The sequence below is a fragment of the Mucilaginibacter sp. OK283 genome (genome assembly GCF_900110415.1).
In the GTDB taxonomy this organism is placed as follows: domain Bacteria; phylum Bacteroidota; class Bacteroidia; order Sphingobacteriales; family Sphingobacteriaceae; genus Mucilaginibacter.
Genome location: NZ_FODR01000015.1, coordinates 115344 through 173014, shown reverse-complemented (window position 1 = coordinate 173014; position 57671 = coordinate 115344). Strand labels below are relative to the sequence as shown.

The following is a 57671-nucleotide window of genomic DNA, read 5'->3' as shown; positions in this document are numbered from 1 at the left end:
GAATCTGAATTAACAAAAACGATAGTATTGGCAGTGCTGGTAACGGCGGCAGGACCAGTTTGCGCAATTGCTGCAAGCGAGCTCAATATAACAGAGGCGGTGATGATAAGAGACTTCATAATTTATCAATTTAAAAGCTGCGAAGTTACGGCTTAAAAATAAAAGGGCCTGCCCGTATCGTAAAAAATAAATATATCTTTCATCATTTGTTGTTTTTACGTTTTAAGGGTCGGTCATAATTCCATTACATTTCTATAAAAAAGCATATAATATCTCTGAAATTTTTATCTTGACGCGATGAAAAAACTGCTGTTGCCTTTACTTTTCTTTTCTTTAAAGCTTTGCGCGCAGGATGCCGCTAAAATTCACCAAAAAGCAATTTTAATAGATACCCATAACGATGTATTATCTAACGAACTGATTACGAAGTTTGATTTGGGTAAACGGCAAGCCGAGGGCGATTTTGATTTGGTACGCGCCAAAGAGGGAGGGCTGGATGCGCAGATTTTCTCTATCTGGTGTGGCGAAAATTATGGTAAAGGTACCGCCTTTGCTTTTGCCAATCGCGAAATTGATTCTTTGTACGCACTTATTAAACGCTATCCGGATAAAATTACGCTGGTACACAACAGCGCCGAACTTAAAAAAGCAGTAGGCCAAAAAAAGCTGGCCGCGTTGATCGGGGTTGAAGGCGGCCACATGATTGAAGACCGCATGGACTACATTGACAGCCTGGCCAAACGGGGCATGAATTATTTAACCCTCACCTGGAACAACAGCACCTCGTGGGCAACTTCGGCCCGCGATGAGGTGACTAAAAAAGACAGCCTGAAGTTTTTAGGCCTCACCGACTATGGTAAGCAGATTGTTAAACACCTGAATCAATTGGGGGTTATGGTTGATGTATCGCACGTGGGCGAACGTACCTTTTACGATGTGCTGGCTACCACCACCAAGCCCGTTATTGCATCGCATAGCTGCGCCTGGAGTATCGACCCCAGCAGGCGCAATATGAAAGACGATCAGCTGAAAGCCCTGGCCAAAAACGGGGGAGTGATCTGCCTTAATTTTTACAGCGGCTTTGTAGATAGTACCTATTCATCAAAGGTGGCAATGTTTTTACATCAGCATAAAGCCGAGCTGGACTCCCTCGTCAAAATTTACCACGATGGCGACCTGGCCAACATCCGGCTGAACTCGATGTATAAAGCCGAATCGGACAAAATTCGCCCGCCGCTGAGTTTACTCATCCATCATATTGATTTCATAGTAAAACTAATAGGGGTTGATCATGTAGGCATCGGCTCGGATTTTGACGGCGCCGAATCCTATCCGCTGGGACTTGATAGCGTGAGCGATTATCCAAAAATCACCGAAGAACTGCTGAAACTAAACTACACTGAAAAAGATATCGATAAAATTTTAGGCGGCAATGTGATGCGGGTTTTAAAGGCAAATACAGGGAAATAATTATATTTGCGGTAACCTTAAGTTATCACTATATGATTATTAAAAAATTACTCTTCGTTGCATTATTAATAATTTCTATCGGTCATAAGCTTTACGCCCAGTCGCCTTTCATGTTTTACATAACAGAGTCGGGCGATCACACCGACAACAAAGCATTGGCTGCGTCTTATGCCGTTGTTGAAAAACTTCCCGGCGATTCTGTGTGGTCGGTAAAGCAGTTTAACATGAGGGATATCATCCTTACATCCGGATTCTTTAAAGACGAAACACTGTCTGTACCTACCGGTAAGTTTATTTATTACCATAAAGTCGATTTTAGCCCGGATATTAATTACCGTGCAAATGGGATAGCAGATACATTAAACCACATTCAAACTACCGGCTATTTTGTTGACGGCGAGAAAAGCGGCGTTTGGACGGATTATAGTTTTGGCCGCAAAACAGAATTGCACACGTATAACAAAGGCAGGTTAAATGGTTTGTGCCAACTTTATGGCAATGATGGCAACGTATCTTTAGAAGGATATTATGTAAACGATCATAAAGAAGGTGAATGGTGCGGATTGGATGCCGAAGGCTTTGTGAATTTTACTGATGCTTACAATAAAAAAGGCATTAACATAAAGCATACCAATTATCTTGAAAATAACTACAGGCCGCCGGTAATGCCATTTGACTTGCATACCTATTTAAGGAAGCGTACCGCAGGTTTTAAAACCCCCGATCACACAGGCACCCTGGTACTGGATTTGAAAATTAGCAAAGATGGCGTAGTGACAGATGTTAAGGTGGCACAAATTGTCGACACAAACTTTGATGAATTAATGGTTAATGCTTTCATGAATTCGCCAAAATGGAAACCCGCAACTTATAAAGGACAAAAGGTTGATTCGAAGTTTAGGCTTACATTCAATATTATTGATGTGATCCGTCCCGAGACAATTTATTAAATGGCAGATTAGCTGAAATTAGCGATTGATAATAGTTTACCTGTTACTGACCCAATGGATTGACTTTTTTTATAAATTTGTGCCTCATTTATAACAAATGTCTGAAGAATTAGAACACGTAAAATGCCTGATCATAGGATCGGGTCCGGCAGGATATACTGCTGCCATATATGCCTCAAGGGCCGATCTTAAACCGGTAATGTATACTGGTTTACTGGCCGGCGGGCAACTAACACAAACAACCGACGTAGAAAACTTCCCTGGTTATCCGGAAGGCATTATGGGCCCCGAAATGATGGAAGATTTCAGGAAACAGGCCGAACGCCTGGGTACCGACATCCGTTTTGGCTACGTAAGCTCGGTTGACTTTACCAGCCTGCCGCATAAAGTGGTGGTTGATGGGGTGAAAACCATTCTTGCCGATACTGTTATCGTTTCAACAGGTGCATCAGCCAAATGGCTTGGCTTGCCTTCGGAGCAAAAATACAGTGGCTTTGGTGTTTCGGCCTGTGCTGTATGCGATGGCTTCTTTTTTAAAGGCCAGGATGTAGCCATTGTAGGCGCCGGCGATACCGCCGCCGAAGAAGCTACTTATCTTGCCAAATTATGCCGCAAGGTTTACATGATTGTTCGCCGCGATGAATTCCGTGCTTCAAAAGCAATGGTGCACCGCGTGAAAAATACACCCAATATCGAAATCCTTTACAATACCGAAACCAAAGAAATTCTTGGCGATGGCCAAAGCGTAACGGCGGTTAAGGTAATTAACAACATTACCAATATTGAAACCGACCTTGACGTTACCGGTTTTTTTGTGGCGATAGGCCATCATCCCAATACCGACATTTTTAAAGGCTGGTTACATATGGACGAGACTGGTTATATTATTACCCGCCCCGGATCAACAGAAACCAACGTAGAGGGCGTATTTTGCTGCGGCGATGCCCAGGATCATATTTACCGCCAGGCTGTAACAGCCGCAGGTACAGGCTGTATGGCCGCTATTGATGCCGAGCGTTACCTTGCCGGTAAAGAGCATGTGGTAACGGCGTAGGCCCCACCCAATCCTCCCCTGAAGGGAGAGGATTTCTAAAAATAGAAAAGGTCATTTGGTAAACAGATGGCCTTTTCTATTTTTAGAAATCCTTTTGTTAAAAGAAGAACGAGGGTTCGAAGGGCACGGGTATCGGGAAAAGGCAACATTCATGCTTTTGTTACAAAGGAAAACTTCTTATAATTTTTTAAAAAGTTATATATTCACGGCTCAGTACCAATCTCATACTACTATGCTCAAAAAAACTGTCGTGATGCTAAGCGCATTGTTAACCGTGTTTACTATTGTTAAAGCTCAGGATACCGATCCGTATGCGGGGATTATCCCGGCGCCGGTGTCGCTCACAAAAGCCCCCGGAACTTTCCTGTTCAGCCAGGAAACAAAGGTGCAGGCCGATTCGCCCTCAAACAAAGCCGTGCTGTTTTTTAAGGATTACCTGGCTGACAGCCAGGCGTACAACGCGGCCATTGTCGCAAAAAACGCCGGGGTAGCTTCTAATATTATCACATTAACATCAGCCGGTACCGATAACCTGCCAGCCGAAGGTTACCGCCTAATCATTACACCGCAGCAAATTACTGTTGCCGGTAAAGGAGCCGGTTTGTTTTACGGCATTCAAACGCTTATCCAGCTATTCCCTGCCGTTAGGGCTGCCACGGCCAAATTGCCTTGTGTGCAGATTGAGGATTATCCCCGTTTTGGCTACCGTGGCGCTATGCTTGATGTAGGCAGGCATTTTTTTGGCGTAGAGATGGTTAAAAAATATATCGACCTGCTGGCAGCCTACAAGCTAAACAACTTTCACTGGCACCTTACTGAAGACCAGGGCTGGCGTATCGAGATAAAAAAATATCCAAAGCTTACGCAAATCAGCAGTATGCGTGCGCAGACGCTCATTGGCGGCTACCGCGATAAAACACCGCAGCAATTTGACGGCACCCCTTACGGAGGATTTTACACCCAGGATCAAATCCGCGATGTAATAAAATATGCTGCCGCCAGGTACATCAACATCGTACCCGAAATTGAAATGCCCGGCCACTCGCAGGCCGCATTGGCCGCTTATCCTGAACTAAGCTGCGATCCAACAAAAACTTACAAGCCTGCCGAAACCTGGGGGGTATTCAATGATATCTACTGCCCATCCGATAAAACATTTGCCTTTATCCAGGATGTTTTAACCGAGGTGATGGCGCTGTTCCCCAGCAAATACATCCACATTGGTGGCGACGAAGCCCCGAAGGATGCCTGGAAACAATCGGCATTTTGCCAGCAGCTGATTAAGAAATTAAAACTGAAGGATGAAAATGAGCTGCAAAGCTATTTTATACAACGGGTTGAAAAATTTGTAAATTCCAAAGGCCGCAACATCATTGGCTGGGACGAGATTTTAGAAGGCGGACTTGCACCTAACGCTGCTGTAATGAGCTGGCGTGGCGAAGAAGGCGGTATTGCAGCCGCCCAGCAAAAACATAACGTGATTATGACACCTGGCAGCCACGGCCTTTATATAGACCATGGGCAGGGCAAACCAAGCCAGGAGCCGCTAAGCATTGGGGGTAACGAGCCATTATCAAAAATTTACAGCTACGATCCAACTCCCGAAGCTTTAACCCCCGAACAAAAAACTTACATTATGGGGGTACAGGCCAACCTTTGGACCGAATATGTAGCAACCGAAGCTAAGGTAGAATTTATGCTGCTGCCGCGCTTAATGGCCTTATCTGAGATAGCATGGAGCCCGTTGGCTAACAAAAACTTTAAAGATTTTAGCGAAACCCGCTTGCCATCGCACTTGGCCTGGCTGGATAAAAACAACCTGGATTACCATGTGCCGGTTGCTATTGGGGCAAAAGATACTGTAATGATTGGTTCGCAGGTAAGCGTGAACCTGAAATCGCCGGTTGATGGCGCAAAAATTTACTATACTATTGACGGCTACACACCGCGCGAAACCGATTTGGAGTATCATATCCCCATGAACTACGATGTACCAGCCGACCAGTACCGCGAGTTACAAACCATTGTAATTACCCCATCGGGCAAGCGTAGCAACATTACCCGCACATTGATTTACAATAAAGCACCTTTTGCAGCCGTTAACTATACAGGCAACGCAAGTGGCCTTAAATACCAATTATTTACCGGCACTTTTGGCAGCACCAGCCAATTAATAGGCTTGCCAACTGATAGCGGAGCAGTAAAAAACTTTAGTACAACAGATTTCAGGAAAAGTAAGGGTAAGTTTGGTGTAATTTACAACGGATTTATTAATATTGAGGCTGATGGCAACTATGGCTTCTCAACATTATCGGCCAATGGTTCGGTTTTGTTGATAGATGACCAGGTTGTGGTTGATAATGATGGCAAGCATTTGGCCAACGAGCAATTTGGCGCTGCCCCTTTATTAAAAGGTTACCACAAGTTTACACTTAAATATGTAGACGCCGGTGGCAACAATACGTTGAAGGTTTTTATATCGGCACCAGGCAAAACCAAGGCCGAGTTGACAGCCGATGTGCTGAAAAATTAACAGAAGGATAAAACTTATAATGGTCAGAAGATTTTATTATATAGCTTTTTTAATGGCCGCGGTAACTATAGCCGGCTGTGGGGGGAATCAATCTAAAACAGCCGGCCCTCCAGCAACGCCTAAAGCGCCAGAACTGATGAAGCCATTCAGGTACCATAAAATGATTGAGGTTTCGCCGGGGCAAACTTATGACGTGTTTAGCTGGGGCAGGGGATCGCAGGAGGCAGGTGCGTTTATGATCTTGCATTCAGATTCGTCGGCCATTAAATATACCACCACAACCGGCGACCTTGATGGCCAGATCACCGACGTTTATAACTCGGATATGGACGTTGATGGCAACCCTGAAATATTGATAGCTGTTAAATCAAAAGATACCATTAACCGTACGGGTATTTACGCCTATGAGTTTAATAACGAAAGTAAAGCCAATAAACTCGATTTCCCTAAACTAAACAGCTCACAGCGCAAAGGGTACCGGGGCGATGATAATTTTTACATTCGCGATGGCAAACTCATTCGTGAATTTCTGATTTATAAAGGCAGTGGTAAAGATGCAACTTCAACCGGAGCGAAGCGGCAGCTTGAATATGGATTAAGCCGCAACGAATTTACCGTAAAGCAACTAAGCAAAGATTCTGTTGATGTGGCTCCAAAAGGGACTACGGCGAATGCCGCGCCAAAGAAGCAGGATGATAAGCCAGCAACCAAGAAATCTGAGAAGAAAAGTTCTTCTAAATCAAGCAAAAAGAAGAAGCACAAAAGACATCATAGCGATTAAGCTATTGTCTAATTCTTATAGTTTTAACAAAGGCGCATTAATGCGCCTTTGTTGTTAAAAATGAGTTAACTGAAGAAGGTTGCGCTTATAACTAAGCTATGAAGCTCATTATTGCAGGATCATAACACAAATGGGGTGTCTGTATCATCCCGTATTCTTCGCTGTAACGCGGTATTGCTCGGGCGATGAGCCAATATATTTTTTAAAAATGCGCGAAAAGTAATAAGGGTCTTCATAGCCAAGCCCGGCTGCTACAGCCTTTATTTTATCGCTATTGGCATATAATAGCTGACAGGCCTTTTGCATTTTTAAGTGAATAAAATAATCAATAGGGGGCATACCGGTGGCTTTACGAAACAGGTTAGAAAAATGTGATACCGATAAACTATGCTTGCCGGATATGTCTTCCACGCTTAGTTTTTTGTTTAGGTTACTGCGCATGAAGTGGACAGTTTTGGTGATGATATCACCTTCATCATCGGTATTATGGCGGATGTGCCGCTCCGGCATCAAAAAAGTAGCTATAATATGGTACAGGCAAAAGCACGCGCTGTTAATGTTTTCAAGGCTGTAGCCCATCTCCAGGGTTTGGTAAATGTTTTGCCATATAGTAATCGCATTTTCGTTAAAAGGGATGTTTACCGGGCCGCGGCCGATACTTAAGTTGAGCGATTTGTTGAAGCTTTCTATATTATCGCCCGTGAAATGTACCCAGTAAATGGTCCACGGGTCGGCATTATCGGCCCAATACCTCATATATTTATCAGTAGCCGGTATCAGTATAAACTGGTTGCTGCGTACTTCAAAGCGCTTGTTATCTACAATATAATGACCTTTTCCCTGTAAGCAGTAAATGAGTATGTTGTCTTCGCAGCCTTTGCGGCGTTCGCGATAATGAAATGCCGCCTTCGGGAAATAGCCTATATGTGTAATATAGATATGGAAAAGTTCGGGATGTCGCTGTTTGGCATCGCGCAGTACTTTTTGAGGAATGCTGATGAATTTTTCACCCTCAAAACCTTGCCGCCTTTTAAAGCTGTTATTCATCAAATATAGTATTAAGGAATAATTGGTGTTACAGTGGGATATTACATCAGCAGAAACATAGCATCCGGCATTTGAGTGCTATTATAGATAAAACATTCTATAAATTACAAACATTTACCCCGTATTGTAAACCTGCCACAACATTATGCCAATAAGCCACAATTTTGCTGATGGTTTAATGGAATAATCCATTAAAAAAAATGTTTTGGCTATTATAAACTCACAAACATCGGTTTACTTTTGGTTTGTTCATAACAACCAATATAACCAGCTCTGTTGATCTTGCTTTTAAAGTTTTGCCCCATTGGCGGTTGACGGCGGTAAACTATAAGTGGCCTGCTTCAAGCCTTTTATATGGTAAAAACATTACAGTTTAATTTTAAACCTGTGTACGCCGGGTTTGCTCCGGCTTCACTACAACATTTATATGCTATTAAAAAATAAAGTAATTTTTTTAACTGGCGGTACCGAAGGCATAGGCTTTGAGTGCGCTAAAATATACCATGCAGCCGGCGCCAAGCTGGCCATTATTTCCAATTCGGAGCGGAGCATTGATGAGGCCCGGTCAAAGCTGCAGTCACTTGATATCCTGTATCTTAAGGCCGATGTTTCAATAGCCGCTGCTATAAGGCAGGCTATTGCCAAAGCTGTAGATTATTTTGGTAAAATAGATGTGATTCATAATAACGCGGGCATCAGTAACCCTTCAAAAGCTGTTCATGAAACCACTGATGATGAGTGGGATGCTCTTTTTGATGTAAATGTGAAGGGTATATTTAACACCACCCGGTATGGAATTGATGAACTTAAAAAAACGCGTGGCAATATTCTAAACACCAGTAGTTTGGTTGGCGATATGGGGCAGGAGATTCATGCCGCATACAGCGCAACAAAAGGCGCTGTAAACGCTTTAAGCAAATCGATGGCGCTTGACTATGCCCCTTACGGTATCCGCGTAAATGCAGTAGCCCCGGCGGGTGTTTGGACACCCATGCTGCGGGCCTGGAGCCAGCAACAGCCCGACACCAATTCGATTGAAAATTACCTGGATAACATTCACGCCCTGGGCTATTGCCCCGAAGGCGATGTGGTGGCCGATGCCTGTTTGTTCCTTGTATCCGACCATGCCCGGTTTGTAACCGGCTGTATTTTACCCGTTACTGGCGGTGCCGAGTTAGGTTATCGCCGCGTGTTAAACCAAACCATTTAATCAATCTCCCAAAAACTTTATATAATATGATTAAAAATATACAGGTTGATGATATCCGTTATAAGCTTGATGGTGCGGCAGGTAGCGATGCCATTCATACCGATCCTGTTTACTCATACGCGGTAACCCGTTTATTTGACGATAGCGGCCATACAGGAGTCGGCTTTGCCTTTACATTGGGCGAGGGTAATGATTTGGTTTGCAAAGCTGCGCAATATTATGCCGATAAAATTAAAGGCAGGGATATTGAAGATACCATGGCCAATTTTGGCAATTTGTTCAAAAGCCTGTCTAACGATCAGCAGTTTCGTTGGTTGGGGCCGCATAAGGGAGTGGTGCATTTGGCGCTTGCTTCCGTAACCAATGCCTGTTACGACCTGTGGGCCAAAAAGAGGGGCCTGCCACTTTGGAAACTGTTAACTGACTTAAGCCCCGAACAAATTGTAGCTACTTTAGATATGTCGTACCTTGAAGATGAGTTGACTCATGAACAGGCTATCAACATGCTCAAAGAGCAACAACCCACCAAAACAATTCGTGAAAGCATTTTGCAAAAAGGTTATCCGGGGTATGATACATCCATAGGCTGGTTCAATTATTCGGATGAAAAAGTACGCGAAAACTGTAAAATTGCACTGGCCGAAGGTTTTACCGCAATGAAACTTAAAGTTGGCTCGGCCGACCCTGAAAGGGATATCCGCCGTGCGCATATTGTGAGGGAAGTTGCCGGCGATAATGTAAAAGTAATGCTGGATGCCAACCAGCAATGGAACCTGCCGCAGGCGGTATCGATATGCCATAAACTTAAAAGCATGAACCCGTACTGGATAGAGGAGCCAACTCACCCGGATGATGTTTTAGCCCATAAAACTCTGGCAGATACTATTTCGCCGTTAAAACTGGCTTTAGGCGAGCATGTGCCCAATAAAATCATTTTTAAAAATTATCTGCAAACCCGCTCGGCTTCATTTATCCAGGTAGATGCTGTAAGGGTAGGAGGTGTAAGCGAATTTATAACTGTAAGCCTGCTATGCAAAAAATACGGGGTACCTGTAGTGCCACATGTGGGCGATATGGGCCAACTGCATCAGCACCTGGTTTTGTTTAATCATATAGCAATTGGTCACGAGGCTTTATTTTTAGAGCATATTCCACACCTGCAAAAGCATTTTGTAAACCCTGTGAACATAACAGGTGGCGTGTACCAAACGCCACAGGAACCTGGGAGCAGTTGCGATTTGAAAATATTGGGTTAGTGAGTAATGAGTAGTGAGTAGTGAGTAGTGAGTAGTGAGTAGTGAGTAGTGAGTAGTGAGTGAAAATGGGCTTGTCAAATTAACGATTTAGCATTTACCAATTAGAGTTTAGAGTTTTAAAATTAGGATTTTTCCAGATGATACACACACCAGATTTGATCATTAGTGGCTTGTACATAGCGGCGATATTTATTATCGGCCTGTGGTCGGGTATTCGTCATCAGCAAAAAACAAAAAATAACAATAACGAGGCCGGCGAATATTTTTTGGCAGGTAAAAAGCTGCGCTGGCCAGTGATTGGCCTGGCCCTATTTGCTACAAATATTTCATGTGTGCACCTGGTGAGCCTTGCTCAAAGCGGGTTTGATACAGGCTTGCTTAACGGCGATTTTGAATGGATGGCGGCATTTACGCTAATCCTATTGGCTTTGTTTTTTGCACCTTTTTATATCAGATCAGGCGTATCAACACTGCCCGATTTTTTAGAAAAACGTTATGACAGGGCCAGCCGCGATTGGCTGGCTATTATATCGGTAGTATCGGCGGTACTAATTCATATTGCTTTTTCGTTGTTGGCGGGTGGCATAGTATTGCATACGCTGTTTGGGGTTGATATGTATACCAGTGTCATCATCATCTCTATTATTACTACTATATATACTGTAGTTGGCGGTTTAACGGCCGTGGTAGTTACCGAATCTATCCAAACCGTGGTGCTTTTAGGTGGCGCTATTATCATGAGCATTGCGGCTTATACCAAAATGGGTGGTTGGGAGCCAATGGTTGAGGTATTAAAACATACAGGGCAGCTTAATAAACTATCCATGCTTCGCCCTCATGGCGATGCCAGCGGTATGCCGTGGTATGCTGTGTTTTTAGGTTACCCCGTATTGGGCATCTGGTACTGGTGTGCCGACCAAACCATTGTGCAGCGCGTTTTAGGCGCCAAAGATGAAAACCATGCCAGGGTTGGTCCGTTGTTTTGCGGCTTTATCAAAATATTACCGGTTTTTATTTTTGTAATGCCGGGGCTGTTTGCCTATACACTGGCGCAAAGCGGACACCTGGATATTTCGGCTTTAAAAAGTGTGATTGATGGGAAAGAAGTGGTAAACAGCAAAGGAATTTATACGTTGATGATTACCCAGCTAATTCCTCCGGGGCTGATAGGCGTGCTTGTTGCCGCGTTATTATCCGGTTTAATGAGCCAGATATCGGGGGCGTTAAATTCAATATCAACCATTGTAAGCTACGATATTTATAAAAGATATAAACCCGAAGCAACAGACAAAAAACTGGTGAGCATTGGTAAAATAGCAGCCGCTGTGGCACTCGTTTTATCATTAATGCTGTTGCCGCTACTCAATAATTACGAAAGCATATTTAATGGTTTAAATGACATTATTGCCCACATAGCGCCGCCAATAACCTGTGTGTTTTTGTTAGGTGTTTTCTGGGAAAAGGCATCGGCCGTTTCGGCCAAATATACTTTATGGATAGGCTCGGCAATAGGGGTAGTGGTGTTCGTCATTGGCAAAGTTTACCCTGCAAGCGCAATTGGCTCAATTCCTTTTATGATGATGGCTTTTTATCTTTTTGTAGTGTGCCTGTGTTTACAGGTTGTATTATCATATATGTACCCCGTTCAGCATACCAAAGAAAGCGCTACCCTGTATTGGAAATCGCCCTGGGAACCTCTGCGCGGTGTAGCCTGGAGTGGGTTAGGTAGTTATAAAGTACTTTCGGTTTTGTTAATTGGCATAATGGCCGTATTGTTTTACATTTTTAGGTAATGGCATCATGAACAAAGTTCTCCTTCAAATCCAACGGTTTGCAATTATACTCATCAGTTGCATCATCGGCTTTTCTGCCTGTAAAAGTGGCAATAAGAAGGCCACCCTACAGCAGGATACTGCATCAGCAAAAGCAGTGCAGCACAAAAGTGTGCAGCGTTTTGGTATGGTAACCGGCTTAAAACCCGAAAAGATGGCCTATTATAAACAATTGCATTCGCATGCCTGGCCAGGAGTTTTGAAAAAGATAACTGAGTGCAATATTCGCAATTACTCCATCTATATTCAAAAAATAGATGGTAAGTATTTTTTGTTTAGTTACTTTGAATATGTGGGTGTTGATTTTAAGGGCGATATGGCCAAAATGGCCGCCGATACCACCACCCGACGCTGGTGGAAAGAAACCGATCCAACGCAAATACCTCTACCTGAAGCTGCTGCGCACAAACAGCAATGGCAAGCCATGGATGAGGTGTTTCATATGAATTAAAACCTTTGCACAAGCCAAATTGCAAAAAAACTTACCTGTTTTATAAACTGATTAAAATTTTAGAAGTGTATTGAAAATAAAGAGTTGTTTTAACAGCGAATATTCCATTGTTAGTGAAAAACGTAATGTTTAACTTTAAGGGATTTTATTTAGTTTTGATTTTAAACTGTCGGCGCTATGAGCCGCTTTTTCGTTATAAACCTAACGTTGTTTTTTAAGCTTTAATTGCACCTTACTTATAGATATTTTAGCCTTTGGGAAAGATCCTGATAGGATCTATAAATAGATTATGAGCCCGAATAGTATAGGATATAAAACTGAATGAATTGATATTTAACCTGCTAACTTAAAATATGAGGAAAACTTTACTTTTTAACAAAAACATCATTCTTTTTGAACTGTGTCCGTTTAACCCGTTGGTGAAAAACGCGATATGCCCTGTTAATCACGTAAACCACACCCGCTAAATGAAAAAGGTGGGCGGTTATGTTTAACTACGGCGTATACACAGATGAGCAGCTTACCGCCCTTTTAAAAGAGGGGGACCACGCTGCCTATACCGAAATTTACAGGCGGTACTGGAAAAAATTGCTGTTAATAGCCTGGAACCACAGTAAAGATCAACTTGCTGCAAAGGATATTGTACATGATGTATTTATATCGTTGTGGGAAAGGTATACCGATGTCGAGATCAATAACCTATCCGCCTTCCTGGCAACCTCAGTGAAATTTACCGTTTACAAGTATTACCAAAAAGAGCAACGCAGGAACGACCTCGCTTTACAAAATTACGAATATGAAGCTACCGTAAACGATGAAGATAAGCTCGACGCGATTTTTTTGCAGGAATACGTAAACGGAATTGTTGAAAAAATGCCCGAGAAATGCCGCCTGGTGTTTGGCTACAGCCGCAATTTGGGAATGAAAAATTCGGAGATAGCAACCAAAATACAAATTACCGAGAAGGGGGTAGAGGCAAACCTTACCCGTGCACTCCGTATTATCAGGGGTGAACTTAAAAATCACGGCTGGATACTCATCATAGCCATTCATATCCATCGGCTTTTCAAATAAAAGAGAAGAGCACTTCTGCCTTTTTTTAATTAAATAAACTTTTTTTTTAAACCATGTAGGGTATCGTTCTTTTCGCGGTACATCTATATACTAAAGCGCAATACCAATTGAACCGCCAAACCATTTACAAGTTAATACGTAAGTATAAAGATAATACTGCGACCGAATCGGAAAAGGAAACTTTAACCGAATGGTACCGTCGTGTAGCCAACCAGGATGCCGAATTTCCCGACGACGAAGAAAGTGTTGAGGAAGAAATGCTCTTGCGCCTGAATCAGCAAACTAAACCTCAAAAACCGCATCGCTTTTTTTTGAAGCGCTGGTCAGTTGCAGCATCTATACTTTTTTTGCTTTCTGCAGGAGCCATTTTTTTTATAAAAAAAAATGGGAGTATGCAGAAGCCGGAATTAGCTCATAATACGATAATTGCACCAGGCGGAAACAAAGCTATCCTAACGTTGGCCAATGGTCAAAAAATATCGCTTACAGACGCACAAAAAGGACAAATAATTCAGCAAAAAGGTGTTCAGATATCGAAAACTGCCGATGGTCAGGTGGTTTACACCGCAGCAACCGACAGTAAAGAAAGTTCGGGCGCGATTGCTGTAGCACAATATAACACGATGGAAACACCCAGGGGTGGCCAATTTCAATTGTTTTTGCCCGATGGCACCAGGGTATGGCTTAACGCGGCTTCTTCGTTAAAATACCCGATAGATCTTGGGTCGGCCGGCGAGCGCAGAGTAGAATTGAGTGGTGAGGCCTATTTTGAGGTAGCCCATAATAAAGACAGGCCGTTCCGGGTAATTACCAATAGGCAGGTAGTTGAAGTTTTGGGCACCCACTTCAATGTTAGCGCTTATAATGATGAACCGAATACAAAAACCACATTGCTTGAAGGATCGGTGAAAGTTACCGGCGGCGATAAAAGCGCCATGTTAAAGCCAGGTCAGGAAGCAAGCCTTACAGACCATTTTAAAGTATCTGATGTGGATACTGAAGAAGCCGTAGCCTGGAAGAATGGCTATTTCAGGTTTGACGATGAGCGCTTAGAAACAGTTATGCGCAAAGTGTCCCGCTGGTACAATGTAGATGTTGTTTACCGGGATAACGATGTTAAGGACGATCTGTTTGCCGCGGTAACTACCCGCTTTGCTAATATATCAACTTTGCTTAAAATAATGGAACAAACCGGCGACGCGAGTTTCAGTATTGAAGGATCAAAGATTATTATAAGCAAAAAAGTAACAAAGTAAACTGTCAAAACCAATAATAACCAATTATCAACCCTAAATTAAAACCAGCATTATGAAGAAAAACACTACCTGAAGAGTAAAAGATAGCTTATGATATAAGTAAGATCAGGAACACTCGCGATGTTCCCGATCTAATAGCTTATAAGCTAAAATGCTAATGTGACTCCACCTTTTAACTTTAACAGCCTTAACAAATGTATAAAAATTTTACTACAAACATTTGTATGCCTTCGGGCTACATCAAGAAATTTCTGCTCATAATGAAGATGACAAGCTTTATGCTCATGCTTGCTTTTATGCAGGTGAGCGCAGCGGTTTTTTCACAAAAAATCACTTATGTAAATAAGGATGCTACGCTAAAGCAAGTATTTAAACAAATTAATAAACAAACCGGGTACAATATTTTCTGGTCGCCTAAAACCATTAACAGCAATCATAAAATAGATGCTGCTTTTAAAGATGCGTCTATTGACCAGGTGCTTGCTTCTTGTTTAAAAGACTTTAGGCTAACTTATTTAATTGAAGGTAAATCGGTAATCATTAAAGATGCGCCGAGTGTGAATACCTCTGCCATCCCGGTTGAAGTTATAGTTGATATAACGATAACGGGTACAGTGAAAAATGAAAAGGGCGAGGCCCTGGCCGGGGTTACCATCGCAGCTACCGGCGACAAAAAATCTGGTACGCTAACTGATAACAACGGAAAGTTTGTTTTGGATGTAAAAGATGGTACAGAAGTTAAAATTTCTTATATCGGTTACAAAACCCAAACAATTACAGTTGCGGCTGGCAAAAAAGTTTACAATGTGATCATGGTTGAAGACGTTACGGCAGCCGAAACGGTAGTTGTAACGGCTTACGGCCGGAAACAGCTAAAGGAAGCCATTGTAGGTTCGGTTACAACGGTAAAGCCCGGCAATTTAAAAATACCTGCAAGTAACTTAACCAACGCGTTGGCAGGGCAGGTTGCTGGTGTAATTGCATTTACCCCAAGCGGCCAACCCGGTCAGGATAATGCCAAATTCTTTATCAGGGGAGTAACTACTTTTGGTTATAAGCAGGATCCGCTGATTTTGATAGATAACGTTGAGTTAACTACTAATGACCTTGCACGTTTAAACGTGGATGATATCGAAAGTTTTTCGGTACTGAAGGATGCAAGCGCCACCGCCCTTTACGGCGCCAGGGGGGGGAATGGCGTAATTTTGGTGAAAACCAAAGAAGGTAAAGCAGGTAAAGCCCAAATTAATGTGCGGGTTGAGAACTCACAATCGCAATCGGTAAAAACCATTGCACTTGCAGACCCCATTACCTATATGCGGCTTTTTAACGAAGCTACGCGCACTCGTTACCCCTTAGACCCGCTCCCGTATGATGAAAACAAAATCATTAACACACAGGCAACTATTAACCATGTTCCCGGCAGTAACCAGTACGTTTACCCCGCTACCGATTGGTTGGGCATGTTGTTTAAAAAACGCGCCAATACGCAGCGCGCCAATTTAAGCTTACAAGGGGGAGGTGGCGTTGCCCGCTACTATGTTGCTGGTGCATTCACAAATGATAACGGCATTTTACGCACCGATATCAGGAACAATAACAACAACAACGTTAATTATAAAACATACCAGTTACGATCGAACGTAAATATTAACGTAACCAGTAAAACGGAGTTGATCATTCGATTATCAGGTACTTTTGGCGAATATAATGGCCCGCTTACTTATGATGGTACCCAGCAAACCCAGCTTTATAACCTGGCCTCACATACCAGCCCGGTTGATTTTCCGGCTTATTACCCGGCCGATTCTGCCAACCTGCGTACACAGCACATCTTATTTGGTAATTCGCCGGCAACATCCAATACCGATGGCGGCAGCCGGTACATAAATCCATATGCCGAGTTATTAAAAGGGCACCAGAATTCGTCGGAATCGAGAATGCTTGCGCAGCTGGAGTTAAACCAGAACCTGGATTTTTTGACATCAGGTTTAAATTTTCATGCAATTATGAGCACCAACAGGCACTCATTTTTCCAATCGTATTTAAGTTACAGCCCTTTCTATTACAATGCCATCAACTACGATAAAACTACCAATACCTACCAGCTAAACTGGATAAATAACCTGCCTACGGGCAATAACGTAGCAAGGGAATATTTACAATATAACTCATTCGGTAACAATGCAAGCTCGTTCCTGTATTTGCAAGGCGTACTGGATTACGCCCATGCTTTTGCGGTAGACCATAATGTGAGCGCCGCTTTGATTGGAACCGAACAACAAACACTTAACGGACCTGCAAGTTCACTATTTAATTCATTGCCTTTCCGTAATCAAACACTGGCAGGTAGGGCAACCTACTCATATAAAGGGAGATATTATCTTGAATTTAACTTTGGTTTAAACGGATCAGAGCGTTTCTCGGCTGCTCATCGTTATGGATTTTTCCCAACAATCGGCGCATCCTGGATTATATCAGACGAAAAATTCTGGGGCGATTTGTATAATGTGTTTGACAGGTTTAAACTGCGCGGCAGTTATGGCCTGGTTGGTAACGATGCCATTAGCGACAGGAGGTTTTTCTATTTATCGGATGTAAACCTTAATGGCGGCAACTATGCCAGCTTTGGTCAAAATAATGGTTACTACCGCAATGGTGTAAGCATCAATAACTACGAAAACGACGATGTAACCTGGGAAACATCAAAGCAAACCAATTTAGGGATTGAATTTACCTTGCTTAAAAAGATTAACGTAATTGCTGAGGTTTATAAGAACAACAAATACAATATCCTTCAGGACCGTTCTTCTATCCCATCAACTATGGGTCTTGAATCGGGCATCTCTGCCAACATTGGCAAAGCCGAATCAAAGGGTATCGATATATCGGTAGATGGTAAAGAAAACATTGGCAGGGATTTTTCTTTACAGATGAGAGGAAATTTTACTTATTCAACCAATAAATATACCCAGTTTGAAGCTCCCGATTATGCCGAGTCTTACAGGCACCAGGTGGGCCAGCCAATTAACCGCCAATTTGGTTACGTTGCCGAAAGGTTGTTTGTTGACGATAACGAAGCGGCCAACTCACCTTCGCAGATATTTAGTACAGGCGGCTTTCCTCCAAAGGGCGGCGATATTAAATACCGCGATTTAAATGGCGACGGTAAAATTGACGGCGCCGATCAAACCTTTATCGGCAATCCAACTATACCACAAATAGTTTATGGTTTTGGTTTATCTGCCAGTTATAAAAACTTTGATCTTTCCGGGTTTTTCCAGGGGCAGGCAAAGGTGTCGTTTTTTATTAACCCGGCTACAACAGCGCCGTTCATAAAAAGCCCCGAGTCATACTACACTGGTAATACGCAAGTGTTGCAGGCATACGCCAACGATCATTGGAGCGAAGATAACCAAAACTTGTACGCGTTATACCCAAGGCTTGGCCCGGATGGTGCGTCTATCGAAAACAACAGGCAAAACAGTACCTGGTGGTTGCGCGATGGCAGTTTCCTGAGGCTTAAATCTATTGAGGTTGGCTATACTTTGCCGCAAAGGATATCAAAAGCCTTACTGGTGAAAAATGCACGAATCTATTTTAACGGCTTAAACATGTTTACCTGGAGCCCATTCAGATTATGGGATCCGGAATTGGGGGGTAACGGATTTGCATACCCTATTCAAAAGGTGTTTAACATAGGTTTAAATGTCAATTTATAACATTAAATAAATATGAAATCATATTATAAATATTTGTTCATGACAATCTTCGCAATCTCTTGCGTGTCATGTAAAAAGTACCTGGATGTTACACCTGATAATGTTGGTACCATAGACTATGCCTTCAGGAACCGGAATGAAGCAGAAAATTACCTGTTTACCTGTTACGCTACCATACAGCAGTTAACGTACGTGCAAAATAACCCTGGTTTTACCACTTCGGGCGAGATCATATTCCCAAACAACCTAACAGATTTCCAGGGGATTGATCCAACCGGATTTAACCTGATAAGGGGTACGCAAAACGCGGGCAATCCCGGTCTTAACTATTGGGATGGTTACAATGGAGGGCAGGCAACCTGGAAAGCTATCAGGCGGTGCAATACCATGCTGGAGAATATAAACAAACCTATTGACCTGGGTGCAGATGAAAAGAAAAGATGGATAGCCGAGGTGAAGTTTTTGAAAGCCTATTATCATTTTGTACTCTTCAGGTTATATGGCCCCATTCCGATTGTTGATGTAAACCTGCCAATTAATAGTTCGACCGACGAAGTGAGGGTAAAAAGAGCGCCGGTTGATTCGGTTGTAAATTATATGGTAAGGCTGCTTGATCAGGCTGCTGTAGATTTGCCCCCTGTTATACTTAACCCTACGAAAGAGCTTGGTCGTATTACCCAGCCTATTGCGCTGGCGGTTAAAGCTCAAATATTGGCCACAGCCGCAAGTCCGCTTTTTAACGGAAATCCTGATTATATCAGTGTGAAAAATAAAGATGGTAAAGCGCTTTTTCCTGCAGCTTATGACGCTACCAAGTGGGACAAGGCAGCCGCCGCTTGTTTGGCTGCAATTACCAATGCCGAAGCAAATGGCGCTGCATTGCACAAGTTTATTGCCACAGCCAGTGTTAATGGCCTTAACGATTCATTAAAAACAGTATTAGACCTGCAAACAACAATTACCGAAAAATGGGAACTTAATACCGAGACAATATGGGCATTAAACCCTGTATTCCCGGATCAGAGTTATTGTATGCCAAGGCTTACGTCAAAAGCTGCTGCCAACCCCTCGTTCCAGGGAACTTTTGCAGTACCGATACAGGAACAGGAGTTGTTTTACACTCACAATGGCGTGCCTATAAATGAGGATAAAACCTGGGATTACCTGAACCGTTATGACACCCGCACAGGCGATGATGCCAACAGGTTTTATATAGGGAACGGCTACACAACGGTTAAAGCACACTTTGACCGCGAACCGAGGTTTTATGCCGACATAGCTTTTGATGGCGGTACATGGTTTGGTAACGGAAAACTGGATCAAAATTCGCAATACTACGTTCAGGCACGGGGAAGTGGCGCACTGGCCGGACCAACAGATAGGGTAAGGTTAAACATTACCGGTTACTGGCCCAAGAAACTGGTAAACTATTTAACTGTATATGACGATGGTTATACCATTGCCGATTATCGTCTTCCTTTAATAAGGTTAGCAGGAATGTATCTGCTTTATGCCGAGGCATTGAACGAGCAAGGAAAAGCTACCGCAGAAGTGCTGCCATGGATTGATAAAGTTAGGGCAAGGGCCGGATTAAAAGGGGTTGCCGAATCATGGACCACCTACTCAAAAGAACCTTCAAAGTACACCACCCAGGCTGGTCTTCGCCAGATCATTCACCAGGAATCACGTATCGAACTTGCGTTTGAATGCACGCCAGGTTGGGATCTTCGCCGCTGGAAAGAATTGCCGTTGGCCCTAAGCAAGCCACTGCAAGGCTGGAATATTTACGAATCATCGGCAACAAATTATTACCGCCCCGCCACCATGGTTATTCCAATATTTAATGTCAGGAATTATTTGTGGCCTATACTAAGTGACGACCTGGTTGTTAATAATAACCTGGTTCAGAATTTAAACTGGTAAGTTAAGTGTTTAATAATCATATCATTAAATATGAAAAAAATGAAGAATTTTAAAAATTATTTAGTCCTGCTTTTTGTAGGCCTAATGGTTGCCGGCATAACATCGTGTAAAAGGAACGACGGGGATAGGGAACCAATATCAACAGATAAAACAAAGCCCGGCATAATTACAAATGTGAAGGTTGATAATTACCCGGGCGGAGCCTATATTACCTATACACTGCCAAACTCAGATAATATACTCTATGTACAGGCCAAATACCAAATAAGGGATGGCGTATCAAGAGAAACAAAATCAAGCTACTACACCGATACTGTAAATGTTGAGGGTTTTGCAAAGGAAGCTGATTACGATGTTACATTATATACCGTAAGCAGGGCCAATGTACAATCAGATCCGGTTAAGGTTACTGTACACCCGCAAACGCCGCCCTACATCTCCATTAAAGCAACTACAAGTATTGGCGCCGATTTTGGCGGTGTTAACGTTAAGGCGCTAAATCCCTTGAAAAAAGAAATTGGAGTTATTGTAACTGCCTTTGATAAGTCAACCAATGCTATGGAAATCCAGGATCAGCATTACACAAAATCAGATACCATCGATTACTCCGTACGTGGTTTTAATACTGATAACCGGAACTTTGGGGTTTACATAACCGATAAATTCGGCAATATATCAGATACCATTAAACAAGCCATTTCTCCGTTGTTTGAGCAATTGCTGGATAAAAGCAAATTCAGCCCTTATAATTTAGCTTCAGATACCGAAATAGGGTATGGCTGGGTGCTGCCCAACTTATGGGACGGTAAAACGGACGGAAACAGTGCTGGATGGCATACCAATCCCGGACATACCCCACCGTTTGTTTGTACATTTAATGTTGGTTTGAGTTATAAATTAAGTCGCTTTATTTTATGGGAGCGGCCAGATCAATATGCTTATGGCCACGGGAACCCAAGAATTTTCTCTTTATGGGGCTCCAATGTTTCTTCGCCTAAAGATTCGCAGTTGCCGGTATCAGCCGCTGTGGGCACTGTTATAGGCGATTGGACAAATATTGGCAACTATCATTATCCCGATCCACCATCGGGCTTGCCGCCAACAGCAGTTAACTCGGCCGATAATGCTTTTGTAATGGCTGGTGTAAACTTTAATATATCGTTAGCGGCGCCGCCGGTTCACTTTATCAGGCTTGCTGTGGCCCAAACATGGTCGGGCGGTAACTTTGCACACGCAATGGAAATATCACTATACGGTAAACCTGAGTAGTTAATTTTAAAAAAAAAATAAACATGAAAAAACTGATATATATACTGCTTGCCTGTTTTGTAGCAGCAGCGTGGTATGGTTGTAAGAAAGATGGTCTTGCAACAGACTATAAAAAATTCTACGATGGTCACGAATTAACTTACACAGGCGCGGTAGCACAGGCTATTATACAACCTGGTAATTTAGAAATAGGCCTGAAGTGGAAGGCAAGTTCCGATCCGAGTATCGTAAAATATGTTGTATACTATAACAATGGTGCCGATTCGCAAGTTGTTAATGTTACAGCTAAAGTGGATACAATAAGAACCGTAATTAAAAATTTGCAGGAGTATACTTACTCATTTACCATCTATTCCTATGATGCAAAAGGGAATAAATCTATTCCTTATGAATTAAATAACGCTAAGGCTTACGGACCGGTTTATGCATCCAACTTATTAAACCGGGCCTATAACGCAACTACGCCTTACGTTGTTAATGGCGATGGCTCAGTACAGTTGAATTTTATTACACCAGATACTATCAACATTAAAACTGTTATCAATTATACCAACGCGGCCGGCGCAGCATCGCAGCTTACGCTTGCCCCAAATGTAAATTCAATAACACTGCCCACGTATAAAACAGGTACTCCTATTACGTATAAATCGTACTACATACCCGAACGCACTTCAATCGATACTTTTGCCGTAGCACAATTTGATACATTTCCTACAATCTATATTTACGTAAAATGCGATAAATCTAAATTTTCGGAAGTGCATTTGCCACAGGATGTGCAAACATATTCCGGCGAGACCACTATCAGTAAACTATGGGATAACAGCGATGGTCCGCAGGGATATCCCAATATTTTCCACAGCGATGGCTCATATATTCCACACGTGCTTACGTTTGATATGGGGCAATCATATAGTAATTTGGGGCAGATGGAAGAAGTTGGAAGAAACTGTTGCAACAATCCCGATCAGTTTGAAGTTTGGGGTATCAATAGTTTAACTGGCGCTACTACCACCTTAAGAGCAGATAACAGTGGCTGGAAAGCAGAAGCCATTGCCAAAGGATGGATATTGCTTAAATCGGTTACCAGGACAGATGACGGACAAGCCGCTCTGAAGGTTGATTTATTAAGTAATCCTCCACCCGTTAGGTATATACGTATAAGAGTATTACATACCGTAACAGGATCGGGCTATAGCAACATGAGCGAAATAACCTTCTGGAATAAGGAATAATATTCCTCTTGATAAAAATAAAGAACCTCCCGGCCACATGTGTCAGGGAGGTTTCTTTTTGTAGATTTTTGTAGCCGGGAACAATACAGTTAATGTTCTGAAAACGCAATCATTTGCTAATATTGCTGTTTATAAACGATTATTTTATGTAGATATTTAGCTCATCCTACTTTAAACCAAACATGACCAAAAAGATAATTTGTATTGCTGTAATAACCATTGGCAGTGTATTCTTAAAAGCTGCAAACGCACAAAATAAAATTAACCATGGTATAAGCCCGCTGGTGATATGGGATGATAAACCCGCTAAAACCTGGATGACAGAAGCCTATCCTATGGGCAATGGCCGCTTCGGCGGGATGGTTTTTGGAGGTCTGGCGCAAGAGCATATCCAGTTTAATGAGATAAGCCTCTGGACAGGTGATGAAAACGAAACCGGTGCCTACCAGGCCTTTGGCGATTTGTTTATCGGTTTCAAAAATAAGGACACTACACAGGCTATACCTGCTGATTATCGCAGGCAATTGGATATCAGTAAAGCGGTTCAGCAGGTAACTTATACTGATAATGGTATAGCTTTTAAACGGGAATACTTTTGTGGTTTTCCGGATAAGGCGATGGTTTTGCACTTCACTGCAAACAAAAAGGGCGCTTATTCGGCGGTCATCAGTCTAAAAGACGCGCATGGCTCAAAAGTTACCGGCATTGGAAAATCATTGGAGTTTGAGGGCAAACTGGATAACGGTTTGGCCTACAAAGCAGGTATCGTCATAAAAACAACAGGCGGTTCTGCAGCTATTGAAAGTGATGGCAAGGGCGGTTCGCAGCTTAAGATCAGTAATGCAGATGGTTTTATCATACTACTTTCGGCCGCTACAGATTACAGCAACAAGCGCGAACAACATTGGCGTGGCGAAGCACCCGGTGTAAAGGTGAAACAAAGCCTGGATGCGGCATCTGCCAAAACCTACCAGCAACTATTGGGTGATCATATAGCTGATTATTCGGCGCTTTTCGGCCGGGTTGCCATAAACCTGGGCACAACACCGCCACCGGCCGCTGCCGAACCAACATATAAGCGGTTGATTGCTTATAAAAAACAGGCTGATCCTCAATTGGAGGCTTTGCTTTATCAATACGGGCGATATTTATTAATCAATTCATCGCGCAAGGGTGGTTTGCCTGCAAATTTGCAGGGGCTTTGGAACGAAAGTAATAATCCGCCGTGGCGAAGTGATTACCATTCCAACATCAACATCCAGATGAATTACTGGCTGGCCGAACCAACTAATCTTTCGGAATGCCACATACCTTACCTTGATTATATCAACAGTATGCGCGAGGTAAAAAAGGTAAGTACACAAAAGGAGTACCCCGGCGTACGCGGGTGGACAGTGAAAACCGAAAATGGTGTGTACGGCGGTGGAAGCTTTTTGTGGAACACGCCCGGCAGCGCATGGTACGCCCAGGGTATTTGGGAGCATTATGCGTTCACCAAAGACAAAAATTATTTGCAAACTTTTGCCTACCCCATACTGAAAGAGATTGTAGAGTTTTGGGACGACCATTTAAAACGCCGCCCGGATGGCACCCTGGTGTCTCCGCTGGGCTGGTCGCCTGAGCATGGGCCAACCGAAGATGGGGTAAGTTATGACCAGGAGATAGTTTATGATCTGTTTACCAATTATATATCGGCGGCAGATGTTTTAGGTGCCGATAAAAGCTATCGCGATCACGTTGCCGATATGCGGGAGCATTTGCTAAAACCTAAAATTGGCAAATGGGGCCAGTTACAGGAGTGGGAAACTGATCGTGATGATCCGAAAGATACACACCGTCACTCATCAAATTTGTTTGGCCTGCACCCAGGTAAACGCATAAGCACCATAAAAACGCCCGAATTGGCGCAGGCGGCCAAAGTAAGCCTATTGGCGCGTGGCGATGTTTCAACAGGATGGTCAATGGCCTGGAAAATGAATTTTTGGGCACGCCTGCAGGATGGCGATCATGCTTACAAAATCCTTAGCAACTTCATAACCCTTGCAGGTGGTTCGGGTGTTGACTATAACAACGGTGGTGGTGTATACGCCAACCTGCTATGTGCGCATCCGCCATTCCAGATAGATGGTAATTTTGGTTATACAGCAGGTGTTACAGAAATGTTGCTGCAGAGCCAGACCGACGAAATTCAACTATTGCCCGCTTTGCCAAAAGCCTGGTTAAGCGGAAGTGTTCAAGGGCTTAAAGCCCGTGGCGATTTTGAGATTAAGGATATGGAGTGGAAAGATGGTAAAGTAATCAGTATTGCAATTAAGTCATTGGCAGGCGGAGTATGTAATTTAAGATCGCCAAATAAATTGACGGTTGAAGGGGTGAAAATTCCGGGAACGGTGGTTGATAACGAATTTAAATACCAGTTTGAATCCGTTGCGGGTAAAACGTATGTTTTTAAGGCAAATAATTAATAGCACATAGTTCGGGTTTCAGTATTTAATTTTTCTGTTAGCATTTGCAACTAACTTATATTGGGTTTAACCTTATAATGCTGTATAAATTGTGTGCACAATAGTTTGTAGTTGCTAAAGCTGAAACCTGAATTTGTTTTTTTTGCTTGAAGCCAATAAAGGCTGTAACATGAAGTATATTATAGAATCGGCTCGGTTAAAAGCAATCCGGGTTTCGATTTTTGAGCGAAATCGGAAAATATGATAGATTAGTATGATGAAATATTTGTCACTTTTGGTGAGGAATCGGCCGCAATTTGCTAATTTATTATCCTCCTTAATAACTATTTACGGCGTATGGTTATAAGCCGTGTTTGCTGATTTCACTTGATGGGAAATATGACCCGCAGGTATCAGGTTTTGTTCCTAACGAGGGATTATGCGAAAATTATAGCATGCCAAGTCATTGTATCTTTTAGTAAATAAGGCGTTAAATCTTAAAAATTGACCAAATCAATTTGCTTTTTGTAATGCCCTGGTGACATCCCTGTAATCTTTTTAAATATCTTAGAAAAGTAGAATATATTCTCAAAGCCGGTTTGCGTCGCAATTTCTGCGTAGGTCATCCCGGTTGTTACCATTAGGTATTGGGCCCGTTCAATCCTTTTCTCGTGGATGTATCTTAGAGGCCTTTCGCCAGTGTATTGTTGAAACAAACGCGAAAAGTAATCTGTATGCTGATTGGCTTTTTCTGCCAGGTAGGTTACCGATAGATCCTGGTGTAAATTTAGTTGGATATAGCTGATTGCGTTCAATATTTTAACTGGTATATGACTAATTTCCTTGTGTTTAAATATCTCCGGTGTCAAAAATCGTGACACCAATTGCAACAAAATACCATGTGTTTCAATAAATGTCGCCATGCTTTGGCGGTTATTAAGCTCCTGGTACTCTTTATAAAAAATGTTTTTTTCATATACCCTCGGATTATCGGAGCGGTTGATGCCCCTGCCCGGATTTATCTCCAGTAAACGGGTAAAATTCATAATATCAATTGCTGTTGCCTGTACTTTAAAGATCGACCGGTTATTTGCGAACAGGGAGATACCATCAGATGATTCCTCAAAAAACTGGATAAAAAACTGGCTGAGATGATTTTGGCAACGAAGGTTGCATAAAGTAAAACTGGGTATAATATATAGAAAACCAGGCTCAAGTTTAAGTGAAGTTGAGGGATCCGAGATTTCTCCAGTACCTGCATCAATATAGTATAGTCTGAAATAGGGGCTAATCACGTTTTTATAATTCCATTTCGGGCCAAGGGTTACATGATCTACATTTAATAATGTAAATGTGTGCTTTAGTACTCTCTTAATCATAATTATCAGTAAATAAGATACTTTTAAGTGAAATGGTTGCTTTATAAAGGGCCTTGCTGGTCTTTTTTTTCCTGTAATCCATGTAATGTCTCTCACTTTCGCCAAAGCAATAATAAATAAAAAGTCTGTTTTGTATAAAAAAAAGTCCTATTAGACCAACTATTTAACAATTATTTGCAGGTAGATTTGGTTTATCAATTACAAACGGCAATTGTAATAATTGCCGATAACCAATTATGATTGTGACCTAAAAGAATTTTTGACCTGTGACCCCGGGGGGCAACTAACCTGTACAAACGGTTGTACCTGACTAATGTATAAAAACATCAAAATTTAATTCATGAAAAGAAGAACACTAATAAAAGGTCTGGCTACAGGATTGTCCTCGTTATACCTGTCTAAACTTTATGCTAACAATCTATTGCCAGCCCATTCAAATCCGGGCATCGCTTCCGGCCCATTTCAGCCAACATGGGAATCACTGGCCCAATACCAGGTACCTGATTGGTTCCGCGACGCCAAATTTGGTATGTGGGCGCACTGGGGACCACAATGCCAGCCAGAACACGGTGACTGGTATGCCCGTGGTATGTACCAGGAGGGCAGTGATCAGTATAAATATCATGTTCAAAAATATGGACATCCTTCAAAATTTGGTTTTAAGGATGTGATTAACGAATGGAAAGCTGAGAAATGGGACCCCAGCGAATTGGTGGGTTTATACAAAAGTGCAGGTGCCAAATACTTTATGGCATTGGCCAATCATCATGACAATTTTGACCTTTACGACAGCAAATACCAAAGCTGGAACTCTACCAAAATTGGCCCCAAAAAAGATCTGATTGGCGGCTGGGCCAGGGCTGCTAAAGAACAGGGCCTGCCTTTTGGCGTCAGTGTACATGCATCACACCCCTGGACCTGGTACGAGGTTGCCCAGCGTGCAGATAAAACCGGCCCATACGCAGGCATACCTTATGATGGTAAGCTAACCAAGGCGGATGGCGCAGACAAATGGTGGAATGGCTATGACCCGCAGGAACTATATGCACAAAATCACGCATTAAGCAAGGATAGCCTTGATGATAATAGCATGGGTAGCCACTGGGACTGGGGCAATGGTGCCAGTGTGCCCAACAAAGCTTATTGTGATAAATTTTTAAACCGCACTATTGAACTGATAGATAAATACGATCCTGAGCTGATTTATTTTGATGATACTGCTTTACCTCTTTGGCCGGTAAGCGATGCCGGCTTAAAAATTGCGGCACATATGTACAATACCAGCATAAAAAAACACGGTAAACTGCAGGCAGCACTGTTTGGCAAAGTATTGAATGAACAACAGCGTAAATGCATGATATGGGATATTGAACGCGGACAAAGCAATCAGATAGAACCGTTGCCCTGGCAAACGGATACCTGCATAGGTGGCTGGCACTATGACCGCCGCATATTTGATTATAAGGGCTATAAAAGTGCAAAAACCATAGTGCATACACTTGTTGATATAGTAAGCAAAAATGGCAATCTGCTGTTAAATATCCCTGTACGTGGCGATGGCACCATTGACAGCGAAGAACGCGCCGTAGTTGAAAACATAGGAGCCTGGATGCAAGTTAACGGTGAAGCGATTTACGGCACACGCCCCTGGAAAGTATTTGGGGAAGGCCCGGCAATAGAATCGGCAGCGCCAATCAACGCACAGGGTTTTAACGAAGGCAAAGGGAAGCCGTTTGTGGCCGAAGATATCAGGTTTACTGTAAAAGGTAAAAGCCTTTACGCCACCATGTTTGGCTGGCCAACAGGGAATGAAGCCCTGATTAAAAAGTTAGCAACAGGTATTGAGGCGGGTAAGGTAAGCAGGGTAAGCCTGCTTGGAAACGGTACTTTGAGTTTTGAGCAAACGTCAGCCGGCCTTAAAGTAAAATTACCCGGGCAAGCCCCCGGTAAAGATGCGTTTGTTTTAAAAATTGAGGGGGTTGTTTAATCCATATGATGAATCTGAAATTCTATTATCTTCTGGGCGCTGTCATTTCACTGGCAGCTCCTTCTTTCGCGCAAAGCTACAAGTTGTTATCGCCGGATAAAAAAACTGTCGTGGAGGTAAACAATAAAACCGGACTGCAATACACTGTTACCAGTAACGGCCTAACCATTATCTATCCTTCATCACTTGGTTTCGAGTTGAAAGATGAACCGGCTATGGGCGCCGATATGAAGGTAACCAATCATGTGGAGCATTCTGTTAACCAAACCTGGATACCGGTAGTGAAAGCCAAACACGGGACAGTAGTCGATCATTATAATGAATTGGAGTTGTCGCTGGTAGAGAAATCCGGGCAGATGCGGAGGATGAATGTTTATTTTAGGGTTTATGATAATGGCGTTGCTTTCCGTTACCAGTTATTTGGTGCGGATAAAATTGGCGACCGGCAGATAGTGAGGGAACTTACCGGCTTTAACTTGCCTGCAAAGGCAAAAGCCTGGGTGGCAGATTATGGCAGCTACACCTCCTCGCAGGAAACCGAGTTTCGGCCGCGAACCCTTAATCACATCACTACAAAAACGATTGCCGGTTTGCCCTTTTTGGTTGAATTAGATGGAAGTCATTACGCTGCCATTACCGAAGCTAATATCGATAACTATCCGGGATTTTACATAGGAACGTTAAAAACAGACACCAACGCCACTGATAAAGTTGAGTTGGTTAGCAAATTATCGCCTTTGCCGGGCGAAGCGGAGGATGGGGTTAAGGCCCGTTTTACAAATAACCAATTTACACCGTGGCGGGTGGTTATGCTGGGAGATGCACCGGGAAAGCTAATCGAGTCGGAGCTGATACAAAACCTGAATCTTCCCTGCGCGCTAAAAGATGTAAGCTGGATTAAACCGGGCATGAGCGCCTGGGATAACTGGTGGAGCGGTGATGTAAAGGTGGATATGCCAACCATCAAAAAATATATTGATCTGGCATCGGCACAACACTGGCCATACATGCTTATCGACTGGCAATGGTACGGTCAATTTAATAAACCGGAAGCTGATATTACCAAAGTGGCCCCGCAATTGAATATGCCCGGGATTTTGGCTTATGCCAAAGCGAAAAATGTTAGATGCTGGCTTTGGTTATACAGTTCGGATGTTAACCGGAATGATAATTTTGAAAAGGCCTTTCCAATTTATGAGCAATGGGGCATTGCGGGTATAAAAATTGATTTTATGGACCGGGACGATCAGCAAATGGTTAACTGGTATCGCCGTATTATTAAAACAGCTGCAAAATATCATTTAATGGTTGATTTTCATGGCGCTTTTAAACCGGATGGCATCATACGTACCTATCCTAACATGATTACACGGGAAGGGGTTTTAGGCGAAGAATATTCTAAGTTTTCAACCCGGATAACGGCCGGGCATAATACCACCTTACCATTTACCCGTATGCTGGCCGGACAAATGGACTACACGCCCGGCGGATTTTTAAATGTAAAGAAGGAAGAGTTTAGACAAGGCAGCCCCACCCAGGTAATGAACAGCCGCTGTGCCGAACTGGCAAAATTTGTGATTTACGAAAGTCCATTCACGGTCTACTGCGATGCACCAGGGCATATTTTAGGCAAACCCGGAGCCGACTTTTTAAGCAATATGCCTACTGTTTGGGATGATACCAAGGTGCTGGGCGGGTATCCGGGCGAATATATTATTATGGCCAAAAGAAGCGGAAAGTACTGGTACGTTGGCGCAATGACCAACGATGCTGAAAGGACAGTGCAACTGAAACTGGATTTTTTACCATCGGGTAAATATACATTGTCGTCCTGGGCTGATGTATTATCTTCTCCTCAAAGCTTAACCAAGTTTAATAGAGGCGTTTCAGCAAGTTCAGTTATCAATATTCATTTGGACACCGCGGGCGGATGGGTAGCGAAGATTATTGCCAACGACTAAGCATGATTTTTATCAGTAAAAGAAAATAAAGTATAATATCCGATCATGACAAAGAACAAAAGTCTTTTCCCCTTTATATTGATTACCAGTTTGTTTTTTTTATGGGGTTTTGCGCATAACCTTGATCCCATATTGATTCCTCACTTAAAAAAATCATTTACCCTGACAACTGTTCAGGCCACCCTGGTAGACTCGGCTGTGTTCATAGCCTATTTTTTGATGGCTTTGCCGGCAGGCTTTATTATGAAAAAATATGGTTACAAAACAGGCATAATAACGGGGCTGCTCATTTTTGCGTTTGGTTCCTATTTGTTTATACCGGCCGCCAATACGCAACAGTACGCATTTTTCCTGGTAGCCCTGTTTATCATTGCCTGCGGATTGACCATTTTAGAAACAGCAGCCAACCCGTATGCATCCTCATTGGGCGATCCGGCAACCTCCACGCAAAGGCTTAACTTTGCACAATCGTTTAACGGGCTTGCTACAACCCTGGCGCCTATAATTGGGGGGCGTATTATACTCACCAAAGGTTATACACCGGCACAATTAAGCGTAATGACCGAGCAGGGCCGCAAACTGGCGCTTGCTGCCGAAGCCTCTTCGGTGAAAATGCCCTATTTTATACTGGGTAGCGTACTGATTATTATCGCCATCCTTTTTGCATTTACGCACCTGCCCAAAATTCAGCACCATGAAGGCCATAAAGCCAGTAAAAACATTTTTCATGCCCTGAAGCACCGCCATTTAGCCTGGGGTGTTGCCGCGCAGTTTTTTTATGTGGGCGCACAGGTTTGTGTATTCAGTTTATTTATTCTCTACGCTCCAAAAGCAGCCGGCATTACAGAAGTAAAGGCAACCTACTATTTGAGTTTATGCGGCTTTGCGTTTTTGATAGGCAGATTTATTGGTACGTTTTTAATGAGGTATTACAGTTCAGCAGTTTTGCTCGCTGCTTATGCGGGCATCAATATCTTACTTTGCATTGTCGCCATTTTAGCTCACGGCATCTTAACGGTTTATACTGTCATTGGGATCTGCTTTTTTATGTCCATTATGTTCCCGACCATTTTTGCGTTGGGTATAAAAGATTTAAAGGCCGATACAGAATTTGGCAGCAGCCTTATTATTATGTCAATCGTAGGTGGCGCCGTTTTGCCAAGGGTATTTGGGTACATCAGCGATGCGACAGGCAATATCCAATACGGCTACATAGTACCATTGATTTGTTTTATAGTTGTTGCACTTTTTGGATTTAAAGGCCATAATGTAAAAGTGAAACCCGAAAGCCTATCGGTTTCAGCTATCCTTTAAAATAACCATTTTTAACATGCAAGAAATCAATTTACCCAAAGTAATTTTTGGAACCAGTGGTTTAGGAAATTTATATGTGCCACTTTCGGATGAAGCTAAGTTGGCCATTGTTGCTCAGAGTGTAAAATGTTCGCGGAAACCGGTTGTATTTGATTCTGCAGGTAAATATGGTGCCGGGTTGGCACTTGAATCACTGGGCAGATCTTTAAAGCAATTGAATGTCAGCCCGTCAGAGGTGCTTATAAGCAATAAGCTGGGCTGGTTACGTACTGAACTGAAAACAGCCGAACCTACATTCGAGCCCGGGGTTTGGCGTGACCTGAAACATGATGCAGTGCAAAAAATAAGCTATGAAGGTATCCTGGAATGTTATGAACAGGGCAATGAACTTCTTGGCGATTACCGTGCCGAACTGGTATCCGTACATGATCCGGATGAATACCTCGCCGCGGCGAAGAATGAGGCTGATCAAATGCAACGTTACCAGGATATACTGGAAGCTTACCGGGCTTTACATGAATTAAAACAACAAGGCAAAGTAAAAGCTATAGGTGTAGGATCAAAAGACTGGAGGATAATTAAAAGAATAGCCCGTGATGTAGGGCTGGATTGGGTCATGATAGCCAATAGCATGACAATTCACAGCCATCCGGTTGAGTTAGTTGAGTTTATGCAGGAGCTTGAAAATCAGGAAATAGCGATTATAAACTCCGCGGTTTTTAATGGAGGTTTCTTAACCGGGTCGGCTTATTATAATTACAACTTGAAAGATCCTGTAAAAGATAAAGATTTGTATCACTGGCGGGCGCTGTTTTACCGGTTGTGCAAGGATTTTAACATTACCCCTGTTGATGCATGTATTGTTTTTGGATTAAAAGCACCGGGGGTTAAAAGCATTGCATTGAATACCACTAATGCAGATAGAGTTGCACTAAATGTTGCGATAGCTTCCCTAAAAATTCCAGGGGGATTCTGGAATGAGATGGGGGAGCGGGGATTGATTAACAAAGCATTTGCTTCCGCTTATTTATAAAGACGAGATAAACTATGAAGAGACATTGTTTAGCCCTTGACCTAAAGGATGATCCGCAATTGATAGCCGAATACGAATATTGGCACAAAGCAGAAAATGGCTGGCCCGAGGTGCGGAGAAGTATACTTGATGCTGAGATTATGGATATGCAGATTTATCGTACAGGAAATCGTTTATTTATGATCATGGAGACTAGCGAGAACTATTTTGCTGCAAAAAAAGCAGCCATGGACGCACTTAACCCTAAGGTGCAGGAATGGGAGCAACTGATGTGGAAATTTCAGCAGCCCTTACCCTGGGCAAAAGAAGGGGAGAAGTGGGTAATGATGGATCAAATTTTTCAGCTTTAAAATAAATAATATGCAAATAATAGTTTGTGCAGAGCCTGGAAAAATGGCACTCGGGCAACGGGAAAAAACTGCTATAAAAGAAGGCTATGCCCAAATCAGGATCAGACGGATAGGTGTTTGCGGTACCGATTTACATGCTTTTGAGGGGACACAGCCATATTTCAATTACCCCCGCGTTCTGGGGCATGAGCTTTCGGGTGAGTTAGTTGAGCCTAACGGGGCACCCGGTTTTAAAAAAGGCGAGATTGTTACATTCATCCCATACTTTAACTGTGGTGTTTGTATTGCCTGCAGATCAGGAAAACCTAACTGTTGTGCTAAAATTAATGTCTGTGGCGTTCATGTAGACGGAGGAATGGCCGAATACCTTAATGTACCAATATATTCGCTGGTACATGGCGAGGGGCTAAGCTATGATGAACTGGCATTGGTAGAACCATTGGCCATAGGGGCTCACGGGATCAGGCGGGCTGGTGTAAAATCTGGCGAATATGTACTGGTGATGGGAGCCGGGCCAATAGGCCTTGGAATAATGGAGTTTGCCCGCATTGCGGGAGCAAAGGTAATCGCCATGGACCTCAATACAAAAAGACTTGAATTCTGCAGGGACAGACTGCATGTAGATCATATTGTTAACGTATCGACCGAAGATGTACCGGAGCGACTGGCTACAATAACAAACGGAGACATGCCTACAGTGGTGATAGATGCCACGGGCAGCTTAAAGGCAATTAATAACGGATTTCAATATATGGCACATGGAGCCAGGTATGTTCTGGTTGGTCTGCAAAAAGGCGATATTAGTTTGAATCACCCGGAGTTTCACAAACGCGAGGCTACTTTAATGAGCAGTCGTAACGCTACGCGGGAAGATTTTGAACATGTTATTTCATGTATGAAAAAAGGCCTGGTGCAGCCGTCTAATTACATTACCCATCGTGTACAATTTGATAAGGTACCGGATGAGTTTGAAAGCTGGCTTGATCCGGTCAATGGCGTAATTAAAGCAATGATAGAGATATAGCGGGATTAGCTGTGATTGTGGGGCTGCCTTTTTGAAAGCTGTTTGCGATTTCTGAAAAAGCTTACATTGAAATAATATTCTCCATCGCTATTGTGATTACCTGGTTAAACCGGATGATGATAAAGATTTGTTTCTGACTATCGAAAATATTCTGAAATCGACATTCTGACCATTTCCAGAATGTGCGGTAAATCAAATTTCGAGCTGATTTCGATCATGAAATGCCGGTGTACGATTGGTCATATTTGTTATATCGCTTCGTTCAACGAGGATAAAAAAAGATTTAACATTTAATGACTTGATCATGAAAAAGATACTGGTGTTAACCGATTATACATATAATGCAAACCATGCAGCGGCGGCGGCTATTCCACTTGGTGCTAAGTTACACGCGAATATTTTATTGTTTAACACTTTCCTTAGCCATCCCGTTTTATCCGAGCTTGGCGGAACGCCCTATGATGCGGAGCTGCTGATCTGGGTAGACGAAAGCAAGGGGAAAATCACCGATCTTAAAAAGCACCTGGAGAAACTTGTTGCGAAGGTACCACATCGGGAGCACCGGCCCAGTGTCGATTGCCTGCGGGAAGAGGGTAGCCTGCAGTATCAACTAAAGTTTCTGCTTGAAAGAAAGGATATCGAACTCATTATTATGGGAGCCCGCTCGGGCACAACCATAGAACATTTGTTGATTGGCAGTGACAACAGTACAGTGATCAATCAAACAAACCGGCCGGTTTTGATTATTCCCGAAAGCGCTAACCTTAAAAAGATAAAAAAAGTTACAGTTGCCTGCGACTTTGATGAAGGCGATCTGAATGCGGTACATTACCTCACCAAACTCGGCCGTCTTTTTGATTTTCAACTGGAAATTTTACATGTGTCGCTTTGGGGCGATAGCGATTCCCGTGAAATAGAAATGAAAACTAAATTTTCTAACCGGGTAAAAAGATACCGCTACCCTAAGATATCATACCACAACATTTCCGGCAAGGAATTGCCTGCTCGCCTGAATCGTTATTGTGAGGAGAACCAATCTGATTTACTTGTCCTGGTGCATGACCATCATAGCTTTTTAAGCAGGCTATTTAAAGGAAGTAATGCCAATGCACAATTAACAAACCAGCAGATACCGGTAATCCCCTCAGGTATGTAAAGCAGATAAACCGTTGCTACATCCAAGGAAAGCCGCAAACAGACTTAACTCCCTGTAGATTTTTAACGGGTCAGGAGTTGCATTTTTTGAAAAGAAATTTGGTGAAAAAACCGGATTGTTTTATAAAAAATCCCGGCCTGGAAGCGGGGCTTATTACAAACAACGGGTTACGCTTTATCCATTCTGCAGTAAACCTGTTGAATCCATGAAATCAAGAATGAGCATTTTTTCTTATCGGAAAAATGACGTTTAACTTTTTTTGGTGTGTTGAAAAAATCAAACTGAGCCATCTCTGGAATAATGAATAAATGTCTTTGAAATTCCTGGTGTAAATCTTCTGCTTTGTGCAAGATCAGTTTTGGTTATGATGCCGGTCATTATTCCGGGAGAGTATTAAGCTGAAATTAGCTCCATATTAAACAAAAGGAAGTAACTGCAAAGCAGGTAGATAAGATACTTTAAAATCAATAATGGAAAATCAATATGGAACCTCTCATCAAAAAATTCAGTGAAATCGGGCTGCTGGATATCGCCGAGGTTGGTGGTAAAAATGCTTCCATCGGAGAAATGTTTACCCATTTGGTGCCCATGGGCATACAAGTTCCGGATGGTTTTGCTGTTACCGCTGCGGCCTATCAATATTTTTTAAAAAAGAATGAACTGGAACAACCTTTGCAAAAAACACTTCAGGGTCTCGACAGGGATAATTTTGCCAATCTTTCCCAGGTAGGTGCAAAAGCCAGAAAACTGATGACGGATGCAGAAATTCCCCAGGATCTCCAAATGGCCATTATTGACGCATATGATTATTTGTTTAGTTTTTCCGAACCGGCTGTAGCTGTCCGTAGCAGTGCTACAGCGGAGGATCTTCCGGATGCCAGTTTTGCTGGGCAGCATGAATCTTATTTAAATATTCAGGGACACGGGGCTGTAATTCGCGCTGTACAACAATGCTTTGTATCGTTGTACACTGATCGTGCTATTAAATACCGGGAAGATAAGGGATTTGATCATGCTAAAGTTTTTCTTTCTGTGGGTATTCAGCAAATGGTACGCTCTGACCTTGGCTGCTCAGGCGTAGGCTTCACCCTCGAACCGGAATCAGGGTTTCGCGATGTGGTGCACCTTGCCGGGGTTTGGGGGTTAGGCGAAAATATGGTGCAGGGTACGGTTATCCCGGATGAGTTTGTAGTATTTAAGCCCACCTTGAAAAAAAATAAGCAAGCGATTATACAGAAAAAATTGGGCAGTAAAAGCAAAATGCTGGTATATACCCAGGGCGGGAATGATAAGCATACAACTATCAATAAGGATACGGCCTGGGAATTGAGGGGCGAGTTTGTACTGAATGATATGGAAATTGAAAAACTGGCCCGCTGGGCCATGATCATCGAAGAACACTACCAAAAACCGATGGACTTTGAATGGGCGAAAGACGGACAGAACCATCAGCTTTACATCATCCAGGCAAGACCAGAAACCGTACACAGCCAACAAAAGAAGCTGCAGATCAAAACTTGTCGTATTTCAGAAAAGGGCGAAACGATAACAACAGGGGCTGCAGTGGGACACCATATCACCAGTGGTTTTGCGCGCTTGCTAAGCTCTCCTGATGAAGCCGGCAAACTTAATGAGGGCGACATTCTCGTTACCGACACTACCAGCCCGGATTGGGATCCTATACTCAAAAAAGTAGCAGGTATTGTCACTAACAAAGGTGGCAGAACCAGTCATGCGGCCATCATTGCCAGGGAATTAGGTGCAGTTGCTATTGTAGGTACTGAAAATGGCACGGTTAAAATCAAAGACGGAGAAGAGATTACCCTGTACTGTACAGAGGGTAAAACCGGAACCGTTTACCGTGGTAAAATGAATTGGAAAGAAACCCTTACTGATGTTAAAGCAATCCATTTGCCTGAACACCCGAAGGCACAGTTAATTGTGGGGGATCCTGATCAGGCATTTCAACTGGCTTTTTATCCTAACCATGGCGTTGGGCTTATGAGGCTGGAGTTTATCATTACCCATTCTGTTAAGGTGCACCCTATGGCGCTGGTCAATTTTGATCAGGTTATTAACGAAACAGACCGGCTGAAAATCGAGAACCTCACTCATAGGTATTTGCATAAAACCGATTATTTTATTGATCAGTTGGCGCAGGGTGTAGCCACCATTGCGGCAGCTTTTTACCCAAAAGAGGTCATCGTTAGGATGAGCGATTTTAAGAGTAATGAATATGCCGGCCTTATTGGCGGCAGGTACTTTGAACCGGAAGAAGAAAATCCTATGATAGGGTTCAGGGGGGCTTCCCGTTATACGCACGAACGTTACCGGGAAGGATTTCGTTTGGAGTGTGAGACCATGAAAAGGGTAAGGGACGATATGGGCCTCACAAATGTTAAACTTATGGTTCCGTTCTGCCGAACAGTTGAGGAGGGTAAAAAGGTTATAGCTGAAATGCAAAAGCACGGATTAATAAGGGGGGATAACGAACTGGAGATTTTTGTTATGGCCGAAATTCCAAGTAACGTTTTGCTCGCTGAAGAATTTGCCGCTGTTTTTGATGGTTTTTCAATCGGTTCCAACGATCTGACCCAATTAACACTCGGTATTGACAGAGACTCTGCCCTGATTTCCGATTTATTTGACGAGCAGAATGCCGCCAGCAAGAAGTTGATTGTTTTGATGATTGAAAAGGCAAATAAATTGAAGCGAAAAGTAGGACTTTGCGGACAAGCACCAAGCGACTCCAAAGAGTTTACCAGGCTAATTGTTACCGCAGGCATCGACAGTATTTCGTTTAACCCGGATGCGCTCATCAATGGTATTAATAATATTAATGAAACGCTTTCGTCTCCAATCAAGTCTACAAAAACAGGCTATCCGCCGGTTGATGTTAAAAAAGCATCAAAACATGTAAAGGGTACAGCTTAACCGGAATGACTTAGATATAGTATCGTACGCCGGCGATCACTATAAAACTAATTATACTTGAGGAACGGAAAGTCTATCCTTATAGAAGGGTTTGTAATATGACGGACCACCGGTGGGTTGGGCAACTTGTTTGTTGGTACAGATATTTGCTATCCGCTTTCATGACATTGATCATTAACCTATATGATGTTCATCATTCTCCTTCGATAGTTAATACGGTACTTTTAATTAAAATTCAGACCCGTATAGCATGGATAGCTTAGATAAAGTTCATTGGGCTTTTACTGACCGATTACTGGAATTCTTTAAAGAAACCGGTCATGTAGCAAGATTTGCCGGCCATTTTTTTTCTATGGGCCTGAAACCTCGTTTTGAGGTAAAAGAACTTTTGGCACAGTGTTATTTAATTGGTTACAAGTCGCTGCCGCTGATTGGCTTGACCGGATTTATTATGGGCCTCGTATTAACTATGCAATTAAGACCTTCTCTGGTCAGTTACGGGGTCGAATCTGAGTTGCCTGTGATGGTGGGCATAGCTATTGTCCGCGAGATTGGCCCGGTGATCACCGCCCTGATATTTGCAGGTAAAATTGGCAGCAGTATTGGCGCCGAATTAGGCTCGATGAAAGTAACCGAGCAGATTGATGCCATGGAAGTAAGTGGTACTAATCCCTTTAAATATTTAGTAGCCACGCGGGTAGTAGCATCAACCTTAATGTTGCCTATACTTACCATCCTTAGTGATGCAATTTCTTTATTTGGAGCTTATATTGGTGTCAATATCCGTTCAGTCACCAGTATTCGCCTGTTTTACACCCAGGTGTTTGACAGTTTAAACTTTGGTGATCTTACTCCGGCAGTAATCAAAACATTCTTTTTTGGCTTTGCGGTAGGTATTGTAGGTTGTTATAAAGGCTATAATTCCAGTAAAGGTACGCGTGGCGTTGGCAGTTCGGCTAATACAGCCGTTGTGCTGGCTTCTGTATTGATATTCATCATTGACCTGCTGGCCGTTCAACTCACCGACGTTCTTGGACTAAATTAAATGTGATGGAAGCGCCAATCAGATCATCAATAACCGGCAAGGCAACAGGAGTACCTAAAACTGTAATTGAAATTGAACATCTCTGCAAAAGATTCGGGAAAAATGTGGTGCTTAATGATTTTAACCTAAAAGTGTACAAGAATGAAAACCTGGTGGTGCTCGGTAAGTCGGGATCAGGAAAATCTGTTTTGATCAAATGCGTCATCGGACTTTTAAAGCCCGATAGCGGCAAGATCATCGTGCTGGGAAAAAACATACCAGAATTAGATCACGAAAACCTGGATAAGATCAGGACAAAAATTGGTTTTCTTTTTCAGGGGAACGCTCTTTATGATTCGATGACTGTGAGAGAAAATCTTGAATTTTCTCTTCGAAGGCAATGGTTCAGGCTGCCACAAACTGAGGTGGACGATATGGTAAAGGAAGCGCTGGAAAATGTGGGGTTGCCGCATACTGTGGATATGATGCCGGCAGAGCTTTCCGGAGGTATGCTAAAAAGAGTGGCGCTGGCCCGTACACTGATCCTTAAACCAGAAATTATACTGTACGATGAACCAACCACTGGCCTGGACCCTGTAACCGCCAGGGAGATCGACAATCTCATTTTATCCCTGCAGAAAAAATATCATACCGCATCCATCATTATATCTCATGATATGAATTGCGTTAAAAATACAGCCGACCGGGTGGTTTTGCTGCTGGATGGAAAGTGTTATATGGAAGGCAGCTACCATGAACTTGAAGCTTCTGCGGATGAAAATATTAAACAATTTTTTGAATAACACATTATGGTAAACGAGGGAGAAAACAATACCAAATTAGGTGTATTTACATTGGCCGGATTACTGGCGCTGATATTTTCCTTTTATATGATTGGGAAAAACCACAACCTGTTTGGTGGTGGTATTGAGATAAAAGCACGTTTTTCCAATTTGAACGGATTAATAGCCGGGAACAATGTGTTGTATGCCGGAATTCAGGCCGGAACTGTTAAAGACATGCAGTTGCTTAACGATACCTTGATTGAAGTTATCTTGTTGATAGACCCCAAAGTAGGCGCATTTATACATAAAAATGCCATTGCCAGCATTGGAACGGAAGGCCTAATGGGGAATAAAGTTATTAATATTCAACCCGGAACGGGCGGGGACTTAGCGATAAACAAAGGCGATTACCTGCAAACCCGGAAAGCCGTAAATACTGATGCTATGCTACAAACCCTGGATAAGACCAATAATAATATCGCTCTTATTTCAGAAGAATTAAAAAGCACGGTGGGGCGCATTAACGAAAGCAAAATTTTTGAAGTGCTGAATGACAAAGATTTGGGCTCAGAACTTCGGTCTTCTTTAAGCAATGTTCATCAGGCCACAGCGTATGCAAGGGACATGGCTACAAACCTTGATATTATAGTAAAAGGAATCAAGAAGGGAAGGGGCGCTGCCGGACTGTTACTGACCGATACAGCGTTTGCGGGAAACTTAAATAACACAATGCAAAAGATCAGGTTGGTTAGTGACAATGCAAACCAGGCTACCATCCGGTTGAATACATTGATTGAAGGAGTTAAACAGGATCTATCGTCGAAAGATGGTTCCCTGTCCGTCTTGCTCCGTGATTCTGTGCTGGCCGGACAACTAAAACAAACGATGAAAAATATTCAGGATGGTACTGCCGGATTTAATCAGAATATGGAAGCCTTGAAACACAACTTTTTGCTGAGGGGCTATTTCAAAAACCTCGAAAAAAACAAGAAGAAAGACCAGTTTTGAAAGAGGAAATTATTTTTCGATAGAAAAAGCCCCAATTAATCCATTGTCAAAACAGCCGCTCCGTTAATTTGGCCCTTTCTTAATTGTTCAATGGCTTCATTGGCTTGTGAAAGGCGAAATAAGGTTGTTTGTGTATGTACTGGGATTGCTTTCAATGCCTCGAAAAAGTCCAGACCATCCTGTCGCGTCAGGTTAGCTACTGACTTTATCGTTCTTTCACCCCAGATGAGGTCATACGAAAAAGCTGGGATCTCGCTCATGTGAATGCCGCCGCAAATGACCTGCCCGGCCTTTGCAACCTGTCCTAAAGCCATAGGAATCAACTCCCCAGCGGGCGCAAATATCATAGCCGCGTCAAGTAATTCCGGAGAGGTTTCAGTGCTGTTACCGGCCCACACGGCTCCTAATTGCCTGGCAAATTGCTGCGCAGCTTCATCGCCGGTGCGTGTAAAAGCAAAAATTCTTTTTCTCTGCGCCCGGGCAATCTGGATGATAATATGCGCCGCGGCGCCGAAACCGTAAATGCCAATATTGATTGCGGTAGGGTCAATCATCCGGTACGAGCGATAGCCTATTAGCCCGGCACAGAGTAAGGGTGCAGATGAAGGGGCATTGTAATTTTTGTTGGCGAGTGGAAAACAGTAGCGTGCATCGGCTATGGCATATTCGGCAAAACCACCATCAATAGTATAACCGGTAAATAAGGCATGATCGCAAAGGTTTTCCTTACCTTGTTTGCAGTACCTGCAATGCCCGCAGGTATAACCTAACCAAGGGACCCCGACGATGGTTTTCAATGGCAAAGCATTCAGCCCATTTCCAAATCCGGCTACCTCTGCAATAATTTCATGGCCAGGTATCAACGGAAGTTTAGGCTGGTCAAGTTCGCCGTCGATGATATGCAGGTCTGTTCTGCAGATACCACAGGCCAGGATCTTCAGCAGAACCTGGCCATCAGCCGGTTTGGGTACCGGCACCCGTCGAAGCGTAAGTGGTTGGCCTGCTTTTTCGAATACCATGGCCTGCATGAACCCGGGAGTTTCCATTTTAACGCAATTAGAGTTTATCTTAACAAACAACGTTTGCCGTAGGGATGTTTTAAATTGCCGTGCAGCAACCGGGTGGATAAAAACCAGTAATGGAATAGTGGTCGGGTACGGCGATGCCGGCAACCGGATGAAATGATCATCCGGCAAACCCAGCAGAAAATCTATTTCAATTTTATGAAACTCCTGGTCGGCCAACCTGTATTTAATGTCAAGATATTGTTTGTGAGGTTAGGAACCATGATGTTATTAAGATTGAAACTTGTTTTGCTAAACATCCGAAAATTGCGGATCAGTCAATTTTTACCTCTTTTTTAGCCGTCAGGTCCTTGCCTGATTTTTTAAGATCAATGACCAATAAACCATCTTTGTACGATGCTTTAATCTTTTCTTCCGTTACGTTTTCAGGCAAACTGAACATACGGGTGAAAGCCGTTTTTGAAAACTCCTTACGGGTGTAGTTTCCTTTTTCTTCTTTTTGCTCATTACTGGTTTCCGCGCTGATGGTTATCAATCCATTTTCGGTAGAGATCTTAAAATCTTCCTTTTTAAAGCCGGGTGCTGCTACTTCCAGTTCAAAATTATCTTTTGTTTCACGGATGTTAACTGCTGGTAATTGCTCGCCAGAAAAAAGGGATTTGTCGAAGAACCTGTCGGTGTTCCAAAAATCTTCCATCATTGACCTTAATGAGGGAAAGCCGTTAGTTTTTACTAAAGTTGACATAATAATTTATTTAATGTTTACCGTTCAAATTTCCCCTTATTTATGCGGAGTAATGATGATCCATATCAGTTCGCAACGTGATGCTCGTCAATAATTTGCTTCCATCGGTGCGCTAATTTTACTTGATAATACATATCAACTATTAAAACCAGTTAATCATGAACAACGAAAATGATGCTCTAAATAATGAGGTTGTTTCTTTACAGTCTTTTGGGGCCGCAGAAACCGTTACAGGATCAAAACACCTGCTGCAAACACCAGATTTGAACATTCTGGTAGATTGTGGCTTATTTCAGGGTATGAAGTCCCTTCGGGAGCGAAACTGGGAAATGCCGCCGGCCGAACTTTCTGCTGTCGATGTGATGATCCTTACCCATGCACATCTTGACCATTGTGGTTATATTCCCTTATTTGTTAAAAACGGCTATCGGGGTAAAATTTATATGAGCCCACCCACCCGTGACCTGGCCGAGCTGATACTGAGGGACAGCGCAAAATTGCAGGAAGAGGATGCCGATAAAGCCAATAGACGGGGATACAGTAAACATCGGCCTGCCGAGCCATTGTACACCACAAAAGACGTAGAAACAGCCTTGCAGCATTTTGTAACACTGGAACCTGGACAAACTTTCGGCCTGAATGATCATATATGCTTTAAATTTTTCCCGGCGGGCCATATTCTGGGTGCTTGCTCTCTTGAAATCAATTGTTATGGGAAAACTATTGTGTTTTCCGGTGACCTTGGGCGTTATCATTCAGAATTACTCCCCCCGCCCGTTCATCCGGTTAAGGCTGATTTTGTGGTAATGGAATCCACTTACGGAGATCGCTTGCACGGTGCAGATGATCCGGCGGAAGCATTTGCTTTGGCCATCAAGGATACAGTTTTTCGGCGTGGTAACCTGCTGATCCCCTGTTTTGCTGTGGGGCGCGCACAGGATGTGATGCATATTTTATGGCGGCTAAAAAATGCCCAAATAATACCTCAAAGTATCCCGGTTTTTCTTGACAGCCCTATGGCAGCTTCAGCCGGTCGGTCTTTGTTGAAATATGCGGATTGGCTAACGCTTCCCCCGGGCGAAGCCGTCCAAATGTTTAGCGGGGTGACCATTAACCAGGATTACAGACTCACGGAAAAAACCATCCGCCAAAAAGGGAGTAAGATTGTGCTTGCTGCAAGTGGGATGCTCACCGGTGGCAGGGTTTTGGAGTACCTTAAACACTACCTCGTGGATGCAAGGAACACCGTCCTGATGATCGGATACCAGGCTGAAGGTACAAGGGGAAGAGCCCTGCTTAACCAGGTGCCGGAAATTAAGATACATGGACAATATTACCCGGTAAAAGCGCGGATTTTGGGGATTGGCGGTTTATCGGCACATGCCGATCAGACCGAATTACTAACCTGGATAAAAGGATTTGAACAAGCTCCCAACGAGGTTTTTCTCGTACATGGTGAGCCCTGCGCGCAGGAGGCATTTCGGGTTAAGCTAAAGGATGAACTTCGCGTTCCTGTAACTATCATGAAAGAAGGCAGACCAAAACTGTTGTTTCGGATAAATCGTAGTGAGTTAAAAGTGCTGCCCCTTTCTGAAATGGCAAAACAACCTCCTGTTAGCCCGGTTGAGGGCTGATGTGAAACAATTCTTTTGTACCACGATCATTTTAATTGACGGGGCATTATTGCAAAATTTACAGTACAGGATATTCAACAGTAACCATTATGCAAACTATTAACGTCCTCAATAACAATTCACTGGCAGACCTGGCGGAGCCCTATGCGCAGATGTAATCATGAACGGTAAGTATAATGACCTGATGGTTATGGGTAATCACCGTTTTTATTTTAAGGAAATTATCTGCGACTATATAGAGTATTCTCTCCCCGTTCATATTTCTACGCCATTGCTCATTTCTTCATACTAATCGATCCATGGAAAATAAAGCCGACACCAAAATGAAATTCTGGCAGTTTGATACGAAAATGGCTTATCAACAGTTATCTGCCAATCCCAAGGGTTTATCGGCTCGGGAAGCTGCTATCAGGATGCAGCAATATGGCCCCAACACAATCAGGAATAATTCAAAAACATCCCTTTTTCTATTATTTCTGACACAGTTTAAAAGCCCGGTCACACTGTTATTGATTGCAGCCGCTTTACTTTCTGCGGGTTTAGGTGATGTGACCGATACCTTAATTATTTTGGCCATTGTTCTTATTAGTGGTTTTTTAGGTTTTTGGCAGGAGAAAGGGGCGGCGGACGCTGTTAAGGAGTTATTAAAATTAGTGCAGTTGAGCTGTGATGTGCTGCGGGACGGTCAACTTAAAACCATTCCTGTGGAAGAAGTTGTCCCTGGTGATGTAGTCACCTTAAACGCCGGAGATTTTATTCCAGGGGACAGTTTGCTGATAGAATCACAGGACCTGTTTGTGGATGAAGCGGCATTTACTGGAGAAACCTTTCCGGTTGAAAAGCGTTGCGGCGCTGTTGCTGCCACCGCCCCTATGGCTAAAAGAAGTAACGCCTTGTTTATGGGATCTCACGTAATTAGCGGTAAGGCTAAAGCATTGGTCATCCAAACAGGTGTAACAACAGAATTCGGAAAAATATCCGCAGAACTAATGAGCAGAACGCCCGAAACTGATTTTGAAAAAGGGATAAGAAAATTCGGCTACATGTTAATGGAATTAACCTTACTACTCGTTATCATCATATTCGCCGCCAACGTACTGCTTCATAAGCCTGTACTCGATTCTTTTTTATTTTCATTGGCATTGGCTGTAGGGCTTACGCCGCAATTGTTGCCGGCAATTATCAGTGTGAATTTAGCTGCCGGGGCAAGAAGAATGGCCCGACAGCAGGTAATAGTCAAACGCCTGTCTTCAATCGAGAATTTCGGAAGCATGAACATCTTATGCACCGACAAAACCGGGACTATTACAGAAGGAAAGGTAACGCTTGGAGACAGCCTTGATTACAATGGCAGGCATAGCGACAAGGTATTGCAGTATGCCTGGCTTAATGCGGTTATGCAGCAGGGTTTTCATAATCCTATTGACGAGGCAATCTGCACTGCAAATGCCGGAACGGTAAACAACTACAGCCTGCTGACGGAAATTCCGTATGATTTTATAAGAAAAAGACTGACGCTTCAGGTTGAAAATGACACCTGTAATATGGCGGTAACGAAAGGTGCGGTACAAGGTATTTTGGCCTTGTGTGACCAGGTGGAGACGGGCGAGGGAGAACTGGCAGACATCCGGGAGATGGAAACTATACTTAATGAGCAATATGGCCGGTTAAGCGAAGGCGGTTTCAGGACGTTGGGTGTAGCCTACAAACCTGTTGACGGTACACATATTATTACAAAAGACGATGAGCGGGGCATGATCTTTTTAGGTTTTATTACCTTGTTTGATCCGCCCAAAGAGGGGATTTATGAAACAATTAGAAAGCTTGATACACTTGGAGTCAGGCTGAAAATGATTACCGGCGATAACGAGCTGGTAGCGAAAAGCCTGGCGCGGCGGATTGGGATCGGGCAACCTAAAGTGCTCACGGGCGCTTCTATTCAAAGAATGAGCAATTTGGCGCTTGGCCACCATGCACCACTAACAGATATATTTGCTGAAGTGGAGCCCAACCAGAAAGAAAGGATTATTATGGTTTTGAAGAAAGCCGGCCATGTAGTGGGCTTTATGGGAGATGGCATCAATGACGCCCCGGCCCTGCATGCTGCGGATGTAGGTATTTCTGTTAATACGGCCGTAGATGTGGCTAAAGAAGCCGCTGATATTGTATTGCTTAGCCGGGACCTGAACGTATTGCTGGAAGGGGTACTGGAGGGGCGCAAAACGTTTGCCAATACGATGAAATACATTTTTATGGCCACCAGCGCCAATTTTGGCAATATGTTCAGTATGGCAGGCGCATCTTTGTTTTTGCCTTTTTTGCCGCTATTGCCAAAACAGGTACTGCTCACGAACCTGTTAACAGATTTTCCCGAGATGGCGATTGCGACTGATCGCGTAGACGACATCAATATCCAAACGCCGCAGCGATGGAATATGCAGTTTATACGGCGTTTCATGATCACTTTTGGCCTGTTAAGCTCGGTTTATGATTACCTGACCTTTGGTGTCTTATTACTCATCATCCATGCCAATGAAAAAACGTTTCAAACCGGTTGGTTCACCGAATCCGTGATTTCGGCGATTTTAATTGTACTGATTGTCCGCACACGCCTGCCGTTCTTTAAAAGCCTGCCCGGGAAGTACCTGGCAACAGCAACAATAATTATCCTTTTGGTGATATTAACCTTGCCTTTAACGCCAATAGCTGCCTGGTTTGGCTTTGTTCAGTTGTCCTTCTCATTTTATGGCTGGATGTTGTTGATTATCTTCTGCTATATGTTTAGCGCCGAACTCGCTAAATATTGGTTTTATAGAGGGACATTTCGTCTTTTGAAAAAAACGTTTTAACATAATATAACGGCGGACATAATTGTGATTACTATTATCCCCGATACTAACTGGTATCATGTTAGTTTTTAGTAATTTGTAGGTTATTTGAGCGAGTATTTACATCTTTTATTTGTTAAGCATTAAAAGTTGAAATTATGGAAATACACGCATCACGTAATCAAAACTGTTCTCTGTCCGAATGTTTTGCGGGAGTTGTTTCGCACTCCTTGCGTTAAATGGTATTCGCTATCGATTTCGAAAAAGAGAGTTGAAGGTTATCACCTGTGTGGAGGTAAGGACCGCCTATTGGGTTTAAGGACAGGTATCGCCCATAATAACGCCGGGGATGGAAAGACCCAGATCATGGGCCCAAAAACGATATTTACAACCCGGAGAACAGAATTGCAAAGCGCGTCCGTTTTGTCAAATATTTTTCGCGGGATACAAACCTGGAAATTTTCGATCAAACCAGGATATGACCAGCATCACTTTCCGGGCTGCTGCCGGTCATTCCGGCTTCGGAAAGTCCGCCGTATTCTTGTGTATGAAAAATCATGTTAACATTAAACATATCAAGAACCTGAATAATGACGGTTTGAGAGGTATCTCCTTTTATAAACAGGAGCTGGGTATCATGCAGGAAAGACTGCAAGAGATTGCTGCCGACAATACGGCGCGCGAAGTACAGGAAAAAGTGGAACATTTTCAAAATCAGTTTCTGATTCATGGAAATTACCTGGATGAATTAAAGCATGACATCCATGGCAATGACCAGGACATCGAAGCCGAGTTGCTGCGTACGGGTACTACGGTTTCCGAAAGCGTTGCCACCGAACATACCCGGATCCATGAGCGTTATCTCAACGAGGAAAGAATGTTCAACGATCTGCGTCATGAATTTAACCGCCTGGCGGCAAAATGGATGTGAAAAATACTTAAGCAAAATTTACCGAAGTTTCATGATGGGCAACTGGGTATCCGCTCATTACGAAACTTTTGGAAATTGGGTGGCCGTAGTGACCATGGCATTGAATACGTCGGATGTGATATAACCCTGCTCATTCAATTTATTGGTTTGCGCAATCCTTTGATGTATCGCACCGATTGCTGTCGTATCTCGGTTTGACGCCGGTCACATTCAAATATGAGCGATATCAGTAATCCGTTTGGGTATTTATTGTTACTTACAGTGGATTTTTAATAGCTCTTTGGACGCAAATTTACCATCAATGAAGCAGACTATTTACTATATACTTCTGTTTTCCCTAATCAGTTCATGCTCGGATCCGCAAGATCATACTAAAGCGGCGATCAGTGATATTACCGTGTCTTTATATGCTTCAGCAAACGTCAAAGCAAAAGATCAGTACACCGTGGTATCAACTGTACCGGGCATTATCGCCAAAGTTAACGTACAACCTGGCGACCTGGTTAAACAGGGCGATGTCTTGTTTATATTAGAAAATAAAGAGGCTGCATTAAATGCCGAAAATGCACTCCAGCACTTAAACTTCGCATCATCAAATGATCAAAAAAATTCCGGGCAGTTGCAGGAGGCTTTGTATGCTGTACAAGCCGCTAAAGAAAAATATCGGCTCGATTCCACTTTTTATTATCGGCAGGAGAATTTGTGGAAGCAAAATATTGGCACCAGGGCAGAATTGGACCAGCGCGATTTGGCATTTCGTACCTCAAAAATAAATTATGCTTCAACGGTTAAAAGTTTGGAGCAATTGAAAAAGCAGCTAAAAAATGATTTGTACCTATCCAAAATAAATTATAACATCAGCCGAAAGCGCCAAACAGACTATTTAATTAAAAGTGAAATTGACGGAAAAATATTTGACGTAATTCAAAATAAAGGTGAGCTGATCACATCACAGACACCATTGGCTGTTTTGGGAAAACCAGATTTGTATTACTTAGAAATGAATGTTGATGAGCATGACATCACGGGGGTAAAATTAGGTCAACAGGTAGAAATTACTATGAATAGTTATAAAGGTCGTTTATTTCAGGGACGGGTTAGTAAAATTTATCCTATTATGGACCAGCGTTCACGAACTTTTAAGGTGGAAGCTTTGTTTTCCAATCCTCCCGGGAAGCTGTACCCCAATTTAACCGCAGAGGTGAATATTATTGTAAGGGTAGCAAAAAACGCAATTCTAATTCCCAGGAATTATTTAGATAAGAATAATAACGTATGGTTGTCGGGGCATATTAAGATGAAAGTGATTACCGGGGTGCAAGATGAAAAAAACATCGAGATACTACGGGGCCTGGATACCTTGCAAACAATTTATAAACCCAAATAAATGAAAACAGGTTTACTTCTGACTATTGCATTGGCATTGTTAAAAGCACGGTTAAAACAATCGGTGGTGGCTGCTGCCGGCGTTACCTTCGGCATTGCTATGTTTATAGCCCTTATTAGTTTTATGACCGGATTAAATAAGATGTTAGACAGTTTGGTTATTAACCGCACTCCGCACATCAGGCTATACAATGCAATTGCACCGTCAAAAATACAACCGGTTAACATGGCTGCCGAATTTGGAGCGTTCAGGAACTTTATTCAATCGGTAAAGCCGAAAGACGATGGAAAACAAATTTATAACGCGATGCGCATAATTAAAGCCATCCGTGCGGATGAGCGTGTTATTGATGTTGCACCTAAAATAAGTACTTCTGTTTTTTTTAACAGCGGGACTATTCAGATATCGGGTATTGTTGACGGGATAGATGTTGAACTGGAGCAAAAGCTATTTAATTTAAATGACAACGTTATCGAAGGTAATATCAGCGATCTTGGTGTTGTCAGCAACAGTATAATAATTGGAAAAGGGCTTGCAGACAAATTGATCTTAAACATAGGCGATATGGTAAGGGTTACAACTGCCGACGGTGAAATGTCGATGCTGAAAATAATAGGAATAGTACAGTTCGGAATAGCCGAAGTAGATGATGTGCAAAGTTTCACCTCGGTGCAAACCGCTCAAAAACTGCAGGGTAAAGCAGCCGGCTACATTACCGATATACAAGTCAAATTAAAAAACATAGCATTTGCTCCAGCCGTTTCAAAAGAATACGCCAGGTTATTTGGCGTAAATGCTATTGATATACAAACAGCAAATGCCCAGTTTGAAACAGGTACCAATGTACGGAACATCATCGCTTATAGCGTAAGCGTCGCTTTGTTAATTGTTGCCGGTTTTGGAATATATAATATTTTGAACATGCTGATCTATGAAAAAATGGATACCATCGCCATTTTGAAAGCCACCGGGTTTTCGGGAAAGGATGTTAAAGCAATTTTTATCCAATTATCAATGACACTTGGTGTTGTGGGCGGTGTTTTTGGTGTATTATTAGGTTATTGCATGTCGCTTATTATCAGTCATATTTCGTTCAAAACCACGGCTTTGCCTACTATCAAAACGTATCCTGTAAATTTTGAGCTTATATATTACGTTATTGGCGTAGGCTTTGCCCTTATTACCACTTACTTTGCCGGCTTGTTACCGGCCCGCAAAGCGGCAAAAATTGATCCTGTTGGCATAATAAGAGGAAAATGATAGAAACACCGGTTCTGCAGGCGATTGCTATAAATAAATATTTTACAGATCCTGTTCGTTTTCGCGTTTTAAATGACGTCAGCTTTAGTATCGAAAAGGGAAGCTTTGTGTCGGTTACGGGTAAATCTGGCTGTGGAAAATCAACTTTACTTTATATTCTTTCCACAATGGATACCGATTACGAGGGCGAGGTGTTGTTGGATAATGAGCCACTGCACCAAAAAAATGCTACTGAATTGGCGAATGTCCGTAACCAAAAGATCGGATTTGTATTTCAATTTCATTACCTGATTGAAGAGTTTAATGTATTAAAAAATGTGATGTTGCCTGCTATGAAACTGGGTAAGTATGCTTATGAAGAGATAGAACAAAAAGCGATGCAGCATTTAAAAACATTAGGAATAGCAGATCAGGCGCTAAAAAATGCCAATCAACTCAGTGGCGGACAGAAGCAACGTGTGGCCATTGCAAGAGCCCTTATTAACGATCCGCTAATTGTAATGGCTGATGAACCCACAGGAAACCTCGATAAAAAAAACACAGATATCGTTTTTGATATTTTTAAAGAAATTTGCATGACAAATAAACAAACCATCCTGGTGGTAACCCATGACCCTGACTTTGCTAACCGGGCTGATAGAATCATTCAAATGGAGGATGGGGAAATTGTATCATAATGCGATAATAACTGTTTTATAAGAAAGCCGCTACAATATTTTGAATAGATTATATTTTTGAAGATGCTTTCAAAAATTGGAAAGTAAGGCTGGATTTTGCAATGTGTTATTGCGAAGAGGGAGGGATTCAGCCTCCGGTATCTGTAACAGTACGCCTAATTTTGAATCAGGCATGTTCGATTACTTTGACAGCTTTCTGTAAGTTTTAAAAGCAAAAAAATCTCACTTTGGCGGGACTACTTTTATTCAACAGTTGGTAAGCAACGATAATATTTTTTGCAACCAATTGCCGGGTTTATTCGTCTTTAAAAAAAAGACTCTTATGAAAATACTATCAGCCATTTTTATCACCACATTGCCATTCGGCCTTTTCGGGCAAACAAAAAACAACCCGTCAGTCAATTCATACGAAAAACTAAGCTTTGAAAATGGAGGTTTTTTAGTGAAGGATTATTATATCCCTCTTGATGGCAATATTAACAATAATAACAGCGCCATATACCTGTCAAAAAAACCAGGGATGGATGATATTTTAAAAGCTGCAACCATATTTAAAACAGATTCATTCACAGTGGAAAAAAACAAAAAGATCCTTTACTCGATGATCCTTTATGTCAATTCTTCCTATAGTTATCTGTCAGTCACAAACATAGGTACGGGAAAACAAAGAAATTTTCCCTGCAAATTTGATGGGGTAATATCGGCCAACCGCGCTATTGAAATAACCGGAAAGCGTTACGATAACAAAGGATCTGTTATCGATGGGGTGCTAAATTTCAATTCCGTGCAATACAAAATCGTCTCGAATAAAGAGATTGAGGCAACGATAACGGGCATACTCAATAACAACGATCTATAGTTATAAATTTGACTGAAAGCAACAGGAGGCTGTTATGCGTTAGGGAACAGCCCCTTGCTCTTTTCAAAGATATTGCAGGGTTAAATACGTTCGTTTTAGGCTGCCTGGCTATTAATCACGCATTTGTCACTACAGGAGTTATAGGTGCCACAGGCTGTCAGCTCTGAGCACGACCCCGAGTGGGTTGCACATTCGTTAAAGCTGCGTACGCCACCATACAGCATATCTATAACCTCGGCATTTAGTATGGTTACCTGGTTTTGGGGATGAGTCAAGTCGGCATTCAGCCTATTCAGAAACAGTGATTTAAGAAGTTTTGATTTCATGGTTTAAGGATTATTTTTAAAGAGATTATTTTATTCGCTGTTTTTCATCTTCGTTACTGGTGTTTCGCTTATCAATCTTCTTCACTTTCAGGTTGCCAAATGTTTTGCTGATTGTTAGCCTGACGCTTCGCGCATCGCTGTTTGTTATTACCCTTGTGTACTGATCATCGGTTTGGTTAATGTTGTATACATGCCTGTCGTTATATTTTAGTAAATCGTTCACTGCGAGTGAAAGCCTGAAATTGCTTTTAGGAACATTATAATTCGCGCCCAGGTCCACCCGGTAACTGCTGGTGTTGTCTTTCCACAAGCCATACCTGCCTGGTGTATTGAAGCTCATGTTACAATAAAGACTAAGGTTTTTAGAACCAATTTTGCTAAATGAATTATTTAAAGAAGCAAATAATTGCACATTGCTGTTTGACGCAGCCGAGTTGGTAATGCTGGTGTTATAGCTCCGGTGGTAATAGCCCAGGTTGGTATTTATTGAGGCGCTCCAATGATTATTAAACATATTATGCTGGGTAAAAAACCAAAAGTTATACTGTTTTTGATTCCCCCAGTTTTGCCATTTAATTAATAAAGTATCCTGGTTAATAACCTGGTTAATCTGGCTGAACAAGCGATTGTTTTGTGTATAAGTAAGCCCCCAGTAATAGGTTTGTTTTAAACTATACATCAGCTCAACTATGCCGCCGTTTGAAGGGTTGAGATAAGGGTTGCCTTCGGTGATAGTCCGGCTGCCAATCAATCGCCTTGCCGGGTTGAGATAGCTGTAGCCGGGGCGGCTGTTATTTATTTTGGATGTGAGCGAAAACGAATTGTTATCGTCAGGACTGTAGTTGAGATAGCCCAACGGGAAAATAAAAGTGTAATCCTGCTTATTGGCCTGCAAAGTGACCGCGCGGGTTTCGGTATTGATATGACTATGCTCTGCCTGCAGGCCTATTTTTGCCGACCATTTTTTGCCGAAATCCCGTTCGAGGGTTGAATATCCTGAATAGATCTTCTCGCTGTAATGGAAATCGGCGGAGAATTCGTCGAGCGGCCTGATTTGGTTATTTGACAGGTCGAAGGCCTGGTAAGGCGTGTTTATGGTTGAGTTGCTATACCTGAGGCCGCTTGTTAACAGAACCTTTGCAACAACAGGTTTTGAAAAATCGGTTTTAATAGCATAGTTACGTATGTGTTGTGGCGATATGTTTTGGTAATTGCCGCCCTCGAGGTTACTGTTAAAGCGGTTATTCTGGTCCATATCTGCCTTTAAATAGTCTGTACTTAATTCAAAATAGGTTTGTTTTTTTTCCGAGTTGTATTTCAGAAAGGCATTGTTTGATAGCAGGTTGTTTTTTACGTGGTCAACCTGCAGATAATTTGAATTGATAGCGGCAGGTTCAATAGTTTCGGCACCGTCGCCATTGCTGTTAGTTTTCGAGTTGTTGGTTATCAGCTGCGTTCCGATAGTTAAAACGGGGGTTAAACTGTATCGCAGATCTGTGTATATATTTATCCCTTTGCGGTTAGCCCGCGTATTAACGTCAGATGTTACTGTCGACGGCTGTGCGCCATAAAAATTGGTGGTTTTTCCGATGGTTTTAAAATAGTCGCCGTCATTAAGCCCGATTGAAAGAGTCTGGTTGTAACGATTGGAATTAAAATCGAGATTGTTTGATAAAATGCCCCTGTTTACACTGGCCCGTTCATAAGCAAGGGATGTTGAACCTCTGATACCATTTATATCAAGGTGTTTCAGGATGATATCGATAACCGGCCCGTTTACATCATAGTAAGGAGGAGGGATGCTGAGAATTTCAATCTGCAGGATGTTATCGGCCGGCATATTCTTTAAAAAATTGGCTAAGTCTTCACCCGAAAGCGGAAACTTTTTCCGGTTAATGAAAACAGTTGCATTTTGCGGGTTCCCAAGAATGTTTAATGCCCCCTGGTCTGTTAGTTGTACCATCGGTGTTTGCCTTAACACTTCAAAAACATTATTTCCGAGCGTAAATGGCGAATTGGAAACATTGAAAACAAACCTGTCGCGCTTACGCTCAAGCAGGCGCTTATTGCCTGTGATTGTTACTTTCGACAGTGAGTTGATACGTTCTGTTAATTTTATATTGAGGTTGGTATCGTTTGTCAGGTTAATTTTTATCGATAAAGTATTATAAACCACGTTCGTTATGGTCAAGTTGTAAACCCCCTTTTGCAAATGGCTTATTTTAAACGCTCCGTCTTTATCCGTTGACGTTGTTTGTGCGAAATTTATATCTGTGCCCGAAGTTAGCTTAACAGAGCAACCAGGAATGGATACTTCTGTGCTATCCTTTATAAAACCCTTTATGTGTAGCTGTGCATGCGTGGCAGCGCACAGGAACGAGAAAAAAAAAGCTAAGCATATTTTTCGGCAGAAACTTGTATTAGTTATAGTCATATTTATTGGGGTTGTGTTTGCTTTAGGCTACCAAAAGCCTGTTGTATACAAAAGCCTGGCTCGACAAAAAATGATAAAGACCATCGTTTATGGAGTCAACTTCTATTTTTACTTCGTCATGGGTACTCATGATTTTAATTATCTCTTTTCCATTAAGTTCCTGGTCCTTAATTAAATCAAATACCATAAACCAGTTTTTTAACAAGATCAGTTTAAACCTGTTGTTTTCACGGCAAATGAGGTACGGTAATAGATTACCCGTACCCGGCACTTTATCGTCTATTAAAGCCGCTACATTCCTGGTTGTTAAATCGTGCGGCCATTCATAATAAAGATGTATAATCTGGCATGAGTCTTCATTTATTTTGAATTTAAGGTCCAGGAAATCGTTGATGTCATATTCATACAGGTAGGTAAGGCTGTTACAATAGGCAGTTGCCGGCTTAAGGTTCATTATCGCCCATTCAACCTGGTAAAGGTCCCATAGCTTGTGGTATTCGCTGTTATCAAAATTATCTTCCAGGAGCGCTTCGATAACATCTCCGTCGACATTGTTTATATGGTGGCCCATTTTTTTTATATAGCTTTCGCAATAACCAAAACGGTTGTTTGAGCTGCTGGCCTGCCAGTCGGGCGGAATGGAAGGAGTTGGGCTATAAATCTTTTGATTTTTGTAGATATTGCTGATATGCTTATAGTAACGTGGAAACTCAAATGAAAAGCGTTCTTCCATATGTAATGCCAGTTTGATATGAGATTTGGCCTGCCCTATCATGTGTATGTATTTTTGAACCTGGGGTACAAGCCCAAAAGAAGTAAGCTTATACATATGGCCTTCATTGTCACTCAATAAGGCTCCTGTAGCACTCTGGTAATCACCATATTTCATAAACAGAAACTTGGCGTAAAAAAGTTGTTCAAAAAACAGGTTATAGGCGCCTTTCAGAGATGAATTGAGTATGTTGTGTTCATTTTGTTTTACAAATTCAAAAGCCTGGGCACAATAGTTTTTATAAAATTCAATATCGTGGCCGCCTATAATACCGGCATTTATAGCTGTTAGTTCGGCATTTATGTTCATGCCTTCGGTAAACTGACCAGGTAATATGAAGTTTTTGTTTGTAGCTTCTTGATATAATTGTTCGTAAATGCCATGGTTTACCTCAAAGTTTTGAAAAATAAGTGGTTTGGCCAGTAGTTTCCTGTCAAATGGCTCCCACATAAACACGTCGTTATCTATGTGCAAAAAAGGCTCATTTTGCTGGCTGTAAGTATATATTTTACCCATTGACCATAATAGCGGATCGATATGGTTAATGCAGTCAAGTTCAACTTTTACGTCATCGTAAGGAAGGGAAAGTTTATTGATTAGCCAGTCAAATCCCTGATTATCGGTATATAAGGTTACAGGCGTGCCTGTGTTGTATTTTTGTAGCAGCAACAGGCTTAGTGCGCAGCTAATGGCATGATGTTTTTCGGTTACCCATCCGCCGCGAAAGCGGCTGTACTCATTTTCATATGTTTTAATACAAGGTAAACTCCAGTAGGATTGAATGTACTTCATGTTTATTTATATTTTGGTATTAATTACCTAACTCTAATTGATTTTTAACCAGCTGGAAATATTTGCCCTTTACGCGGGTAAGCTCCCGGTGATGGCCTGTTTCTTCGAGCCGGCCGTTTTCAATCACAATAATCTGGTCTGCATTTTTTACCGTGCTAAGCCTATGTGCTATAATCACCACTGTACGGCCTTTAAAAAACTCATCAAGGTTTTGCATAATCTGCCGTTCGTTATTTGAATCAAGCGAACTGGTTGCCTCGTCAAGAAACAGGTATTTGGGGTTCTTGTAAATGGCCCTGGCTATCAGCAGGCGTTGTTTTTGCCCGCCGCTTAGCCCCATACCGGTATTGCCTATTTTGGTATTAAACTGTAAAGGGAGCTTTTCAATAAAACCGATAAGGCATGCTATCCTGGCCGCGTTTATTAATTTCTCCATATCGGGCTGTGTATCGCCAACGGCTATATTATCGGCAAAAGTGCCGCTAAAAATGTATCCGTCTTGCAGTACTATACCGCACTGTTCGCGCCATTTTTCGGGG

Annotated in this window: 43 protein-coding genes (2 of these 43 cut by a window edge); 34 read left to right on the top strand and 9 right to left on the bottom strand. The window is 42.5% G+C overall.

The window, feature by feature from the left end; translation table 11 throughout:
• On the bottom strand, window positions 1–119 hold the start of the coding sequence (locus BMX56_RS26630; protein WP_090652752.1) for an OmpH/Skp family outer membrane protein. The gene continues 451 nt to the left of window position 1, outside the view; 119 of the gene's 570 nt are visible here — the first part of the coding sequence; the start codon lies at window positions 117–119; its stop codon lies off the left edge, out of view.
• A gap of 178 nt (window positions 120–297) precedes the next feature.
• Between BMX56_RS26630 and BMX56_RS26625 the strand changes: the two genes are divergently transcribed.
• From BMX56_RS26625 to BMX56_RS26605, 5 genes are all read left to right on the top strand, one after another.
• A complete protein-coding gene (locus tag BMX56_RS26625; RefSeq protein WP_090652751.1) occupies window positions 298–1470 on the top strand; it encodes a dipeptidase in 1173 nt (390 codons plus the stop codon).
• 32 nt (window positions 1471–1502) lie between these two features.
• Complete coding sequence (locus BMX56_RS26620) at window positions 1503–2420, top strand: energy transducer TonB (protein ID WP_090652750.1); 918 nt, start codon at window positions 1503–1505, stop codon at window positions 2418–2420.
• Between the two features lie 97 nt (window positions 2421–2517).
• Window positions 2518–3474 (top strand): thioredoxin-disulfide reductase, encoded by a 957-nt coding sequence (gene trxB, locus BMX56_RS26615; protein ID WP_090652749.1) that lies wholly within the window; start codon window positions 2518–2520, stop codon window positions 3472–3474.
• A 232-nt stretch (window positions 3475–3706) separates the two neighbouring features.
• Window positions 3707–6007, top strand: coding sequence for a family 20 glycosylhydrolase (locus tag BMX56_RS26610; protein WP_090652765.1), 2301 nt, complete (start codon window positions 3707–3709; stop codon window positions 6005–6007).
• A 19-nt stretch (window positions 6008–6026) separates the two neighbouring features.
• Entirely contained in the window at window positions 6027–6788 is a 762-nt protein-coding gene (locus BMX56_RS26605) for a hypothetical protein (protein WP_143065537.1), read from the top strand.
• A gap of 144 nt (window positions 6789–6932) precedes the next feature.
• On the opposite strand, the gene BMX56_RS26600 is transcribed toward BMX56_RS26605, so the two are convergent.
• Window positions 6933–7835 (bottom strand): AraC family transcriptional regulator, encoded by a 903-nt coding sequence (locus BMX56_RS26600; protein WP_090652747.1) that lies wholly within the window; start codon window positions 7833–7835, stop codon window positions 6933–6935.
• Window positions 7836–8262: 427 nt separating this feature from the next.
• Here BMX56_RS26600 and BMX56_RS26595 point away from each other — a divergent pair, with 427 nt between their 5' ends.
• From BMX56_RS26595 to BMX56_RS26545, 11 genes are all read left to right on the top strand, one after another.
• The gene (locus BMX56_RS26595; RefSeq protein WP_090652746.1) at window positions 8263–9045 is read left to right on the top strand and encodes an SDR family NAD(P)-dependent oxidoreductase; all 783 of its coding nucleotides are present in this window, start codon (window positions 8263–8265) and stop codon (window positions 9043–9045) included.
• 26 nt (window positions 9046–9071) lie between these two features.
• Complete coding sequence (locus BMX56_RS26590) at window positions 9072–10301, top strand: enolase C-terminal domain-like protein (protein WP_090652745.1); 1230 nt, start codon at window positions 9072–9074, stop codon at window positions 10299–10301.
• Window positions 10302–10438: 137 nt separating this feature from the next.
• Window positions 10439–12094, top strand: coding sequence for a sodium:solute symporter (locus BMX56_RS26585; RefSeq protein WP_090652744.1), 1656 nt, complete (start codon window positions 10439–10441; stop codon window positions 12092–12094).
• A 7-nt stretch (window positions 12095–12101) separates the two neighbouring features.
• Window positions 12102–12584 carry an L-rhamnose mutarotase gene (locus BMX56_RS26580; protein ID WP_177183930.1) on the top strand — a complete coding sequence of 161 codons (483 nt, stop codon included), beginning with the start codon at window positions 12102–12104 and terminating at the stop codon, window positions 12582–12584.
• Window positions 12585–13070: 486 nt separating this feature from the next.
• Window positions 13071–13658 carry a sigma-70 family RNA polymerase sigma factor gene (locus BMX56_RS26575; protein ID WP_090652743.1) on the top strand — a complete coding sequence of 196 codons (588 nt, stop codon included), beginning with the start codon at window positions 13071–13073 and terminating at the stop codon, window positions 13656–13658.
• Between the two features lie 107 nt (window positions 13659–13765).
• Entirely contained in the window at window positions 13766–14914 is a 1149-nt protein-coding gene (locus BMX56_RS26570) for a FecR family protein (protein WP_090652742.1), read from the top strand.
• Between the two features lie 194 nt (window positions 14915–15108).
• Window positions 15109–18636, top strand: coding sequence for a TonB-dependent receptor (locus BMX56_RS26565; protein ID WP_255369928.1), 3528 nt, complete (start codon window positions 15109–15111; stop codon window positions 18634–18636).
• A gap of 12 nt (window positions 18637–18648) precedes the next feature.
• Window positions 18649–20559, top strand: coding sequence for a RagB/SusD family nutrient uptake outer membrane protein (locus BMX56_RS26560; protein WP_090652741.1), 1911 nt, complete (start codon window positions 18649–18651; stop codon window positions 20557–20559).
• Between the two features lie 39 nt (window positions 20560–20598).
• Window positions 20599–21828, top strand: coding sequence for a DUF4959 domain-containing protein (locus BMX56_RS26555; protein ID WP_090652762.1), 1230 nt, complete (start codon window positions 20599–20601; stop codon window positions 21826–21828).
• A 23-nt stretch (window positions 21829–21851) separates the two neighbouring features.
• On the top strand, window positions 21852–23063 hold the full coding sequence (locus tag BMX56_RS26550; protein WP_090652740.1) for a DUF4998 domain-containing protein: 1212 nt from the start codon (window positions 21852–21854) through the stop codon (window positions 23061–23063).
• 182 nt (window positions 23064–23245) lie between these two features.
• Window positions 23246–25528, top strand: coding sequence for a glycoside hydrolase family 95 protein (locus BMX56_RS26545; RefSeq protein WP_090652739.1), 2283 nt, complete (start codon window positions 23246–23248; stop codon window positions 25526–25528).
• Window positions 25529–26004: 476 nt separating this feature from the next.
• Here BMX56_RS26545 and BMX56_RS26540 read toward each other — a convergent pair whose 3' ends face one another.
• A complete protein-coding gene (locus BMX56_RS26540) occupies window positions 26005–26886 on the bottom strand; it encodes a helix-turn-helix domain-containing protein (protein WP_090652738.1) in 882 nt (293 codons plus the stop codon).
• 340 nt (window positions 26887–27226) lie between these two features.
• Here BMX56_RS26540 and BMX56_RS26535 point away from each other — a divergent pair, with 340 nt between their 5' ends.
• From BMX56_RS26535 to BMX56_RS26485, 11 genes are all read left to right on the top strand, one after another.
• A complete protein-coding gene (locus tag BMX56_RS26535; protein WP_090652737.1) occupies window positions 27227–28873 on the top strand; it encodes an alpha-L-fucosidase in 1647 nt (548 codons plus the stop codon).
• 5 nt (window positions 28874–28878) lie between these two features.
• Window positions 28879–30834 carry a glycoside hydrolase family 97 protein gene (locus tag BMX56_RS30430; protein WP_218152492.1) on the top strand — a complete coding sequence of 652 codons (1956 nt, stop codon included), beginning with the start codon at window positions 28879–28881 and terminating at the stop codon, window positions 30832–30834.
• A 45-nt stretch (window positions 30835–30879) separates the two neighbouring features.
• Entirely contained in the window at window positions 30880–32148 is a 1269-nt protein-coding gene (gene fucP / locus BMX56_RS26525) for an L-fucose:H+ symporter permease (protein ID WP_090652736.1), read from the top strand.
• A gap of 16 nt (window positions 32149–32164) precedes the next feature.
• Complete coding sequence (locus tag BMX56_RS26520; RefSeq protein WP_090652735.1) at window positions 32165–33181, top strand: aldo/keto reductase; 1017 nt, start codon at window positions 32165–32167, stop codon at window positions 33179–33181.
• Between the two features lie 14 nt (window positions 33182–33195).
• Window positions 33196–33531: an L-rhamnose mutarotase gene (locus BMX56_RS26515; RefSeq protein ID WP_090652734.1), complete on the top strand. Its 336-nt coding sequence runs from the start codon at window positions 33196–33198 to the stop codon at window positions 33529–33531.
• Between the two features lie 10 nt (window positions 33532–33541).
• Window positions 33542–34555 (top strand): zinc-binding alcohol dehydrogenase family protein, encoded by a 1014-nt coding sequence (locus BMX56_RS26510; RefSeq protein ID WP_090652733.1) that lies wholly within the window; start codon window positions 33542–33544, stop codon window positions 34553–34555.
• 304 nt (window positions 34556–34859) lie between these two features.
• Window positions 34860–35711, top strand: coding sequence for a universal stress protein (locus tag BMX56_RS26505; RefSeq protein ID WP_090652732.1), 852 nt, complete (start codon window positions 34860–34862; stop codon window positions 35709–35711).
• Window positions 35712–36194: 483 nt separating this feature from the next.
• The gene (gene ppsA, locus BMX56_RS26500) at window positions 36195–38645 is read left to right on the top strand and encodes a phosphoenolpyruvate synthase (protein WP_090652731.1); all 2451 of its coding nucleotides are present in this window, start codon (window positions 36195–36197) and stop codon (window positions 38643–38645) included.
• Between the two features lie 250 nt (window positions 38646–38895).
• Window positions 38896–39690 carry an MlaE family ABC transporter permease gene (locus BMX56_RS26495; protein WP_090652730.1) on the top strand — a complete coding sequence of 265 codons (795 nt, stop codon included), beginning with the start codon at window positions 38896–38898 and terminating at the stop codon, window positions 39688–39690.
• 5 nt (window positions 39691–39695) lie between these two features.
• Window positions 39696–40472 (top strand): ABC transporter ATP-binding protein, encoded by a 777-nt coding sequence (locus BMX56_RS26490; RefSeq protein ID WP_090652729.1) that lies wholly within the window; start codon window positions 39696–39698, stop codon window positions 40470–40472.
• 6 nt (window positions 40473–40478) lie between these two features.
• On the top strand, window positions 40479–41462 hold the full coding sequence (locus tag BMX56_RS26485) for an MlaD family protein (protein WP_090652728.1): 984 nt from the start codon (window positions 40479–40481) through the stop codon (window positions 41460–41462).
• Window positions 41463–41497: 35 nt separating this feature from the next.
• Here BMX56_RS26485 and BMX56_RS26480 read toward each other — a convergent pair whose 3' ends face one another.
• The gene (locus tag BMX56_RS26480; RefSeq protein ID WP_255369927.1) at window positions 41498–42706 is read right to left on the bottom strand and encodes a zinc-dependent alcohol dehydrogenase family protein; all 1209 of its coding nucleotides are present in this window, start codon (window positions 42704–42706) and stop codon (window positions 41498–41500) included.
• A 94-nt stretch (window positions 42707–42800) separates the two neighbouring features.
• On the bottom strand, window positions 42801–43232 hold the full coding sequence (locus BMX56_RS26475; protein ID WP_090652727.1) for an Hsp20/alpha crystallin family protein: 432 nt from the start codon (window positions 43230–43232) through the stop codon (window positions 42801–42803).
• Window positions 43233–43390: 158 nt separating this feature from the next.
• Between BMX56_RS26475 and BMX56_RS26470 the strand changes: the two genes are divergently transcribed.
• The 7 genes from BMX56_RS26470 to BMX56_RS26440 all read left to right on the top strand — a co-directional run bounded on the left by BMX56_RS26470 (window position 43391) and on the right by BMX56_RS26440 (window position 52808).
• Window positions 43391–44866: an MBL fold metallo-hydrolase RNA specificity domain-containing protein gene (locus BMX56_RS26470; protein ID WP_090652726.1), complete on the top strand. Its 1476-nt coding sequence runs from the start codon at window positions 43391–43393 to the stop codon at window positions 44864–44866.
• Between the two features lie 299 nt (window positions 44867–45165).
• Window positions 45166–47715, top strand: a complete 2550-nt coding sequence (gene mgtA, locus BMX56_RS26465; RefSeq protein ID WP_090652725.1) for a magnesium-translocating P-type ATPase — start codon at window positions 45166–45168, stop codon at window positions 47713–47715.
• A gap of 526 nt (window positions 47716–48241) precedes the next feature.
• Window positions 48242–48625 carry a hypothetical protein gene (locus tag BMX56_RS26460; RefSeq protein WP_090652724.1) on the top strand — a complete coding sequence of 128 codons (384 nt, stop codon included), beginning with the start codon at window positions 48242–48244 and terminating at the stop codon, window positions 48623–48625.
• A gap of 301 nt (window positions 48626–48926) precedes the next feature.
• Window positions 48927–50012: an efflux RND transporter periplasmic adaptor subunit gene (locus tag BMX56_RS26455; protein WP_090652723.1), complete on the top strand. Its 1086-nt coding sequence runs from the start codon at window positions 48927–48929 to the stop codon at window positions 50010–50012.
• Window positions 50013–51272, top strand: a complete 1260-nt coding sequence (locus BMX56_RS26450) for an ABC transporter permease (protein ID WP_090652722.1) — start codon at window positions 50013–50015, stop codon at window positions 51270–51272.
• Window positions 51269–51949 carry an ABC transporter ATP-binding protein gene (locus tag BMX56_RS26445; RefSeq protein ID WP_090652721.1) on the top strand — a complete coding sequence of 227 codons (681 nt, stop codon included), beginning with the start codon at window positions 51269–51271 and terminating at the stop codon, window positions 51947–51949. Before BMX56_RS26450 ends, BMX56_RS26445 begins: the two co-directional genes overlap by 4 nt.
• Window positions 51950–52271: 322 nt before the next feature.
• Window positions 52272–52808, top strand: a complete 537-nt coding sequence (locus BMX56_RS26440; protein ID WP_090652720.1) for a hypothetical protein — start codon at window positions 52272–52274, stop codon at window positions 52806–52808.
• A gap of 95 nt (window positions 52809–52903) precedes the next feature.
• Here the strand turns inward: BMX56_RS26440 and BMX56_RS26435 are convergent, their stop codons facing one another.
• The 4 genes in view from BMX56_RS26435 to BMX56_RS26420 are tightly spaced (at most 25 nt apart) and all read right to left on the bottom strand, a layout consistent with a single transcriptional unit that may run on beyond the window.
• Window positions 52904–53134 (bottom strand): hypothetical protein, encoded by a 231-nt coding sequence (locus tag BMX56_RS26435; protein WP_090652719.1) that lies wholly within the window; start codon window positions 53132–53134, stop codon window positions 52904–52906.
• Between the two features lie 25 nt (window positions 53135–53159).
• Window positions 53160–55568 (bottom strand): outer membrane beta-barrel family protein, encoded by a 2409-nt coding sequence (locus BMX56_RS26430; protein ID WP_090652718.1) that lies wholly within the window; start codon window positions 55566–55568, stop codon window positions 53160–53162.
• 22 nt (window positions 55569–55590) lie between these two features.
• On the bottom strand, window positions 55591–57132 hold the full coding sequence (locus BMX56_RS26425) for a DUF6734 family protein (protein WP_090652717.1): 1542 nt from the start codon (window positions 57130–57132) through the stop codon (window positions 55591–55593).
• A gap of 19 nt (window positions 57133–57151) precedes the next feature.
• Window positions 57152–57671: the final stretch of a peptidase domain-containing ABC transporter gene (locus BMX56_RS26420; RefSeq protein ID WP_090652716.1), read on the bottom strand. The gene runs 1667 nt beyond the window's last position; only the last 520 of its 2187 coding nucleotides appear in the window; its start codon lies beyond the right edge, outside the window; the stop codon is at window positions 57152–57154.

Bases quoted from the DNA above. Each gene is read 5' to 3' on its own strand.
- BMX56_RS26430 (WP_090652718.1), bottom strand. From the start codon at position 55,568: ATGACTATAACTAATACAAGTTTCTGCCGAAAAATATGCTTAGCTTTT.
- BMX56_RS26440 (WP_090652720.1), top strand. From the start codon at position 52,272: ATGAAAATACTATCAGCCATTTTTATCACCACATTGCCATTCGGCCTT.
- BMX56_RS26445 (WP_090652721.1), top strand. From the start codon at position 51,269: ATGATAGAAACACCGGTTCTGCAGGCGATTGCTATAAATAAATATTTT.
- BMX56_RS26560 (WP_090652741.1), top strand. From the start codon at position 18,649: ATGAAATCATATTATAAATATTTGTTCATGACAATCTTCGCAATCTCT.
- fucP (WP_090652736.1), top strand. From the start codon at position 30,880: ATGACAAAGAACAAAAGTCTTTTCCCCTTTATATTGATTACCAGTTTG.
- BMX56_RS26515 (WP_090652734.1), top strand. From the start codon at position 33,196: ATGAAGAGACATTGTTTAGCCCTTGACCTAAAGGATGATCCGCAATTG.
- ppsA (WP_090652731.1), top strand. From the start codon at position 36,195: ATGGAACCTCTCATCAAAAAATTCAGTGAAATCGGGCTGCTGGATATC.
- BMX56_RS26455 (WP_090652723.1), top strand. From the start codon at position 48,927: ATGAAGCAGACTATTTACTATATACTTCTGTTTTCCCTAATCAGTTCA.
- BMX56_RS26470 (WP_090652726.1), top strand. From the start codon at position 43,391: ATGAACAACGAAAATGATGCTCTAAATAATGAGGTTGTTTCTTTACAG.
- BMX56_RS26575 (WP_090652743.1), top strand. From the start codon at position 13,071: ATGTTTAACTACGGCGTATACACAGATGAGCAGCTTACCGCCCTTTTA.
- BMX56_RS26600 (WP_090652747.1), bottom strand. From the start codon at position 7,835: ATGAATAACAGCTTTAAAAGGCGGCAAGGTTTTGAGGGTGAAAAATTC.
- BMX56_RS26585 (WP_090652744.1), top strand. From the start codon at position 10,439: ATGATACACACACCAGATTTGATCATTAGTGGCTTGTACATAGCGGCG.
- BMX56_RS26505 (WP_090652732.1), top strand. From the start codon at position 34,860: ATGAAAAAGATACTGGTGTTAACCGATTATACATATAATGCAAACCAT.
- BMX56_RS26610 (WP_090652765.1), top strand. From the start codon at position 3,707: ATGCTCAAAAAAACTGTCGTGATGCTAAGCGCATTGTTAACCGTGTTT.
- BMX56_RS26625 (WP_090652751.1), top strand. From the start codon at position 298: ATGAAAAAACTGCTGTTGCCTTTACTTTTCTTTTCTTTAAAGCTTTGC.
- BMX56_RS26435 (WP_090652719.1), bottom strand. From the start codon at position 53,134: ATGAAATCAAAACTTCTTAAATCACTGTTTCTGAATAGGCTGAATGCC.
- BMX56_RS30430 (WP_218152492.1), top strand. From the start codon at position 28,879: ATGATGAATCTGAAATTCTATTATCTTCTGGGCGCTGTCATTTCACTG.
- BMX56_RS26485 (WP_090652728.1), top strand. From the start codon at position 40,479: ATGGTAAACGAGGGAGAAAACAATACCAAATTAGGTGTATTTACATTG.
- mgtA (WP_090652725.1), top strand. From the start codon at position 45,166: ATGGAAAATAAAGCCGACACCAAAATGAAATTCTGGCAGTTTGATACG.
- BMX56_RS26495 (WP_090652730.1), top strand. From the start codon at position 38,896: ATGGATAGCTTAGATAAAGTTCATTGGGCTTTTACTGACCGATTACTG.
- BMX56_RS26475 (WP_090652727.1), bottom strand. From the start codon at position 43,232: ATGTCAACTTTAGTAAAAACTAACGGCTTTCCCTCATTAAGGTCAATG.
- BMX56_RS26550 (WP_090652740.1), top strand. From the start codon at position 21,852: ATGAAAAAACTGATATATATACTGCTTGCCTGTTTTGTAGCAGCAGCG.
- trxB (WP_090652749.1), top strand. From the start codon at position 2,518: ATGTCTGAAGAATTAGAACACGTAAAATGCCTGATCATAGGATCGGGT.
- BMX56_RS26620 (WP_090652750.1), top strand. From the start codon at position 1,503: ATGATTATTAAAAAATTACTCTTCGTTGCATTATTAATAATTTCTATC.
- BMX56_RS26605 (WP_143065537.1), top strand. From the start codon at position 6,027: ATGGTCAGAAGATTTTATTATATAGCTTTTTTAATGGCCGCGGTAACT.
- BMX56_RS26490 (WP_090652729.1), top strand. From the start codon at position 39,696: ATGGAAGCGCCAATCAGATCATCAATAACCGGCAAGGCAACAGGAGTA.
- BMX56_RS26460 (WP_090652724.1), top strand. From the start codon at position 48,242: ATGAAAAATCATGTTAACATTAAACATATCAAGAACCTGAATAATGAC.
- BMX56_RS26510 (WP_090652733.1), top strand. From the start codon at position 33,542: ATGCAAATAATAGTTTGTGCAGAGCCTGGAAAAATGGCACTCGGGCAA.
- BMX56_RS26565 (WP_255369928.1), top strand. From the start codon at position 15,109: ATGTATAAAAATTTTACTACAAACATTTGTATGCCTTCGGGCTACATC.
- BMX56_RS26540 (WP_090652738.1), bottom strand. From the start codon at position 26,886: ATGATTAAGAGAGTACTAAAGCACACATTTACATTATTAAATGTAGAT.
- BMX56_RS26595 (WP_090652746.1), top strand. From the start codon at position 8,263: ATGCTATTAAAAAATAAAGTAATTTTTTTAACTGGCGGTACCGAAGGC.
- BMX56_RS26555 (WP_090652762.1), top strand. From the start codon at position 20,599: ATGAAGAATTTTAAAAATTATTTAGTCCTGCTTTTTGTAGGCCTAATG.
- BMX56_RS26425 (WP_090652717.1), bottom strand. From the start codon at position 57,132: ATGAAGTACATTCAATCCTACTGGAGTTTACCTTGTATTAAAACATAT.
- BMX56_RS26580 (WP_177183930.1), top strand. From the start codon at position 12,102: ATGAACAAAGTTCTCCTTCAAATCCAACGGTTTGCAATTATACTCATC.
- BMX56_RS26450 (WP_090652722.1), top strand. From the start codon at position 50,013: ATGAAAACAGGTTTACTTCTGACTATTGCATTGGCATTGTTAAAAGCA.
- BMX56_RS26520 (WP_090652735.1), top strand. From the start codon at position 32,165: ATGCAAGAAATCAATTTACCCAAAGTAATTTTTGGAACCAGTGGTTTA.
- BMX56_RS26590 (WP_090652745.1), top strand. From the start codon at position 9,072: ATGATTAAAAATATACAGGTTGATGATATCCGTTATAAGCTTGATGGT.
- BMX56_RS26535 (WP_090652737.1), top strand. From the start codon at position 27,227: ATGAAAAGAAGAACACTAATAAAAGGTCTGGCTACAGGATTGTCCTCG.
- BMX56_RS26545 (WP_090652739.1), top strand. From the start codon at position 23,246: ATGACCAAAAAGATAATTTGTATTGCTGTAATAACCATTGGCAGTGTA.